Consider the following 57671-nt stretch of genomic DNA (forward strand, 5'->3'; position numbering starts at 1 on the left):
GAACAAAGATTACAAATGCAAGGCATGACATTAGACATGTACTTCCAATTCTCTGGCCAAGATGAAGATGCGTTAAAAGAGCAAATGAAAGAAGATGCTGGAAAACGTGTGAAAACAAACTTGACGTTAGAAGCAATTGCTGCTGCTGAAAATGTAGAAGTAACAGATGAAGATGTCGAAAAAGAATTAGAATCTATGGCTTCTATGTACAATATGGAAGTGGATCAAATCAAACAAGCGCTTGGAGGAAACACTTCAGCTCTTCAAGAAGACTTGAAATTCAAAAAAGCAATTGATGTCCTTGTAGATAATAGTAAATCAAAATAAACAGTATAAGAAAACAAGGTGCGAAAAGCCGTACCTTGTTTTCTATACACATTTAACCTTCATCCTGCCAAACTATACAGCCCCATTTTTTTTACACAAATAATTGATGAATGAAATAGAAGGATATACATTTGGTAAGACTAACATATACATAAAGAAAACTCTTCTCCTATAAAAGGCAAACTATTTGTAATCGACTTAAAAGACTGATACTCTTTACAAACGTGAAAAAGTGTATTACTTTTTTATTTTGGAACAATTTGATATGATTGCCTAAAGACGAAAAGTGTTTAATCGTTTTTATGAATTACAGGAGATATTTTTTGAACAAGGGGTGAATGTCATGTATAAATTTAATGAAGAAAAAGGTCAATTGAAATGTTCATTCTGTGGAAAAAGCCAAGACCAGGTTCGTAAGCTAGTCGCTGGACCAGGTGTTTATATATGTGATGAATGTATTGAACTTTGTACAGAGATTGTGGAAGAGGAATTAGGTACAGAAGAAGAAGTGGAATATAAGGATATTCCAAAACCACAAGAAATCTGTGAAATTCTAGATGATTACGTTATCGGACAGCAAAAGGCAAAGAAAAATTTATCAGTAGCCGTATACAATCATTATAAACGTATCAATTCACCAAAATCGAAAGATGACGTAGAATTGGCGAAAAGTAATATCGCAATGATTGGTCCTACGGGTAGTGGTAAGACATTGCTTGCACAAACACTTGCACGTATTTTAAATGTGCCGTTTGCTATAGCAGATGCAACATCATTAACAGAAGCAGGTTATGTAGGGGAAGACGTTGAAAATATCTTATTAAAGCTTATTCAAGCAGCTGATTATGACGTTGAAAAAGCGGAAAAAGGTATTATCTACATTGATGAAATTGATAAAGTTGCTCGTAAATCAGAAAACCCATCCATTACACGTGATGTTTCTGGTGAGGGTGTGCAACAGGCATTATTAAAAATTCTTGAAGGCACAACAGCTAGTGTACCTCCACAAGGTGGAAGAAAGCATCCACATCAAGAATTTATACAAATTGACACTACTAATATTTTATTCATTTGTGGTGGAGCATTTGATGGTATTGAACAGATCGTGAAGCGTCGACTTGGTAAGAAAGTTATTGGTTTCGGTGCTGACGCTGACAACCAGGAATTAGATAAAGCGACGCTACTTTCAAAGGTACTTCCAGAGGATTTATTACGCTTTGGTTTAATTCCAGAATTTATTGGACGTCTGCCAGTTATCGGAAGCTTAGAGCCACTGGATGAAAAAGCACTAGTGGATATTTTAACAAAACCAAAAAATGCTTTAGTAAAACAGTTTAATAAGCTTTTCGAAATTGATGACGTTGAATTGGAATTTGAAGAGGGTGCACTGGAAGCTGTTGCTCAAAAAGCAATTGAAAGAAAAACAGGTGCTCGTGGTTTACGATCCATCCTCGAAGGCATTATGTTAGATGTTATGTTTGAACTGCCTTCCCGTGAAGATATTAAGAAGTGTATCATCACGAAAGAAACAGTTACACAAGAAAATGGTCGTCCAAAATTAGTCCATGAAGATGGAACAGTTCTCGACCTTGAATCTCCAAAAGAAAGTGCGTAAATAGGGCGTCAGAGCTGACCGTGATATATGACAGCACAATATTGCAGAAAAAATCCCTTGTTGTTCAACAAGGGATTTTGTATTGTTTTATCACCATAGGTAAAACTAATAAAAAGTACTTTTAGATTTACAAAAAAACGAAACTTCTTTAAACTTATAACAACAGAAGAAACATTCAATGGTACTAGGTATTATGCATATCATTTTTATTGGCTATAGTATAAAACGAACGAAGGCTTTCGCCAAAAGATATGGTGATCACTTTTTGTTTGGATACATAAGAACTAGTAGCTTTGACGGAGGTGCCATATGACAGAATCAAAATTTATACATATTCCATTATTGCCATTACGGGGGTTAATTGTATTTCCAGGTATGGTGATTCATCTGGATGTAGGGCGAGAAAAATCGATTCAAGCGTTAGAGAAAGCAATGATGAATGATCAGCACATATTTCTTGCTGCTCAAAAAGAAAGCGCCATAGATGAGCCGAAAACAGATGATATTAATACGATTGGTACGGTTGCAAAAGTTAACCAAATGCTAAAATTACCGAACGGAACGATGAGAGTCTTAGTAGAAGGGTTGTACCGTGCTGAAATTCAACAATTTATTAATGAAGAGAAGCAATTTTTTGTTGAAATTGAAGAAGTAGAGGATATACATCAGAAAAAAGCTGAAGAAGATGCGTTAATGCGTACATTGTTAGAGCAATTTGAGCATTACACTAAAATTTCAAAGAAAGTCAGCAAAGAAACGTTGGCAAGTGTGACAGATATTGAGGATCCTAGCCGTTTTGCTGATCTTGTTGCTTCACATATAACCTTAAAGATGTCAGACAAGCAAGAAGTACTGGAAACGTTAGATGTTACGAAACGTCTCCGTAAGTTACTGGAAATCATCTCTAACGAAAAAGAAGTATTAGAATTAGAACGAAAAATCGGACAACGTGTTAAAAAATCGATGGAAGAAACCCAAAAAGAATATTACTTACGTGAACAGATGAAAGCCATCCAAAGTGAACTGGGTGATAAAGACGGTAAGACTGGTGAATTAGCAGCATTAAGAAAAAAGCTAGAAGAAAAAGACTTGCCTGAACGGATTGTGGAACTGATAGAAAAAGAATTAAACCGATATGAAAGAGTGCCACAAAGCTCAGCTGAAAGTTCTGTGATACGTAATTATATTGATTGGGTACTGTCATTACCTTGGACAGAGGAAACAGAGGATAATCTGGATATAAACCATGCTGAAAAAATTCTAGATGAAGATCATTATGGATTAGAAAAGGTTAAAGAACGCGTTCTGGAGTATTTAGCAGTTCAACAGCTAACCAATTCATTGAAAGGCCCAATTCTTTGTTTAGTTGGACCACCAGGTGTTGGTAAGACATCTCTAGCCAGATCTGTGGCAAGATCGATTGATCGCCATTTTGTCCGGATATCACTAGGGGGTGTCCGGGATGAAGCGGAAATCCGAGGTCACCGCCGTACCTATGTTGGTGCAATGCCAGGCCGCATTATCCAAGGTATGAAAAAAGCTGAAACCATTAATCCAGTCTTTTTGTTAGATGAAATTGACAAGATGTCTAATGATTTTCGTGGAGATCCTTCGGCTGCCATGTTGGAAGTATTAGATCCTGAGCAAAATAATACCTTCAGTGACCATTACTTGGAAGAAACGTATGACCTTTCTAAGGTTATGTTCATTGCTACAGCTAATAACTTGGCAACTGTACCACGACCTTTACTTGACCGTATGGAAGTTATTTCGATCGCAGGTTATACCGAATTAGAAAAATTACACATTGCTAAACAACATTTATTGCCGAAACAATTAAAAGAAAATGGTCTAAAAAAAGGGCATATGCAGATGCGTGATGAAGCCTTATTAAAGCTTATACGTGTGTATACGAGAGAAGCGGGTGTACGTGGTTTGGAACGTCAACTAGCTTCTATTTGCAGAAAGGCAGCTAAGATCATTGTTTCTGGTGAAAAACAACGCGTCATCGTTACGGAAAATCAATTAGAAACGATTTTAGGTAAGCCGAAATTCCGCTATGGTATGATGGAGGAAGAAAATCAAATTGGTGCTGCCACAGGATTAGCCTATACCGCTGCGGGTGGTGACATTTTATCGATTGAAGTTAGTATCTCAAAAGGGAAAGGAAAACTAACGTTAACTGGTAAGTTGGGCGATGTTATGAAGGAATCAGCACAGGCTGCTTTCAGTTATATTCGTTCAAGAGCAGATCAATTAAAAATAGATCCGGATTTCCATGAAAAATATGATATTCATATTCACGTTCCAGAGGGTGCTACACCAAAAGATGGACCATCAGCTGGTATTACGATGGCAACGGCACTGATCTCCGCTTTAACGGGAAGAGCGGTTCGAAAAGAAGTAGGGATGACAGGAGAGATTACTTTAAGAGGTCGAGTACTGCCAATTGGTGGGCTAAAAGAAAAATCATTAAGTGCACATAGAGCAGGTATTACAACCATTATAATTCCAGCAGATAACAAGAAAGATTTGGAAGATATACCTGAAAGTGTTCGGGAAGGTTTAACGTTTGTTCCGGTTGACCATTTAGATACAGTATTAGAATATGCATTATTGGGGGAGAACGATGAAAGTCAATAAAGCAGAAATCGTCATTAGTGCGGTGTCTGAAAAGCAATATCCAAAGGATCGTTGGCCGGAAATTGCCTTAGCCGGACGTTCAAACGTAGGGAAATCGTCTTTTATCAATAAATTGATCAATCGGAAAAATTTAGCTCGAACATCTTCAAAGCCTGGAAAAACGCAAACATTAAATTTTTATAATATTAATGATGCCTTTTACTTCGTGGATGTCCCTGGTTATGGCTATGCCAAAGTATCAAAAAAAGAGCGAGAAAAATGGGGTAAGATGATGGAAGAATACTTCTCGCTCCGTGATACATTGAGGCTGACTGTGTTGATTGTAGATATCCGTCATAAACCAACAGAAGATGATGTGATGATGTATGATTTTCTTAAGTATTATGAGATTCCTGTATTAGTAATCGCAACGAAACTGGATAAAATCCCTAAAAACAAAAAAGCAACCCACTTAAAAAGAGTGATTGATACACTTGAACTTGACCCTGAGGATAGTGTCATTCCTTTTTCCGCTGAAACTAGTGAAGGAAAAGAGCACGTGTGGAGTTATTTATCTAATTATCTCAAGTAGATCAATAATCGAAGAAGTATTTATCATAAAGTTGTTGAAAGACAAAAAACATAAGAAATCGAGGAAAGTGTCCATCATAAAGCTGATGAAGGACAAGAAACACGAGAAATTGAAAAAAGTGTCCATCATAAGGCTGATGAAAGACAAAAAACATAAGAAATTGAAAAAAGTGTCTATCAAAAGGTTGATAAAAGTCAAAAAATATAAGACATTAGAAAGTCTCTATCAGTACTTATACAAAAAAACCGAGCGTTATTGCTCGGTTTTAGTAACTTTTCTTTGCTTGTGGTAAACAGTTAGGAATGCTGCACTGATTACTAATATTATTCCGATGACTTGTAAAAATTGTAAGTTGTCATTAAAAATAATTACACCAATCAAAACGGCAATGATCGGCTCCATTGCTCCTAGAATGGCAGCTTTACTTGATTCGATGCGAGTAAGACCAAACGTATAAAGTGTATAGGCACCAATCGTGGATATAATAACGATTCCACCGATATTTAGCCAGACTTCAGCTGATTGAAAAGCCTCTGTCTTCTCCCATAACTTACTAGTTGGCAAAATAAAAATACTTCCCATACATAACGCATAAATGGTTGTTGTAAGAAAATTATAGTGCCTGCTAACTTGTTTACCAATAATACTGTATAAACCACAGAAAAAGGCAGACAATAAGCCCAATACGATACTAATGAATGGAATTTGCATATTTCCAATTGGTATTAGTTGAATAGCCAGTGAACAACCAAAAATCGTCAATGCTAGTGAGGTAATTTTCCTGCTTGTAATGGCTTCTTGAAAGAAATATTTAGACAATACGGTAACAAAAACAGGAGCAGTATACAATAGTACAACGGCTATGGATAGTGACGTCTGTTTCATCACTGTAAAGTAACACCAATTGAAAAAAACAATACTACATACCCCTAGTCCGACAAAGTGAGGGATATGTTTCCATTGAATTCGTAACTTCCTTGGAGCAAGAATGGCGATAAGCGGCATTAAAATGATGGTAGAAACAGTTAAACGGATTGCGACGATTTCCCATGCAGTAAATCCTTCGTTATACAATCCATCCACAAATAAGCCTGTCAAACCCCAAAAGCTCGCTCCGATTAATGTAACGAAATAAGCCAAATAGTTCTTCATACTTTCACCTTCTTTTCTCTCTATATTTTCAAAGGCTTCTGTATTCAGAAAGCATAGCCATCATAGCACATATTATTTTTTTTTCAACAGCAAATACAAACCTAATCCAATTAAAACTACTGGCCAAAAACGTTCAATCCAGCTCATAAGTTGATGGATCCAGCTAAACCAACCTGGCTGATTATCAGCGAAGATGGCAAAACCGGAAATAATTAATAATATGATACCAGGAATAAATCCTTTTTTTGTTTTAAAAGCACGAGCTAAAAAGGCTATACCGATAATCATGGTATACATTCCCCAATGATCAATCCAAAATGGATAATGGGTGAGAGCATGAAAATGGATCCCTAGTCCAAGTAATAGAATACCGGGGAAAACATTTTTAAAATCTTTAGCTGAAAAAGCATGAATGAGAAAAGCTGCCCCTACCAAAATTAATAAAGTAGGCCATGAGTAGAAATCTGTAAAGATAGGAAGTCGTAATTCCCTAAGTAAGAAAAAGACTCCGATTCCAATCAATAAATAAGCTACAAGACCATTATTTTTCAAAAATAAACACTCCTAGATAATAATTATTATTAATTTATATTCATTTTCTTGATAAAATATATTGAATATGATAAAGTACTAATGAATTCAAAATCACATAACAACAACTTTCATTCTATCATAGATGATTAATAAACTGTTCATAAAATCATCACGATTTCGACATGAAAACATGTTATAATGATAATACTTATGTGTTAGGCTTTTGCTTTTTTGGGGGTAGATACAGTGCATATTTTAGCAGCGAGTATAAATTATAAAACAGCTCCTGTTGAAGTGAGAGAAATGCTAGCATTCCGTGAGGATACGATTACTGATGCAATGACAGAATTAAACAGCAGAAAAAGCATATTAGAGAATGTCATTATTTCTACTTGTAATCGCACGGAAATATATGCGGTAGTTGATCAGCTTCATACAGGAAGATATTTTATCAAACAGTTTTTGGCCGACTGGTTTGATATCGAAAAGGACGCATTCGCACCACACCTGATTATGTATGAAAACGAAGCAGCAGTGGAACATCTATTCCGCTTAAGCTGTGGATTAGAGTCCATGGTAATGGGTGAAACGCAAATTCTCGGTCAAGTAAAGCAAATCTTTTTAGATGCGCAAAAACGAAAATTGACTGGTACTATATTTAATGAGCTATTTAAGCAAGCAATAACGATCGGTAAAAAAAGCCAACGGGAAACATCCATCAATGAGAATGCTGTATCAGTGAGCTATGCAGCAGTAGAACTAGCCAAAAAGATTTTTACTGATTTACAAGAAAAGCATATTGTCATTATTGGTGCTGGCAAAATGGGCGAATTAGCTGCCAAAAACATCTATGGTTCTGGGGCAGAGCAGGTGACCGTTGTGAATCGTACTGTGGAGAAGGCAGAACAATTGGCAAGCCAATTTAATGGTGTCGCAAAATCAACTGCTGAGCTTGAGAACACTTTGGTGCAAGCTGATATTGTGATCAGTTCTACGGGAGCGAATGACTACATGATTACTAAAGATCTGTATCAACGTGTAGAAAAAAAGCGTAAAGGTCGTCCGTTATTTCTTGTTGATATTGCTGTACCAAGAGATTTAGATCCAGCTTTGGAATCTGTAGATAATGTATTCTTGTATGATATCGATGATCTCCAAAATGTGGTGGATGCTAATCTAGAGGCTCGAAAAGAAGCGGCCGAAGTTATTGAACTGTGGATTGAAGAAGAAATTGTTGCATTCAATGAATGGCTACAAACACTTGGTGTTGTACCGGTTATTACTGCATTACGTGAACAAGCATTATCGATTCAACAAGAGACTATGAAAAGTATTGAACGCAAAATGCCTAACCTAACAGAACGTGAACGTAAAGTGTTAAATAAACACACAAAAAGTATCGTCAATCAATTACTAAAACAACCTATCTTGCAGGCGAAAGAATTTGCTGGCCAAAAAAATGCAGAGCAAGCATTAACCTTATTTATGCAAATCTTTGATATTGAAGATCGTGTCAAAGAAGAAGTGAAAAAAACAGAAAATGATAAAGTGATTACTTTTGAAAAAAATAAGGATAGCATTATACAGAAACTACAAAATGTGTCGACACATTAATCGGGTGGTTTTCCCAATATGTTCGAAGAGAGATTTTTACAAGAAAGTGTATTATTACTCTATGGCTTGACTGTTATTATTTATTTTATAGATTTTCTGTACCATAACCGGAAAGCGAATCGTATCGCTTTCTGGTTGCTTGCAATGGTTTGGCTTTTTCAAACCATTTTTTTATTAACAGAAATTTGGAAAACATCAAGTATACCGATACAGACCTTAAATGATGGGTTATATACGTATACCTGGATTATTATTACGTTTTCGTTAATCGTTCATCGAATGTTCCGACTGGAATTTTTTATGTTCTTTATCAGTGTATTTGGCTTTTTTATCATGATTATCCATACATTACGATCGATGCAAATCACGGATTCTACCCAGATCCCATTGGTATTAGATGAAATGCTTTTTGCGCATATTGTACTTGCGCTCGTATCCTATGGTCTGTTTACCATTTCTTTTATTTTAGCTTGTCTATACTATATGCAATATAAATTTCTTAAACAGAAAAAAGGGTATAAATGGTTACGAAGATTCCAAGACTTAGAAGGATTGGAGAAAAGAGCATTTCAATTGATTGGATTGGGCGAGCCCCTACTATTGCTATCGATTATTCTAGGTGTCGTATGGGCTTACATGACCAACACAGAGTTTTACTGGGGTGATAGTAAAACACTCGGTTCCATCATTGTGTTAGTCATTTATGCTGGCTATTTATACATGCGAATTCAAAAGGGTTATCAAGGTAAAGCTATTTTAAGCTGGAATATATTCGCATTTCTCGTTTTATTAATCAACTTTTTCCTGTTTAACAGTTTATCGAACTTTCATATGTAACAAAACACAAAGGAGGCAACTAGCTTGCGTAAAATTGTCGTAGGTTCAAGAAGAAGTAATTTAGCATTGACTCAGTCAGAATGGGTTATTGAGCAATTAAAGAAACATGCGGGTGATAAATATCAATTTGAAATTAAAAAGATTGTGACAAAAGGGGATCAAATTCTTAATGTCACACTTTCGAAAGTCGGAGGTAAAGGACTTTTTGTAAAAGAGATTGAAAAAGCAATGTATGACAAAGAAATAGATTTTGCTGTACATAGTATGAAAGATATGCCTGCAGTGATGCCAGAGGGACTGATGATTGGTTCCATTCCTGTTCGAGAAGATCATCGAGATGCTTTTATCTCCAACGATCATATCAAATTAGCGGATTTACCGGCTGGAGCGGTTGTAGGAACCAGCAGTTTGCGCAGAGGATCGCAAATTCTAGCAGCACGACCTGATCTGAAAATTCAATGGATTCGTGGAAATATTGAAACAAGAATGCGTAAGTTAAAAGAAGAGAATTTCGATGCAATTATTTTGGCAGCAGCAGGGTTAAAACGAATGAACTGGAGTGAAGATATTGTTACGGAATATTTAGAACCAGATGTTTGTGTACCTGCTGTTGGACAAGGTGCCTTAGCAATTGAATGTAGAGAAGATGACCAAGAGCTATTAGCATTATTAGAAAAAATTAATGATGCTTACACGGAAAAAACGGTAACAGCGGAACGCACCTTCTTACATTTATTAAATGGCGGTTGTCAAGTCCCGATTGGTGGCTATGCATACCTTGATGGTGATGAGGTTGTATTAACTGCATTAGTGGCAAGTAGTGATGGTAATACGATATTAAAAGAAACAATAAGAGGGAATGACCCTCAACAGGTTGGGAAAGAAGCAGCCGAAAAATTGCAGGCTCAAGGTGCCCAGAAACTGGTAGACGAAGCAATCGAGGAGAATCAGGGATGAGTCTGCCTTTAAAGGGGAAGAGAGTAATGGTGACAAGGGAAGCGAGACAAGCCTTACCCTTGATCCGATTACTTGAAGGGTATGGTGCTAGTTGTGAACGTGTACCACTCCTTTGTTTTGAGGCAATAGATGATGATGTAAATCGCAGTCAATTGACCAATCTTGCTTCATTTGATTGGCTATTCTTTACAAGTGTGAATACAGTCCGCTATTTTCATCAATATATAACAACGCTTGGTATTCAAGTAAAAAATAAAATTGCAGCTGTCGGTGAAAAAACAGCAAGATCATTAGCTCATTATGGTTATGCCGTTGATTTTCAACCTTCCATTTACAGTGGTAAAGCTATGGTCGAAGAATTTTTAAATGAAAATAGTACGAAACAAATTGCGCTTATTTGTGGCGAAAATGCCAGAAGAGAAATTCCTGAATTACTCAAGGAAGCAGGAGTATCTTTTGAAAAAATCGTGATTTATCGTACAATAAAGAATGAGCAATCAAAATCTTTGTTAAACAAAAGAGTGTCTCAAGTTGATGCGGTATTTTTCACTAGTCCATCAACCGTTGATGCTTTTCAACAATTTTTGAAGCCTCACCTGTTTGAACAAGCTAAAAATAGTTTGTTGACTATTGCGATTGGAGAAACAACAGCAGAGGCATTATGTGAACGGTCATTCTGTCATATTCTCTATCCGGATACATTTACAGTTGAGAACATGGTAGAGGTTTATATTGATTACATAAGAAAAGGTGATGCATAATGGCAAAAACACAATTTGATCGTCATCGTCGCTTAAGAAACTCTAGTGTTATGAGACGATTTGTGCGTGAAACAGATTTAAAAGTAGATGATTTAGTATACCCATTATTCGTTGTCGAAGGGGAAAATATTAAAAATGAAGTAAGTTCAATGCCAGGAGTATTTCAAGTATCACTTGATCACCTCGATGAAGAAGTGGAAGAGTTATTATCACTAGGTATTCCGTCTATCCTGTTATTCGGGGTTCCGAAAGAGAAAGATGAAGTCGGCTCAGGTGCCTATGACCCAAATGGTATTGTTCAACTGGCCATTCGACAGATCAAACAGAAAACCGATCAACTGCTAGTTATTGCGGATACTTGTCTTTGTGAATATACATCCCATGGCCATTGTGGTGTGATTGAAAATCAGGATGTTGACAATGACAAATCATTACCACTGCATGTAAAAACGGCGGTTACGCAAGCTGAAGCTGGAGCTGATATTATTGCACCATCGAATATGATGGATGGATTTGTAGCGGAAATTCGTAAAGGGTTGGATGAGTCAGGATTTAAGCATATTCCTATTATGTCTTATGCAGTTAAATATGCTTCCGCTTTTTATGGTCCATTTCGTGATGCAGCAGAAAGCACTCCACAATTCGGTGACAGAAAGACCTATCAAATGGACCCTGCAAATCGATTAGAAGCAATGCGTGAAGCGGCATCTGATATCGAAGAGGGTGCAGACTTTTTAATTGTTAAACCAGCATTATCCTATATGGATATCATTCGAGAAGTGAAGAATCAACATCCTGTCCCAGTAGTTGCTTATAATGTAAGTGGCGAATATTCTATGGTCAAAGCGGCTAGTCTCAAAGGATGGATTGATGAACAAGCGATCGTTTTAGAGAAACTGACATCTATGAAACGAGCTGGAGCGGATATTATTATTACGTATTTTGCAAAAGATGTGGCCAAATGGCTTCAAAATAAATAAGGAGGTAGCTCTTATGCGTGAAAATCAGAAATCGGTTGATGCATATAAAGAATCGGTCAGCTTAATGCCGGGAGGGGTTAATTCACCTGTTCGAGCATTTAAATCGGTAGGCATGAACCCGATCTATATGGAATCTGGTAAAGGATCCAAAATATATGATATTGATGGTAATGAATACATTGATTATGTTTTAAGTTGGGGGCCATTAATTTTAGGTCATGCGGATGACCGAGTAGTCTCCAAGTTAAAAGAAATAACTGAAAAAGGGACAAGCTTTGGTGCACCGACATTACTGGAAAATGAATTAGCGCAATTAGTTATTGATCGTGTCCCTTCCATTGAAATGGTACGTATGGTTAACTCAGGTACAGAAGCAACTATGAGTGCTTTGCGACTAGCTCGTGGCTATACAGGGAAAAATAAAATTCTCAAATTTGAAGGAAACTATCACGGCCATGGTGACTCATTGTTGATAAAGGCTGGTTCAGGTGTTGCGACACTAGGTCTTCCAGACAGTCCTGGTGTACCGGAAAGTGTTGCTCAGCATACGATTACTGTACCTTACAATGATTTAGAGAGTGTTCGCTATGCTTTTGAACAATTTGGTGATGATATTGCAGCTGTGATTGTGGAACCTGTATCAGGTAATATGGGAGTTGTACCACCACATCAAGAATTTTTAAAAGCATTGCGTGACATTACTACTCAACACGACACTTTACTTATTTTTGACGAAGTAATGACTGGTTTCCGTGTTGGTTATCATTGTGCACAAGGTCATTTTGAGGTTACACCGGATTTAACTTGTTTAGGAAAAGTAATCGGTGGAGGTTTACCGGTTGGTGCTTATGGCGGTAAACGTGAGATTATGGAACGTATTGCTCCTGTCGGTGATATTTATCAAGCTGGAACATTGTCGGGGAACCCGCTTGCAATGACAGCTGGTTTAGAAACGTTAAAGGCAATGGATCGTGCTGCCTATGATGAGATTAATAAGAAAGTGGATCGACTTGTAGAAGGATACAGGTTAGCAGCAGATAAGCACAATGTGTCATTACAAATCAATCGTGCGGGATCAATGGTCGGAGTCTTTTTCGCCGATGAACCAGTTATTAACTATGAAACAGCAGCGAAATCTGATACCGAAGCATTTGCAACATATTACCGAACAATGGCAGAAGAGGGAATTTTCCTTCCTCCTTCTCAATTTGAAGGGCTATTTATGTCAACAGCCCACACGGATGATGACATTGAAAAAACAATTGCAGCAGCAGAAAAAGCATTTGAAAAGCTATCTTAATTCAGAAGCTTGCAAGCCAAAAAAGGTTTGCAAGCTTTTTTAAAAAGGTAAGTAAGTATATAATCAGCGCAATGACCGTGATTAACGAAGTAGTTATTTTGACATATTTTATGTGTGTTTGCCAACGCTTCGACTAATTACTTCGCTTTCCGCGAGCACGGCCTCAACTAACTTTGCAAAGAAAAACACTTTGCAAAATGGATTTTCGGCTCGCGCTATTCCCGCAGGAGTCTACGTAATTAGTCTCCGCTATGAGGAGATGCAGCAATTCTTGTCAGAAGTAATAGGTTGACTTTTATAAAATAGATAAGAGCAAGAATCGCTATCCATAAGTATAAAAGTAGCAATGTTCCTTCATGCTAGAGTTGTAGAGCAGAGCTTAGCGAAGGCCGCCCACTTCCTCCTGTGGAAATCGTTTGACCTGAAGATCCACTTTCTCGAGCGGTTTTGGCTCGAAAAAGTTAGCTGAAGGACAACCCCCACGTAAAGGGAAGTGGGCAGCCGCAGCGGCGGTTAAGTGATTGATATATTTCAAAATAGCTACTAAAACAATCGCAGATCCACGGAAAAGGACTGAGCGAATTTTGCTCAGTTTTTCTTAAAAAATCTAAATGGGATACCACAATCTATATGCTATACTAGAAAGAAAAATAGGGTGATAAAGTTTATGGTTCAAAAAAGACTATCTGATAGTGTAGCAGACGATATAATGTCCATGCTTGCTATTGAGAAAAGATTTCTTCCAGGTGATAAGCTTCCAAATGAAAATGAATTATCAGAGGAGCTAAATATTAGTAGAACAACCCTTCGGGAAGCGATCCGGATATTGGTTACTAATGGCATTTTAGAGATTAGAAGAGGGAAGGGTACATATGTAAAGGAAGACATTGATGTAAATAATCTAGAAGAAATGGGCTTTCTTGTAGAGGCTAAAATAAATGCAAAAGATTTGTATGAAATGCGCTTGATATTTGAACCCGAAGCTGCCTATTATGCGACGATTCGAGCAAGTGATCCGGAATTAAGGCGTATTTTAGATTATGGTAACCAAATAGAACAAAAAATTAAGCACAATGAGGATCGAACAGAAGTAGAACAAATGTTTCATAAATCCATCGTAAAGGCTACCCATAATGAATTTATGGAAAAGCTGATGCCAGTTCTTTACCAAGCTATCGATAAGGGAGTCATTTTATCTAAGAAAAAGGAACTTGCAGTCAAAGATACGATCAATGATCATAAAATGATAATGGAATTTATGAAAAATCGTAATCCTGAAGGTGCAAGAAGCGCAATGAAAATTCATATTTTGCATGCAATGGAAGAGTTGCGAATTGAATAATAGTTCATTGAAAGGACATTTTGGATTTAGCCAAGATGTCCTTTTTGTCGTATGAGAAAGTGTGCGATAAATAAAAGCACCCGATATCCCTTCCATAAAATAGCTCTTCAACAACTATTTTATGAAGCTTCTTCTGAATTTGTCATACAACTATATTGACAGTAGACAACATACGATATAAAATACATTAAACAAATAAAATAAGGGGTGTGGTACAGATGAGAAGAAGTGATACGATAAAAATAGGAGTAGATCGTGCTCCTCATCGTAGTCTTTTATATGCTACGGGGAAGGTGAAAGCGAAAGATTTAGGGAAACCATTTATTGGTGTTTGCAATTCTTATATTGATATTATTCCTGGACATGTACATTTACGTGAGTTCGCAGATGTAGTAAAAGAAGCCATCATTGAAGCTGGTGGTATTCCATTTGAATTCAATACGATTGGAGTGGATGATGGAATTGCGATGGGACACATCGGAATGCGTTATTCCTTGCCAAGTCGTGAATTAATTGCAGACAGTGCTGAAACGGTTATTAATGCGCATTGGTTTGATGGCGTATTTTATATTCCGAACTGTGACAAAATCACACCTGGTATGCTATTGGCAGCAGCTCGTACGAACGTACCCTCCGTCTTCGTTTCCGGTGGTCCAATGGAAGCCGGTACAAGTTCTAGCGGAAAACAACTTTCATTATCATCTGTTTTCGAAGGTGTTGGGGCATATAAATCAGGTAAGATGACGGAAGAAGAATTTAACGATATTGAAAAGAACGCTTGTCCAACTTGTGGGTCTTGTTCAGGTATGTTCACAGCAAATTCCATGAACTGTTTGATGGAAATGTTAGGTGTAGCACTACCTGGGAATGGTTCGGTTGTAGCCACAAGCGAGAAGCGTAAAGAATTGATACAAGAAGCAGCAAAACATTTGGTTCGTATGATTGAAGAAGATGTTAAACCGCGTGATATCATTACAAAAGAAGCGATTGATGATGCGTTTGCACTTGATATGGCGATGGGTGGATCTACCAATACAGTATTGCATACATTAGCTATTGCCAGAGAAGCTGGAATAGAATATGACCTTGAAAAGATTAACAAAATTGCTGCCCGTGTTCCGTATCTTGCGAAGATTATGCCTGCATCTGATATCTCCATGGATGATATCAATAAAGCTGGAGGAATTAGTGCCATTATTAATGAATTAACGAAAATCCCTAATGCTATTCATCCAGATCGCTTAACGATAACAGGTAAGTCAATGGGCGAACTTGTTAATGGATATGACATTACAAATAAACAAGTTATTCGTCCAAAAGATAATCCATACAGTCCAGTAGGAGGATTATCCATTTTATACGGCAATCTTGCTCCAGAAGGTGCTGTCATTAAAGTTGGTGCTGTTGATCCTGCCATCAAAGTATTTGAAGGAGAAGCAATCATTTTTGATTCTCAAGATGAAGCGCAAGAAGCGATTGATAATGGAACTGTTAGAGAAGGGCATGTTGTTGTTATCCGATATGAAGGACCTAAAGGTGGTCCGGGAATGCCAGAAATGTTAGCTCCTACATCGGCTATCATGGGCCGAGGTTTAGGCAGTACAGTGGCTCTTCTAACTGATGGGCGTTTCTCAGGTGCATCTCGGGGTATTTCCATTGGACATATTTCCCCAGAAGCTGCAGAAGGTGGACCAATTGCATTAATTGAAAATGGGGACGTTGTGGTTATTGATTTACCAAATAGAATACTAAATGTAAAAGTATCGGACGAAGTCTTAGATGAACGTAGAAAATCGCTAGAACCCTTTGAGCCTAAAATCAAACAAGGTTGGTTAGGAAGGTATTCAAAACTTGTAACAAATGCTTCTAAAGGCGGCGTGATGAGCATATAATTGTTCTGATCTTATAAATGATTGGAATAAATTCATAGAGTATTATTTATTAAGCAATCTTTTAACTAGAAAATAAACGTTTGGATGAAAGAGCTCCAAACGTTTATTTAAATAGCAAAGAAAGTATAAAAATTGAGTGCCTGTCTAGCTCTGAACGCCCAAAAACTAGGCGACTTCACGATTCGCACTAACGATAAGTCATCATCGGTTCGTAAAACCACCGTGATTCCTTTATCTCAGTTGATTTTGAAGTCGCTACGTTTCTAAACAGGCGCTCTGCGCTTTTCTTATAATATAGGGAAGTATATAATCCGCTGTACTAAATGCATTTGTAAGCAGAGTAGCCATTTTGAAATAGCTTGTACAAGAAACCATCGCTGCGGCTGTCCACTTCCACTCCTGTGGGAATTGTTTGATCTGAAGATCCACTTTTTCAAGCGGTTTGGCTCGACAAAAGGTAGCTGAAGGACAAACCCACAGAAAGGGAAGTGGGCAGCAGGAGTGGTGAACAAGCAGTTGATAGTATTCATAATATCTAGTAGAGGAAGCGTAAATCTTGAGCATTTAGTGATAATATTGCTCAGTTTTTCTTGATTTCGTGTTTGCCTAATTTTGCCTGAGGAGGTTGAGTGTCTAATATCTGGCCTTCTATCCATATTTTCACAACATCACCTGTTTCAAGGTTTTCTAAATCTGTCATGTCCTCAACCGAAATTAAAATTTGATCATTGTAACCATCTTCAGTGATATTTCCCGACTTAATATTCATTTGTATTTGATTGTTATCTTCGAATGAAACAACAACCCCCATAAAATCTGGAGTATTTGAATAAGACTCTTCCTCCGAACAACCAACTGTAATGATGATTAAGACTATTAAGATCCATTTTTTCATTTTTAAACCCCGATAATCATTATTTGTTAGTTAGTATAACATGTCTCAAAACTGAAGGAAAAATAACCGTCAGCAGTAGGTTTTAAATAAAATGAAAAAAAGTATTGTTTCACCTCTTTATACTACATAGCAGTTCAAGAAAATAAACAAGCTGAATGATATTGATCAAGCATATTTCTCTCGTTACCTACATATAGTTTATTGAGATGCTAGTACGCCTTAGCTAAGCAAAGGAAAGGGGGAAGTGCTTTGCAAGAAGCCTTTACATTTAATATTCATGAAGCAATAGCTTTTGATAAGGATCAGCAAATCCAGGAAATGTTAGGCATTGGATTAGAGCCAGTAATTTCAATGGAGGAAATAGGTAACACACTTTCTATTAGAGGAGTAATGGAACTGAAAGGAGAGTATATTAGAAACGATGCTCCTGTCGAAAGTGAAGTTCGCCAAACAGACGCAACCTTTGTAGAACGAGTAGAATCTTTGTCTGATGAAGTAAATGAATTTTTTCATAAATTCCTTATTGATGTATCGATTCCTATGGAGAGAATCCCTTCATTAGATGATGTCTCAATTGAAGTAGATCATTTTGATTATACATTAGAATCTGCTAATGAAATGGCGATCGAAGCAACCCTTGCTATTCAAGGTATTGAAGAACCGCAAGTTGAAGCAGAAATTCAAGAAGAAGAGACTCTGCCATCTTTTGAAGAAAATCGTATGGATCATGAAGAACTAGAAGAAGAGGAAGAAGATACATTCCATGTAGAAGTAGAAGCAGAATTAGATAATGAACCAGAAGAGGAAAAAGTGGTAGATATCAGCAGTGTCCGAAATGATTCTGAAACAGTTGAAGATGAAGATAGTATAGATGAACAGGAAGAGGACTTAGTAAGAGAGCCTGAAGATGATTTCGTATTAGAAAATGATGAGGAAGAAGAGGAAAATGCAGAAGACAAACTGCATGTCCAAGCAAGGGAAGAGCGGACAAATGACACATCCTATTTATTAAATATTTTTGCTGGTGAAGAAAGTGCTAGCTATACTCGATTAAAATTATATATCGTGCAACCTGATGATCAGATGCAAACTATCGCTGAGCGTTATCAAGTTTCTCCTAGACAAATTATGAGAACGAACCGTCTAGAGGAAGAGGATATAACGGCAGGTCAATTAATTTATATTCCTATAACCTCAGAAGATTAAAGATTTAATCCCTTGGTGCCAGTCAAGGGATTTTTTGTTTACGTGTATACAAAGAGTATCGACTTAGTGAATGCTGAAATTGTTACATTTTGATAGTGTTGTGTTTTTTTACTTTTGAAAGGAGGAAGACAAATGGAGTGGTCACAAATAATCGAAGCATATCAATTACAACCGGAGGAAATTGAACAAGTGACAGAAAGAGTGTTTAAAATAAAGGCAAACTCACAACAGTATGCTTTAAAAAAGTCAAGGTTATATCCAGATGATTTAGGGAGATGGCAAGCGATTCAACAATATATACAACAAAAACAGATATTAGGATTTGTCCCGATTTATTATGCCAAAAATAATCAACCATTTGTAAGAGATCAAGATCAAATTTATTATCTGATGCCATGGGTAGAACAGGATTATACGGATCAGCCTATCGATGAATATGCATCTGTTATTCATGCCATAGGACGTCTACATGCTGCAACGATGGATTATCATCAGATTGCACCATTGAAACAAAATAAAGATGGTATGGACCAGCAATTTCAGCAAGAATTATCCAGCTATCGGGACCAAATGTTAAAGTACGTTCGCTATTTTGAAGCAAAGCGTTTTATGTCCCCTTATGAGTTGCAAATTTGCATGTATTATCGTGATATAGAACAAACATTTAATCAACTAGAAAGATGGCAAGAAATTTATTTAGATGTAATGGAAGAAACAAATGAGATGAAATATACCTTATGTCATGGAAATATCCGACCTTCTCACTATGTGATCACACAAGCAAACACATATTTTTTGAACTGGGAAGATGCATTGATGACATCTCCAACTTATGATTTAGCAAATTATTATCAATATTTATTTCAATTTCATGACTGTGATATGGGGAAAGTGACAGATTCATTTTCTATCTATTGTCGTTATATTGATTTATCGGACTATGAAAAATCTTTATTAGCTTTACAATTACTGTCTCCAGTAAATTGGTTTCATGAAGTATTTACCAGTGTGCAATCATCGAGAAATAAAAATAATGTAAATTGCTCCATCAAAATTGAGCAGGAATATCGTAAGTTATTATTTGGGTTACAGTTACAAGATTTTATTTATAAAACATTAAAGTCAGAGCAATTTGAAGAAACGTATTAGAGCATTATATCCATTCTAATTGAAAAGCGATAAGAATACCAATTAGAATTCCTAACAATAAAACGTCAAAAGTTGTTGGTATAAATATTGTACGTATCCCCTGAAAGATCACGATTGGAAGTGTACATCGTTCACAAATTAATATCCATTCTCGAGCCCAAGGTGGTAAACGGTAACGATAATAACGAGACAAAGTATCACCTCATTCACGATATAATAATTCATTATATTGTAGCTTATGCATTAAAATTGGAATTGTACCCAAAATGAAAGTTTTAATTAAATTCCTTTTAATGGAACACGTAATAAAATTTTTGCAAAATATACCCAAATAATTATATAGTTCAATTTTCTCAAAAATCTATAGATGTGCAGGAATATGATCGATGTATATCGAATATATACTAGATAATAGGTACTATGGATTCGTCAAAATCTATTGTTGTTTTATAGGGGGTGTATGGAGCGGTAGTTTTCTTTTGGAATGATATAAGTTTAACCTAATCGACGAATAAAAAAATAAGGGGCTACTGTTATAGTAACATTTAAGCAAGTGAAATGAATATAAGGGCTTGCATGATACTCTAACTATGGATTCGTACGTTGTATATTCGATAGATAAAATCAGAAAAAGGCAAACCTATTGAGAGATAGGGACGCAAAGTTACAGGTCCGTTTAATACATATGTATTCGGATGGCTGAGCTGCCTGAAATACAGTAGTGTATTTTAGGAGGGGAATACGTTTATGCCAACAAAAGTAAACGTGGATTATGAATGGATTTACTTGATAGCAAAAGCGAAAGCGGAAGGTTACACAGTAGAAGAAGTTCGAGAATTCCTAAAACAGAATAACTGCAAGTCCAACGTGCAACCAAACTAATAATAAAACCCTACAAAATAGGGTTTTTTATTTTTGAGAAAGTATATAACCATAGGTAGCACAACTTTTTTAGAGATTTTTTATGGGATTACATTACATAGTGTTTTCAATAGTTCGTGGTTTGTAGCAACAAAATAATGTACATAAATATTGCATTTTAATTTGGAAAAAATATTAGTTTTTAGATAGGGCTGGTTTATTAGACTGAAAATGACAATTTTGATATACTGACAGCGATCGATATGATACATACAAATCGTTAAAAGGTGAAAACTATCGTAATTAATAATGGCTCTAAAACAAGAAGGGAAGGATTCGATGATAGGAAACAGACCTAAAATAGTTGTACTTGGAGCAGGCTATGCAGGAATGATGACAACCAAACGTTTAACACAACAATTTGCACCAGAAGAAGCAGATATTACATTAGTCAACAAACACAATTATCATTACCAAACAACATGGTTGCATGAAGTAGCTGCAGGAACAATTGATGTCAATCGCTCTCGAATTATGATTTCCGATGTCATTAATACTCGCCACGTGAATTTTATACATGATACAGTGGTGAAAATTAACAAAGAAGCCAAAACAGTTCAACTAGAAAAGGGCGAAATTAATTATGATTATTTAGTAATTGGATTAGGTTTTGAAAAAGCCGCATTTGGTATTCCAGGTATGGAAGAGCATGCTTTTTCGATTCAGACTGTCGACACGAGTCGTATGATTAGAGATCATATTGAATATCAGTTTGCTCGTTATCGTAATCAAAAAAATCCTGATCCAAGTATGCTAACGATCGTTGTAGGTGGTGCTGGTTTCACCGGTATCGAATTTTTAGGTGAGTTAGCAGAACGAATTCCGCTATTATGCAAGAAATATGATGTCCCGCGTCAAGACGTAAGAATCATTGATATTGAAGCAATGCCAACCATTTTACCAAACTTTGATGAAGAATTATTAACTTACGCGAAAGAATCCTTGGAAAACCGTGGTATCGAATTCAAGCTTGGTACCAAGATTAAAGAGGTGAAAGAAGACTCCGTCGTTGTTGGCGAAGATGAAAAAGAAGAAGAAATTAAAGCAAATACCATAGTTTGGACTGGTGGCGTACAAGCTAATCGAATTGTAGGAGAATCAGGTTTTGAACTAACGAAAGGTAAAGTCAATGTAGATGCCACATTACGTGCTCCAGGACATGATGAAGTCTTTATTTTAGGTGATTGTGCCTGGGTGATGAATAACGAAACAGGAAAACCATACCCGCCTACAGCCCAAATTGCCATACAGGAAGCAGATGTTTGCGCGCATAATATTAAAACGATAATTTATGGTGGTACATTACAAGAATTCCAATTTGATGATAAAGGAACAGTAGCATCTTTAGGTGGAAGTGATGCGATGGGAACGGTATTTGATGGCAATAAATTATATGGTATGCAGGCAAAAGTGATGAAAAATGTGATTGATGACCGCTACTTGTTCTTACTAGGTGGGCCAATGCTCGTACTAAAAAAGGGTAAATTCCGTCCGTTTTAACAGAACTATAAAAGAGGAGGAAGTCATATGAAAAATACATTATTTTACACATTGTTAACGGTAGTTGCGACCATTGCATATGTATTTGTTTCTAGGAAAATGGAAGATAAGCGGGATTTTCGCTAATCATTGTGAGCAGATACAATCAGGTGTCTGCTCTATTTACATTACATAGACCTAGTACTTTGGAGGAGATGTCATGTTTTCGATTAAACAATTGGTTTTTAAGGATATACTTACGGTCAATAAATTAGAAATTGAATCAGGTAAAATTTACTGCTTATTTGGAGAAAGTGGCAGTGGTAAATCTACCTTGTTAAAGATGTTTAACAGCATGCTTACTCCTGATCAGGGAACCATTACATATAAAGATCAATCGATCGCAAACTTAGACCCTGTTCAATTAAGAAGAGAAGTAGTAATGCTTGGACAGGACCCCGTAGTTTTTGATGGAACGGTTCGTGATAACCTCTTAATAGGACTGCAATTTGCGGATGAAGCAAATGTCGAAGATCAGGTGTTGATTGATTTATTAAAAGACTTACATTTAACAAAAGATTTGGATGAAGAAGCGGATAAACTATCTGGTGGTGAACAACAAAGGTTAGCATTTGGACGAGTGCTTTTGATGAATGCCGAAGTCTACTTGATGGACGAACCTACATCCGCTCTTGATGAGGAAACGGAAACCGCGATTATGGACTTATTTACAAAGAAAATTCGTGATGAAGGTAAGACGGCAATCATGGTTACACATTCAAAAGAAGTCGCAGAAAAATATAGTGATGAAATTATCTATATGAACGACATAGTAACGAAAGAGGGTGCTCTTTCATGAATGAAATGCTTGAAATTACAATATGGCAGCTCGTTACCGCTTATATTTTTATAGTCATCCTACTTGCGATCGTCCGCTGGCGTAAAATCCCGCGTGAGAAAGAGATCATTATTGCTACACTAAGAATGACGATTCAACTTATATTAGTTGGTTATGTACTCATGTTTATATTTGAAAATGAGAAAATGATTTACTCGATTATCGTCATTATTATCATGGAAACATTTGCTGTTTATAATATTTATAAACGTACGAAACAAACCTTAAGCAGAGAGTTAAAGAAAATTATTGCGGTTGCGATGGTATCTGGTACTTTATTTGCTTTTCTTTATTTTGATTTTATCGTTGTTCAGTTTTCACCATGGTATGATCCCCGTTATTTTATTCCGATTGCAGGTATGTTAATCGGGAACTCTATGACTGGTATTACACTGGGAGTTAGCTCTTTAGTGGAAGGATTCAGCTCACGGAAGAAAGAAGTGGAAGCTGCATTGATGTTAGGAGCGCCACCGAATAAAGCATCACAGGGTATTGTTAATCATGCTTTTGATTCAGCGATCTTACCGACGATCAACAGTATGGTGGGAATGGGGATTGTTTTTTTACCAGGAATGATGACCGGTGTTATTTTATCTGGGGCAGGTCCGATGGATGCGATCAAATATCAAATTGCCATTATGCTTGGTATCACGGGTAGTGTTTCATTGTCCGTAATTTTATTCTTATATTTTGGCTATAAGACGTTTTTTAATAAACATGCACAATTGACATTATAATTAAACTTGACTTCTTTGTTTCCTTTTGGATAAAATAGCATATAATGAATCATAATTATGACAGATGCGATGATGAGGAGGAGTACTTCACACTGTTCGCTAGAGAGGGAGACCCACAGGCTGAAAGGTTTTCTCGAAAAAAGGTGAAGGAAGGTAGTCTCTGATGCAGCTTTACTGAACATGAAAAGTAGGTAAAAGCCGGTGAAATCCGTTATCTTCTGCTAAGCGTATAAGTGATAGTACTTATAAACAAAGGTGGCACCGCGGAAACCCAATCCTTTTCGTCCTTTACACAAGGCCGGAAAGGATTTTTTTATGTCGCAGTGGAGTGGATCTGCAAGCATATAATACGAGATAAAGTGGATCCGAGGTGAATTTGGGATAAGCGTGGACATTTGTTCCGCTATTTGTGCCAAAAGTGCTGTTTTTAGGGTGGTCGCGGACATCTATTCCGCTATTCATCGTAAATGGTGCTCATTTAAGCCAAAATGAACGAAATAAGGAATTCAATGTCCGCTAACATCGAAAACAGGTGATTTTCAGTCAAATAACGCACTAAATGTCCGCATCAAGACAAATTTTCACTAATTCGCAGTAGTTATCTATGATTACCGTTAGTAAATATAAGGAGGAATAAGCATGTCAGAACAACAGGAAGTTAATTTACCGCCAAAGTATGATCCAACTGCAGTTGAGAAGGGGCGTTATAACACTTGGGTAGAAGGGAAGTATTTTGAGGCAGAACGTAACACAGATAAGGAACCTTTTACGATCGTAATCCCGCCACCAAACGTAACCGGTAAATTACACATCGGTCATGCATGGGATACGACACTACAGGATATCATCACAAGAATAAAAAGAATGCAAGGCTATGATGTTCTCTACTTACCAGGAATGGACCATGCCGGTATCGCAACTCAATCAAAAGTAGAAGCAAAACTACGTGAAGAAGGTATATCTCGATATGATTTAGGCAGGGAGAAATTCCTCGACAAAGCATGGGACTGGAAAGAAGAATACGCTGGCTTTATTCGCGAACAATGGGCAAAATTAGGACTAGGTTTAGATTATTCACGCGAACGATTCACTTTAGATGAAGGTTTATCAGAAGCAGTAAAAGAAGTATTTGTTACATTGTATGAAAAAGGGCTTATCTATCGTGGAGAGTATATAATTAATTGGGATCCCGCAACAAAGACTGCTCTTTCTGATATTGAAGTAATCTATAAGGATGTGCAAGGCCATTTCTATCATATGAAATATCCTTTAGCAGATGGATCCGGACATATTGAAGTAGCTACAACGAGACCAGAAACGATGCTTGGTGATACAGCAGTCGCTGTACATCCAGATGACGAAAGATATCAAGATTTAATAGGTAAGAAAGTTAAGCTTCCCATTGTTGGTCGAGAAATTGAAATTGTAGCTGATGATTATGTGGATATGGAATTTGGTTCAGGTGCTGTAAAAATAACACCTGCTCACGATCCAAATGACTTTGAAATTGGTAATCGCCATAACCTTGAACGTGTACTTGTGATGAACGAAGACGGTACAATGAATGAGAATGCTGGTAAATATCAAGGCATGGATCGGTTTGCATGTCGTAAACAGATCGTCAAAGACCTTCAAGATCAAGGGGTTCTGTTCAACATTGAAGAACATATGCATTCAGTGGGTCACTCGGAACGAAGCGATGCAGTGGTCGAACCATATTTGTCGACACAATGGTTTGTTGACATGCAGCCATTGGCAGATGCTGCGATTGAACTTCAAAAAGCTTCTGATGATAAAAAAGTACATTTTGTACCGGATCGTTTCGAAAAAACATATCTCAGATGGATGGAAAATATCCGTGACTGGTGTATATCTAGACAATTGTGGTGGGGACACCGGATTCCTGCCTGGTATCATAAAGAAACAGGTGAAATGTATGTAGGTAAGGAAGCACCTGCAGATATCGAAAACTGGGAACAAGATCAAGATGTATTGGATACTTGGTTTTCCTCAGCGTTATGGCCATTCTCTACATTAAACTGGCCAAATACAGAGGATGAAGATTTTAAGCATTTCTTCCCAACCAATGTACTAGTAACCGGATATGATATTATCTTTTTCTGGGTATCTCGGATGATTTTCCAATCGGTTGAGTTTAATGATCAACGTCCGTTTAAAGACGTATTGATTCATGGGTTAGTTCGAGATGCAGAAGGTCGCAAAATGAGTAAATCACTAGGTAATGGTGTTGATCCTATGGAAGTGATTGATAAGTACGGAGCAGACTCCTTGCGTTACTTCTTAGCAACAGGATCAAGTCCTGGCCAGGATCTCCGTTTCCAGTGGGAAAAGGTAGAATCGACTTGGAACTTTGTTAATAAAATATGGAATGCTTCACGTTTTGCTTTAATGAACATGGATGGCTTAAGGTATGAGGAGATTGATTTAACTGGCAAAAAATCCGTAGCGGATGAATGGATTTTGACAAGACTAAACGAAACGATAGAACAAGTAACACGTCACGTGGATAAATATGACTTTGGTGAGGCAGGACGTTACCTTTATAACTTTATTTGGGATGACTTCTGTGACTGGTATATTGAAATGGCGAAATTACCGCTTTATGGAGAAGATGAGCAAGCAAAGCTAACGACACGCTCGATTTTAGCGTATGTGTTAGATCATACGATGCGCATGCTTCATCCATTTATGCCATTTGTGACAGAAGAAATCTGGCAACAGTTGCCTCACAAAGATGAATCTATTGTACGTGCGGCATGGCCAACAGCAGATAATCAATTATCTAATGAAGCATCATCCGAAGTGATGAAGCAATTAGTGGCGATTATTCGTTCTGTCCGTAATATCCGTGCCGAAGTGGACACACCGATGTCGAAAGAAATTCCTATCATCGTTCAAGCTAATGATGAAGCGGTGAAAAAACAATTAGAAATTAACCGTGTATATATAGATCGCTTCTGTAATCCGAGTGAATTAACAATTGATACAAACGTTGCGGTGCCAGACAAAGCAATGTCTGCCGTTGTTACTGGTGCGGAGCTATTCTTACCATTAGAAGGTTTGATCGACATTGACAAAGAGCTTACACGTCTTCAAGGAGAATTGGATAAATTAAACAAAGAAGTAGATCGCGTTGATAAGAAATTGGCGAATGAAGGATTTGTTAGCAAAGCTCCTGCACATGTAGTAGAGGCAGAAAAAGAAAAGCAAAAAGATTACATGGAGAAGAGAGAGAAAGTACAAGCGCGAATTGAAGAACTTCAGAAATAACTAAAGCAGAGGCTGTCATTGGCAGCCTCTCTTTTTCACAACCACAAACAAATAAAATACGTCAACTGAGAACTTTGATTTGATTTAGATAACTGCTTAGTTCAATCTGGACATTTGTTCCGCTATTTGTGATAAAACTGGCGTTTATAGGCTGTTCTCGGACATCTATTCCGCTATTCATCGAAAATAATACTCATTTTAACCAAAAATATCTAAATAAAGGATTAAATGTCCGCCAATATTGAAAAATGGGCGTAATTCTGTCAAATAACGCACTGAATGTCCGCTCAACAAATATTAGTTCATCGTTTTGTTTAAATAATTAAAAGGATGTTGATTTTATGATGGAATCTTTACAGGATTTGGAACAATTTTTTGCATCAAGACGAACGTTAGGAATAAAGCCTGGGTTGGAGCGATTGGATTATTTATTAGAAAAAGTGAATCATCCGCAAAAGTCAATACCAACTATCCATATTGCCGGTACGAATGGGAAAGGTTCTACTTTGACCTATTTAAAAGAAGTGTTAATGGAGGGTGGATATACTGTCGGGACTTTTCAGTCACCAGGTCTTCCTACGATTTTGGATCATATGGCAATTAACAATCGAACTATTACAGCGCAGGAATTTATTGATATTCTTCATCCGCTTTTGCCTATTATTGAAGAAATGGATCAACAAAACTTAGCTCCGTCTGAATATGAGATATTAATGATTATTACACTATTATTTCTCCAAGATAACATCGATATTGCTGTAATCGAAGCCGCTATGGGAGGCCGAGAGGACATAACCAATAGAGTCGAGCCGCTTGTAACGATTATTACAAGTATTGGATTTGATCATACAAGCTTTCTCGGTAATACACTAAAAGACATTGCTGCTCATAAGGCTGGAATTATCAAGGGAAAAGTGCCAATTATATCTGGTGATTTAGTCGATGAAGCTTTGCAAGTTGTGAAAGAAGAAGCTCGTAAGCAAAGCGCGCCCTTGTATTTATATGGCAAAGAGTTTTGGACTGAGGAAATAGATCGGAATCATTTCCACTGGAATAATGGTTCTAAGTATTATGTTATGAATCTTTCGATGAAAGGACGTCACCAAATAATGAATGCTTCTTTAGCTATACAAGCGTTGAATCTTTTACAAGATAATGGATTTAATATTGATGACATAGCGGTGAAAAGAGGTTTGTCTCAAGCAAAACTACCCAATCGAATGGAAATCATTAAAGAACATCCAAAGATTATTGCTGATGGTGCACATAATGTCCAAAGCGTTAACAAATTAGTAGAAACGATCCAAGAAGAAAGAATAGAAGGTCGTGTCAAAGTCTTGTTCAGTGCCTTTCGAGATAAAGAGATTACCGTGATGTTGAAGGAATTAGCAAAACTAACAGACGAGATTATCGTGACAACCTTCAATCACCCAAGAGTATTATCTGAGGAAGAACTACCAGATCATATCATTTATATAGAAAACGCTAGACAAGCGCTGAATAAATTATTAGCTACTAGTAATCCAAATGATCTAATATTGATTACAGGCTCACTTCATTTTGTCGAATACGCAAAAAAATTAGTTCAAAAGTAATGCGAAATCGGCATTTCTTAGTAAAAATAGTATTGTTCTTTATTATGGAAACAAGTATAATGAGTTTAACAAAAGGTTAATTGAAGGAAGGGGAGATAAATGGAAATTTACAACAGATTTTATAGTGAAAAAGGCTTTACATTAATCGAAATTCTTGCTTCGATTGTAATCCTCACCATTATCTCCCTAGGTTTTTTAGCCCTATTCACCTATGCTTCAAAGTCAAATAGTGAATCCGAAAATATTATCGATGGTAATGCTATTGCCCAAACAGCAATGGAAAACATCTATGATCTCAGTAGAGAATCCTCTATTGATCAAACGATCACGCAGTTAGAAAATGATACTTATCAGATAATTAGTACTAGTGATCAATTTTATCATTTACGCAAGCAAGATAGTCATTATTACATAGACGTAGAGTTAAAAGAAGATAATGAAGCTTCTAGTTTTTGGTTAGTCTCAGTCCAAGTTATTGACAAAAGAAACAATGAAAAGCGTGTAACCCAAATAGAATCTGGTTATATATGGTGTATAGAGAGGTTTGGTAATCGATGTTCAACAATCAACGAGGAGTGACATTAGTTGAATTACTTACCACGATTACGTTACTTTCAATAGTTTTAGCCTTAATCGGCTCTATTCATCTATTCTCTCAAAAGCAATTTATTCATCAATCAGAACAAGTTAACCAGCAATCAGAGATAAGAAACGCAATCACTGAAATAAGTAGGCAAATTAGGATAACTCCTAGTGATCAAATATCCGTTTCTGACAATACGTTAACGATTAATCATATCCAATACCGATTAGAAGGAAATCAGCTGCTGAGAAATCGAAGTGTTCTAGCAGAAAACATAGCCAGATTCTCCATTTCATTAGATGGATCGAAACTAAAGATCAATATAGAATCGGAACAAACGATTTTGAAGGATATAACTGCTTTAGAAACGACGCTAACATTAAGAGAGTAGGTGTATGGATGCAGAAGCGATACAATTATTTAGCAAACGAAAACGGTATTGGCTTAGTAATGGTGATGATGCTACTAGTCGTAATCTCTTTATTAGCTATCACGATTTTGTCCGTTTCTGCAGGCCAGTTAACATTAGCGACTAAAGATCGTTCTTTCCATTCCAGCTTTTATCTTGCAGAGGCAGGCTTAAACAAAACAGTGGCTGAAATTTATGATCAAGTTGATCACTTATATGCGTTGAGTCAAAATGAAGGAACTTTTTTTCAACAATTGGAAGATGCAATTATAAAAGATCAAGAATTAGTAGACCTTTCGTTCTCTAAACAGTATAGAAATGACCCAGAGGTGAATGTTAGTGTTTCGAGAATTTCTGATGAGAATCCTAGAACTTATGTGATTGAATCAGTAGGAAGTGTCAATGGTTCCGAGCGAACGGTGAAAACTAATGTGGAAGTACGATGGGACAAGACAACACCGATTGAAATACCGGATAATTTGGTTGCTTATACAGGGATTTTAAGTGCCAAACAGTGTGGAACCCCCCAAGCAAAATTTGCAGAAGGGGCGCAACTAAATGGAGATTATGGAACATCCTGTATCTCAGAAGGAGCAGTAGAATTTACTGGTGGTTCAAGTTTGAATGGAAATACAATTTATATCCCGACAGAAGCAGATGATTCTATTATAAAGAGGAATAATTATCACAATGAAATTCCTCCACTGTCAACTAATAATCATGTGTTAGCTGCAGAATCAATTCGTCAGTTATTTGAAAATTTTCCCACCATCCCTAGTTATGCCACTCCGGATAATGAAACGGTAGGTGATCAATACAATCACCATCAAGTCATTGAGAATGGTAATATAAATATTACCCATTATCAAGCAGATAATTATATATTTGAGTTGAATGATAATGCTTCCTTTCAAGATATTAACGTTTCGGGCAATCGTCAATTGTACATTGATACAAATGGTGTAGATCGAGAAATTACCGTTAATCATTTGAATCTGGCAAACGGGCATATCTCTATATCTAACGGAGGACAATTAACCGTTTATGTGCAGGGAAGTATCACGTTTGGTTCCGGTAGCACATTTAATGCAGATGGTGCTTCAGAGGATTTGCATCTATTTTTGGCTGGGGCGAATAAGCAATTCACATTAGCAGGTAATCAAAAAGTAAATGGACATATTTTTGCTGAAGATGCATCGATAACTCTGACAGCTAGCGGCGGTTTTGATGGATCGATTATCACTGGCGGTAGCAAGGTTGAGTTAAGTGGTGGTACGTATAATGAATCACTTATTCTTGCGCCTTACGCTGAGGTATTAGCTACTGCTGGTTCAGAAGTGTTTGGAACTATCATTTCCGATCGCTTGACCGTTTCTGGGGGAGCAACCTTCACATACCGAAAGATTGATGTAGATCATTTACCTGTACCTAATTATTCTGGAAGTGATAGCGTACCTGAAGATGCCTATAAGAAAGGACAAACATTAGAAAAAGATTAGTAGAAAGTGGGTGTAAACATGGCTATTCCATTCAAAAAACAAAAATTAGGTGAGCTTCTAAAACAGTCCAAGCTAATTACCGAAGAAGAAATTCTCCAGGTCTTAGCTGATAAAAAAGAGGGACAGAAATTGGGGGATGCCTTATTAGAACAAGGTTATATTTCAGAAAAACAATTAATAGATGTACTAGAAGAACAGTTAGGAATAGATTCTGTCTCTCTTTATCTTTATCCGCTTAAAGAGCAGGTTCTTGATTTGGTTTCTAAGGATTTTGCAAGAGAACATATTTTAATTCCTATTGATCAAGAAGAAAACAAGCTAACAGTTGCCATGCATGATCCCATCGATTATTTCGCAATTGATGATTTAGAGTTGGCTACCGGATTTCAAATAAAACCGGTAATTGCTACTAGAGATGATATTTTGCAAGCAATTAACAAATATTACGATCAAAATGACTCTATCTATCAACAGCAATCTAATGTTGAGGAAGATGCACCTGCTGTTCGGATTATGGATGAAATCCTTCAGACAGGTGTTACGTTGAAGGCTAGTGATATACATATTGATCCAAATGAACAGCAAGTTAATATTCGTTATCGAGTTGACGGTATCTTACGAACAGAAAAGAAATTACAAAAGTCTTTACAAAGTGCTGTTACCGCAAGGACTAAAATTTTAGCCAATCTTAATATAACAGAGTCTCGGTTGCCTCAAGATGGAAGAGTTCGAATAATGATAGATAACCGTCCGATTGATTTACGTGTATCCACTTTGCCGACTGTTTTTGGAGAGAAGATTGTTATCCGGATTTTAGATTTGATGAATGCCTTTAAACACTTATCTGAATTAGATTTTTCAGAGAGAAATAAACAAAAATATGAAATGGTGTTGAAACAGCCATCTGGTTTAATTTTGCTAACTGGACCAACTGGCTCTGGTAAAACGACAACCCTTTATGCATCTATTAATGAGTTAAATCATGATGATGTCAACATTATTACGGTAGAGGATCCGGTTGAATATCAAATTGACGGAGTTAATCAAGTTCAAGTTAATAATGCCATTGGCCTTACTTTCGCGAACGGACTGCGTTCGATATTGAGACAGGATCCTAATATAATCATGGTTGGAGAAATCCGTGACAAAGAGACTGCTGAAATAGCGATTCGATCCGCATTAACTGGCCATCTCGTGTTTAGTACGTTACACACCAATAGTGCGATAGCAGCAATTCCTCGTTTATTTGATATGGAAATTGAGCCCTATTTAGTTGTCTCGTCTTTAACAGCTATTATGGCCCAACGCTTAGTGAAAGTAATTTGCCCGGATTGTAAATCTGAACGTCCGGTAACTAAAATGGAACAAGAACTTTTCCAAAAACATGATATAGAAATCGAAACAATCAGTGAAGGAGCAGGATGTAATTCGTGTAGAGGTACTGGTTATAAAGGACGAATAGCCATTCATGAATTATTAGTAATCAACAACAAAATTAGATATTTCATGATGAATCGATATAGTATGACTGAAATTCGCGATTACGCTCGTCAACATGGTATGCTTTTTTTATTAGATGATGGACTTCACAAAGTGAAAAAAGGGAAAACAACGATGGAAGAAGTGTTAAGGGTTGTAGCGGAAGACTAATCTAGGAGGACGTTATGAAACTATTAGAAGACTTGTTAAAAGCTGCACATGAACGAAAAGCTTCAGATCTACATCTCACAGTGGGAACTAAACCTGTCTATCGGGTGAATGGAGCCTTAAAAAGCTTTCATGATTTTACTATCAGACCTGATGATACAGAGTATATAGCGAAAGAAATATTAACCGATGAACTATGGAATAAATTACATAAGGATAAAGAAATAGATTTATCGTATAGTATAAGTGGCGTATCTCGATTCAGAGTAAACATTTACTTTCAACGTGGATGTATTTCGTTAGCTTTTCGGACGATTCCCCGTGAAATACCAACTATTGAGGGACTTCAGTTACCGGACTCTCTAAAATCACTTATGGAGAAAGAACATGGCTTAGTATTAGTTACAGGACCTACCGGGAGTGGAAAAACCAGTACTTTAGCAGCGTTAGTAAACTATATGAATCAAACAATGAATCGACATATTATTACACTGGAAGATCCGATTGAATACTTACACGCACATAATCAGTCTATTATTGACCAGAGGGAAATTGGCTTGGATGCGAAAAATTTCAAAAGTGGTCTTCGAGCTTGCTTGCGTCAAGATCCAGATGTCATTTTAGTAGGAGAGTTGCGAGATTTAGAAACGATTTCTATTGCGATAACAGCAGCGGAGACAGGTCATCTCGTATTGGGGACTCTGCATACTAGTGGTGTCACTTCTACAGTTAATAGAATCATAGATGTTTTTCCACCAGCACAAAAACAACAAATACGAATTCAGTTAGCAAGTGTATTGCAAGCTGTTATCTCTCAACGTTTATTTCCTACAATTGATAATGCTAGTCGTATTGCAGCTACAGAGATTTTAGTGAACAATGCAGCGATTCAAAATTTAATTCGTAATGAAAAAGTGCATCAAATACCAAATATTATTCAAACATCGCGTGAAATGGGGATGCATAGTTTTCAACAAGATATTAGACGATTAGTCACTAAAGGACATCTGTCAAGAGATGTAGTTAAAGCATATCTCTCTGAGGTTGATTTTCATTAGGATTGAGGTGTTTCCGTGCTGTACTATCGATATAAAGGTAGGAACTTGCAAGGTAAATTTAAAAAAGGAAAATTAAAAGCTGAATCGGAAAAAGAAGTGATTCGATTGTTGGAACAAGATGGGATAACCGTATTTGAAATTAAACCGTTAGACTCCTTTTTATATAAAGATATCACCATTGGCAAACCGATCAAACTCCGGGAATTTGTTTTATTTTTACGACAGTTTGCAACCCTTATTGAGTCAGGAATATCGATTATTGAATCGATTCAGATTCTGGCTAAGCAAACAGGAAATAAGGCTTTTTCACAGACATTAATGCAAGTAGACGAAGACTTACAAGAAGGGATTGGTTTATCTGAAGCAATGAAAGAGCATCGTTCGTTCTTTCCTGATCTGCTAACAAGAATGGTGAGTGCAGGAGAAATAAGTGGTAATTTAGATGAAATATTAAATAATATGGCAAATTATTATGAGAAACAGTATCAACTAAAACAAAAAATTAAAACTGCATTAGCTTATCCGATTTTTGTTAGTATCTTCGCCATTTTCATCACCCTATTTTTATTAGTTTATATTGTACCGATTTTTACCGATTTGTTCGCCTCTTTTGGAGAAGAATTACCAATTTATACTTCACTAGTTTTACATATCAGTGAGTTTGTCAAAGACACGTGGTGGATTATGCTACTATTGTTGTTAGTCTGCTTCTTAGTAATGAAATCGATGATGCGATCAGATCAGATAGCATATCAAATAGATGTGATTAAATTAAAGTTGCCAATTATCGGCCCATTTCTTCAAAAATCACAATTAACGAGAATGTCCCAGACAATGAGTACACTGTTAAATAGTTCTGTACCTATTTTGCAATCAGTGAACATTACCGAAAAGATAGTGGAGAACCGATTAATCTCTTCTGTTCTGACGAAAAGCTATGTAGCTTTAGAAAGGGGAGAATCAATGGCAAGTGCAATGCAGACACATTCTATTATCCCACCGATGGTAGTTCAAATGATTGCTGTGGGAGAACGTACAGGTTCACTGGATAAAATGTTGCATAAAATTGCTGATTTCTATGAGAAAGACTTAGACGAAGCCTCCGATAAATTAAAAGCTCTCATTGAACCATTATTGATCGTGATTCTTTCGGTAATAGTAGGTGCAATAGTCCTAGCAATTGTAGTCCCAATGTTTACTATTTTTGATTTGTTATAACTTCTAAAAGTCGCAAAAATATACTGTATAATTCGATGTATTATAGTATAATAGTCTCAAGATGTAAAGAAGATATTTCCAAAAATAGACTTTAGAAATATAAAGCAATAGAAAGGAGAAGAGAAATGAGAGAAATATGGAAAAAATGGAATAAGGAAGATGGTTTTACATTAGTGGAATTGTTGGCAGTGATTGTGATTTTAGGTATTATTGTTGCTATTGCTGTCCCAGCGATTGGAAGTATTATCGATAGAGCTGAGGAAGGTGCTCAAGAAGCAGAGACAGAATTAATCGAAAATGCTGCACGATTGGCATTAATTGCAGCTCAAGCAGACGGTGAAGAAGCAGAGTGGGTATTTGGTGGTGGGGATCAACCAAATATAACAGTACAAGAATTACTAGATAATGGATATCTGGAAACTGATGATCCGCCAAGTGGTAGACTTACATATGTTGAAGGAACTACATTTACCTTTGAACATGACGAATAGATCTTTAAAGAGATTTAAAGTGCAAGAAATTCTCAACAGCCGGAATATGGACTACTGAAATATTCCGGTTTCATTTTAACCAAGCCTTAAAATAGGAGTTAGCAGATGGATATTGTATATAGTGGAGTAAGCTTTGTCTTTGGATTAATTTTAGGTTCTTTTTATAATGTAGTCGGTCTTAGAATTCCACAACATACGTTTTTATCCTCATCACGTTCTGCATGTCCAGCATGTAACCAGACATTAAGGTGGTATGAATTAATACCTGTTCTTTCCTTTATCTTGCAAAAAGGCAAGTGCCGGAACTGTCAGCAGCCAATTTCTATTCTTTATCCATTGGTGGAGTTGCTTACAGGGATTGGCTTTCTGCTGAGCTATTTGCATTTAGGATTATCATTAGATTTATGGATCACATTTAGTTTAATTAGTTTATTCTCCATTGTCTTAGTAACAGACCTTCGTTTTATGCTCATCCCTAATAAAATTTTACTATGCTTCTTGCCTGTCTTTATTCTGTTTCGAGTGTTGCAACCTCTTGAACCATGGTGGTCTAGTATTACTGGGGCGATAGCAGGTTACGGTCTTCTTGCACTTATTATTATAGTCAGCAGAGGTGGTATGGGAGCAGGAGACATGAAATTACTAGGTTTATTAGGCATAATACTAGGCTTTCCTTACATATTACTTGCTTTTTTTATCGCAACAATTATTGGATTATTATCTAGTATGATTATGATGTTGAAAAGTGGATTTAAAGCAAAACAGGAAGTACCGTTCGGCCCAGCGATAATCCTGGGGGCTCTTATAACGTTTCTTTTCGGTGATCATCTCGTGGAAGCCTACCTTAATCTGATTTGGTATGGAAAGTAGAAAGAAGGTGAGTATCATTTTTCAAAATAAGCATGTACACCTAGTTATATATGACCGTTATCTTCGGTATATCGTATCCAAAAAGAATCGGTTAGAGGATATCGTAGATTCAGGAGAACTTCTGTTAAAGGAAGGTTTAATAAAAGACGGAAGGATAATGGATAAAGAGGGGTTCCATTATCATCTGGAACGCATTGTGAAACAGAAGAAGTGGAAAAGGGCAAACATTTCATTTATAGTTTCTGATGGATTTGTTGCAATTCGCCATCATCAGATTCCTGCAGGGTTAAAGAAAGAGGAAACGAAAGCAGTTCTACAAAGAGAAGCTAAAGACCAGCTTCGATTACCTTTTCAAGATCCAATCATTGATTTTGGTCTGATCAAAAAGCTCGAAACGACAAATGAAATACTTGTTTTTGCTTATCCGAGAGATGTATTAAATCCATATCTAGCAGTGATGGAAGCTGTACAATTAAAACCAGTTATTGCTGACGTATCCTCTCTTGCTTTATCGAGGGTTTATCAGCAGTTTGTTACCGATAGAACAGATGAGCAAGATACACTTATCATGCAATGGGGAAAAGACGGATTGGTCCTTGCGGCTTTCGAACATGGACTAATCGTTTTCTCCAGACATGTTCCATCTCCAACAGATGAACGAATGTGGTCATGGAGCTTTGAACGAAATAAATTAGAATGGAATGGCAGTGAAGAAGATTTACAGGAATTAATGGATACTCATCTATTAACCATTGAACGATTTCTTGATTTCTATCGATATTCTGTTCAAAACGGTGATAAAGCGATTGGGAAAATTGTCATAGCAGGAGATTTTCCGTTTCTCGACTTAGCGATTCAATTATTAAGTGAACAGACTAAAGTACCTGTAATAGAACTGAGGAAATATTTGCCGAAAACTATCTCAGTAGAGTTTAGTGATTTAGCTGGGCTTCTTTTAAGAGGGAATTCTAAATAATAGGGTGATCAGATGCAGTTAAATTTTATAGAACATAAAGCTTTTAACCTTACACCATATATCTTAATTGTCCTTGCTTTTATAGGCTTAATCGTTTCTGTTTGGTTTGTAATGGTTCCTTATATTTCTTTAAAGAATGAGGTAAGTTCGATGGAAGAGCAATTCGAGATTAATGGGGAAGCGGAATCAGAAGCATTGCAATTAGAAAAACTGGTCGAACAACATGAGCAATTATCAGACTATATATCAAATATTGAAGAAGGGTTAATCGATCATATTGCATTAGTCGATCAATTGATTGCCTTTCTACCAAACAGTAGTAGGATAGAACATCTTCATTACATACAAGATGAATCGATTGAGGTAACAATGAGTTCAGCAAGGTTTAAAGATATAGCGATATATAACGAATCATTAACCTCTCAGCCATATGTAACAGATGTTAGCTTTCGGTTTATGGAACGTTCAAATGAGGGAGACTTTCAAGCGACATATCTGATTGTAATTAATTCGGATAAGTGGATGGAGGTGGTGCAGCATGACGATTAAATGGACGCGCATCACACTTTTCTGGTTGATTATGATTGTATTATTTGTTGTTAGTATTTATTTTGTCGGTAAACTATATTTGCTTGCCCCTTTAGAGAACAAGAAAACAAGTATAGAGCAAAAAGTCGATACACAGACAATGTATATTGAAAATGCAGAAATGTGGCAAGAAACGGTTTCCGGGATATCAACAGAAACGTTACACAAGCTGCCAATTACAAAGGGTAATAATCAAATCGTGAGAATGATGGATCAAGCTGTAAAGGATTCTGGTTTAACCATTGAGCAAATTTCAGTAGAAGAAAAATCAGCTGAAGAAGGTGATAACCTGCATAGCCTGATGTATCAAGTAGAAGGAATAGCGCCATCATATGAGTCATTTCAGCAATTTGTAACACAGATAATCGCAAATGAACGTATCATAGAAATATTTGAATTGAGCATTGACCGTGAAGATAAAACAGAAGCAGCTTTTCAATTTAACATCCAATTTTATGCATTTTACGCTCCCGATTTAAAAAAACTCGAATTAGAAATAACGAATAAAGAAAAAAGCACTCCTTAATGGAAGTGCTTTTTTTATATCTATCGATTTAGCGGTGTTTGATAATATATTTAGAATCTGTATGCTTATCTCGTTTTTTTATACTATCTGTCACATTTTGATGAACGCTTTTTTGATAGTACTGACAAAAGTCGCCTTACATCTCATAATAGATATGATAGGGTGATAGAAAAGGATTTGAAACGAGGGATTACCGTGGATAATAAAAAGCAAATTTCAGTTCAAATCAACCAGAATAAAAACAGTTCAACTAAGCATAATGCTACCAATCAATCCACATTAGAAGACTACATCAGAGAAAATCATCATCCAATGATGGATGATGATCAAGTATTTAAACGTAAATATACCCCAGACTCCAGTGCATTTAATCATTCTAAAAAGCCATCCTTTTGGTCGAAGTATAAATCATTCATTATTTCAGCTTGTACAGCTATAGTAATAGGATCTTTTCTAGGACTCATGATGTTGAATATTTTTGTGGATCTGGACCCGGAAGAGGTAGCCTTTGAGCAAAATACTTCTAACGACCAAGCGGTTAGTGCTACAAGTGATCAGTCAGATGAGAAAGACAATACTACTGCCAATGCACAAGAAGGAGAGGCTTTTCAAAGCCAAGCTTTTAATTTTTTCGTTACTCAGGCAGGAGTGTTTACAAATCAGAGTGCAGCACAACAATTAGTTCAAGAGTTACAAGAAGACCAAATAGAGAGTATGGTTTGGTCTCGTGATGAAAATTTTCATGTTTTTGTTGGCTTAAAGTCTACGCATGAAGCATCGAAGCAATTCACAAGCAGTGCTTTTCCTAGTAATTATGAATTGTATGGTGGAAAGGAATGGCATATTGATTCTGCTTCGATCTCGCTTTCTGAAGAAGAAAAGGATTGGTTAACAGGTCTAGAAAGTCTATTAGCTCAAATGATCGAAGGGGGGATGGAGGAGGAAGCGATTGATCAATGGTTGGCTGATGAGCCATCTGCTGTATCTGAAGAGGTCCAAGCAATAAGCACAGAGGTAGAGTCGATAAAAACAACAGAAGATGAACAAGCCAGCCAGGTAGCTTTATTAAAAATATTAAATCAATATGAAAATATCGCAAATGAGTAATTTTGTTTTTTCATATTCTAGTGGTAGCAAGTTTTGCTTTTTTCTTATAACGAAAATCGCAAGACTTGTTATTTTTAGTGCTAGAAAATCTATATATGGCTATTTGCTGATGATATTCCTAGTCGTTAAAATAAAAGATATTGCATTAAGGGAGGAATATACATTGGAGATGACCACTATCAAAATGAAAGAAGTACCTAAAGAAGATCGGCCAAGAGAACGACTATTGGAACATGGTCCAGATCACTTATCGAATCAAGAATTACTAGCAATCTTATTGGGTTCAGGGACACAGAAAGAAAATGTACATCAATTAGCAGAGAAAGTACTGCAACATTTTGAAGGATTAAGAATGCTCAAAGACGTTACGATTGAAGAATTAACCGAAATCAAAGGTATTGGCCAGGTAAAAGGGGTTAATATTCTTGCGGCAGTGGAATTTGGTAAAAGAATTCAACAATTTAAAGAAAAGGAGAGATATGTGATAAGAAGTCCGGAAGATGGTGCAAATTATGTAATGGAGGAAATGAGCAGTCTGAAACAGGAGCATTTTGTATCCATCTTTCTTAACACGAAGAATCAAGTAATTCACCGGCAAACGATTTTTATTGGTAGTTTGAATGCTTCCATTGTCCATCCTCGTGAAGTTTTCCGCGAAGCAATTAAAAGATCCGCAGCTTCTATCATCTGTGCACATAATCATCCTTCAGGCGATCCAACCCCTTCCCAAGAAGATATCCATGTTACTAAGCGGTTAAGTGAGAGTGGAAAAATGATAGGTATTGAACTTTTGGATCATTTGATAATTGGTGATCACAAATTTATTTCATTAAAAGAAAAAGGGTACTTATAGCACTATCTATTTTTGTTAAAGTTAAGTATAATAGAATTAACAAGCTTTTATAGCGCCTTATACAAGATCGCTTGTATAAAGGCGCTTATTATTATGAAAGAATATAATTTCTTGATTGAAAGCCAATAAAAGCATAAAATATTGAAGTGAATGTTTTGTATAATAATGGTTGAGAGGAAGAACAAGATTGGGATTATTTAATTTATCACAAGATTTAGGGATTGATTTAGGTACAGCAAACACATTAGTATTCATCAAAGGTAAAGGCATTGTTGTGCGTGAACCTTCCGTTGTAGCAATAAATAAGACAACAGGTGATATTGAGGCAGTTGGTAGTGATGCCAAGAATATGATTGGTCGTACGCCGGGTAATATTCAAGTAATTCGACCGATGAAAGACGGTGTTATTGCAGATTATGATACTACAGCTGCGATGATGAAATATTACATTAAATTAGCACAGAAAAACAGATCTAGCTTTGCTAAAAAACCTAATGTTATGGTATGTGTACCATCAGGGATAACAATGGTTGAAGAACGAGCTGTCATTGATGCAACAAAACATGCAGGTGCAAAGGATGCATTTCCAATTGCGGAGCCATTCGCTGCAGCTATAGGTGCTGGTTTACCTGTATGGGAACCAACTGGTAGTATGATTGTAGATATTGGTGGAGGAACAACTGAAGTTGCGGTTATTTCTCTTGGGGGTATCGTGACAAGCAGGTCCATTCGTACTGCTGGTGATGACATGGATGAAGCAATCATTCAGTATGTCAAAAGAACATACAACCTGATGGTCGGTGAGCGTACAGCAGAATCATTAAAGATGGACATAGGATCTGCGAAAGCTTCATCTGAAAAGGAGTTAATGGATATTCGCGGACGTGACTTATTAACAGGATTACCAAAAACAATTAGTGTAAGTGCTTCTGAGATTGCATCTGCATTAAAAGATACAGTGGATGCCATTGTAGAAGCGGTGAAAAATACTTTAGAAAGTACGCCACCAGAACTCGCCGCTGATATTATGGACAGAGGTATTGTGTTATCCGGAGGGGGAGCACTTTTAAAAGATTTAGATGAAGTAATTAGTGATGAAACAAAAATGCCGGTATTTGTTGCGGATGAACCGTTAGATAGTGTTGCAATCGGTACAGGGAAATCCTTGGAATATATCGAGCATTTTCGATCACATCCAAATGTAGGGGTGCAGCGCTTATCAGATTAAGAAGGTGTTATGATGTTTTATAAAAAGAAACGACTGTTTATTTTAATGATTTCATTAATTATTATTGTTGGTTTGATCGGTTTTTCGTTACGAGAAAGAACGGATCTTACCATCATTGAAGACTTTATTCATGACAGTGCTGGTTGGGCGCAGGAAGTGATTAATAAGCCGATTGCGTTCACAACTGGCGTTGCAAATAATATTAAAGAAATCCGCAATGTATATCGTGAAAACCAACAACTAAAATCAAGCTTAGACGAGATAAGACAGCTAGAATATGAAAACCAAGAGCTGACGAAAGAAATCGATGAATTAAAAGAAGTTTTGGATAAATCAGAGTCAGACTTCCTGCAAAATTTTGAAGCCATACAGGCATCCGTAATTGCAAGAAGCAAGGATCAATGGTTTAAGCAAATCACGATTAATAAAGGAACACAGGACGGTGTTCAGCCAAATATGTCAGTGATAACCGGAAAAGGGATGATCGGGAAAGTGCAAACTAGCTCACCGTTTACGTCCACCGTTTTATTACTTAACGGATTTGACCGAACCAATCGAATTTCAGTAAATGTATATGAAGAAGATAAAGAAACGGATAGTTCTGGATTCATTGTTGGCTATGATGAAGAATCAGAGTTACTATTGTTAGAAATGAATGATAATGACAAGGATTTAGAAGAAGGCCAGTATGTATTTTCTTCAGGACTTGGCGGTATCTTTCCAAAAGGACTTGAAATTGGTGAAGTTGTTGATGTCGAAGCTGATCGTTATGAATTAACAAGTATTGCCCATGTAAAACCTTCAGCTGATTTGGAGGAGTTAAATCATGTTATTGTCATCGATCGATCGATGACGACAGTAGATGAAATAGAAGAAGTAGAAGAGCAAACAGAGGAGGATGAATCATGAAACGGATGATCCCTTTTCTTATTGCTCTCATCTGTTTTTTATTAGTGATACTAGAAGGTACACTAACTCAAGTTTCTCTGCCAATTCTGAAAGATGAATGGATAAATGTATCACATTTCCTATTTATATTTCTGTTATATGTCACGATCTTTTTTGAGAAAGAATCTACATACTATGCCATTGCACTGTCGATTATATTCAGCATGATTATTGATATTGTCTATACGGATGTGATCGGTGTTTATGTATTTGCATATACAGCAGTATTATACGCAGCAAGAGTATTAATGAAGCTATTACAGTCGAATTTTTTGATTGCTTTATTGATGACGACTGTAGGAGTTGTGGTTACAGACATTTTGATCTTTTTCCTTTATAATATTATTCAAGTACATGTTGATAGTTGGAGTATTTACTGGCAAAACAGGTTGATTCCGACAGGGATATGGAATATAATTTTTGGCTTGCTCATATATCTTATCTTTGCAAAAAAATTAACAAAATGGTCGTACATTAAGTTTGAACGAGCAGATTGATAACGGTTAGTGAATGTTTTAAGGGGTTGAATTGAAGTGGCATCAAATAAATGGATTACAATAAAGGGAACAAGAGATGGTCTAACCCTTTTTATGAATGATCAATGTGCATGGAATGAGCTGCTCGAGGAATTAGAAGAAATTCTTTCCACAAAGCATATGGCGGCGGATGAGCCATTGATCACCGTGAAAATTGAATTAGGAAACCGTTATGTGACGAATCAGCAAGAACAAACGTTACGAGAAGTTATTCGCAAGCATAATAAGTTAGTTGTTGACAAGATAGCTTCGAATGTTATTTTAAAAGAAGAAGCGTTACAATGGAAAGAAGAAACAGATGTCAATTTACATAATAAGATTATTCGTTCTGGACAAGTATTAGAAATTAATGGTGACTTATTATTGGTTGGGGATGTGAATCCTGGCGGTAAAATAGTTGCAACTGGTAATATTTTTGTGATGGGTAATTTAAGAGGAATTGCGCATGCTGGAGCAGACGGTAATAGAGATGCTGTAATAGCTGCTGCACATATGGCACCAAGTCAATTGCGGATAGCGGAAGTAATTAGCAGGTCACCAGATGCTGACTCGGAAGGTGTCCCGATGGAATGCGGCTTTATTGATTCAAAGGGTGAACAAATTGTAATGGACCGTATCAGTACTATCGCAAGATCGCGTCCAGACTTAAATGCTTTTGAAAGGAGAGTTATGAATGGGTGAAGCTATCGTTATTACTTCTGGTAAAGGTGGTGTCGGTAAAACGACAACTACGGCAAATCTAGGAACTTCATTAGCATTACTAGATAAGAAAGTTTGTTTAATAGATACAGATATCGGACTGCGAAATTTAGATGTGATTATGGGTCTTGAAAATCGTATCATTTATGATATTGTGGATGTACTGGAAAAAAGATGTAAAATTTCTCAAGCGTTAATTAAAGATAAACGCTTTGACTGTTTATATTTATTACCGGCTGCACAAACAAGTGATAAATCTGCGCTAACTCCTGAAGGTATGGTGGAAATCATTGAAGAATTGAAGCCGGATTATGATTACATATTAATTGATTGCCCGGCAGGTATTGAGCAAGGTTATCGTAATGCGGTGGCTGGGGCAGATAAATCGATTGTCGTGACAACTCCTGAGAAATCAAGCGTAAGGGATGCTGACCGGATTATCGGTTTATTAGAACAAGAAGATATGGAACCTCCTCATTTAATCATTAATCGTATTCGTAATCATATGGTGAAAAATGGTGATATGCTGGATGTAGATGAAATAATCCAAGTATTGTCAATAGATTTATTAGGCATTGTTGCAGATGACGACGATGTGATCAAAGCATCTAATCATGGCGAACCTGTTGCCTTTCAACCTAACACACGAGCTTCTATTGCCTACCGTAATATTGCAAGAAGAATCCTGGGCGAATCAGTTCCTCTACTCTCGCTGGAGGAAAAAGTATCATTCATAGACAAAGTAAAAAAAGCATTCGGAATAAAAAAATAACCTATAAAAAAGAGTTTGCCTCCTATTAGGTAAACTCTTTTTTACCATCATATTCCGGTCAGTTCCATAACATATTATACATATACTGCGAAGTAACTGGACATGGATTTGTTCTCCACCCGTTCTCGTACTGCATTAAGAGATAATTTTGAAATATATCGTGATGATAACTACCACTCCGGCTGCCCACTTTCCTTTCCGTGGGGTTTGCCCTTCAGCTAACTTTTTCGAGCAAAAAACGCTCGAAAAAGTGGATCTTCAGGCCAAACCATTCCCACAGGAGTGAAAGTGGGCGGCCTTCGTTAAGATATGCTCCACAACCGTTATCCGCAATCAACCAGTCGATTTCTCCACCATATGTAGCGTAGGGTACGACTATGCTAAAAGGGTTAGTACTGTAATTAAACAGAAAATTTTAGTTTCATGAGTTCATTTCTTTCTATAATCAGAGAACAAAAATAGCGTAGGCAGAATACGGAGACTCCTGTGGGATCAGCACGAGCCGAAGATCCACTTGGTAAAGTGCCTTTCTTTCCAAGTTAGCTGAGGCCGTGCCCACGGAAAGCGCAGTATTCTGCCGGAGCGGTATCTCAGCACTCCTTATGGAAAGAATGATGGAAAGTCTCTTTTAAAAAAATTCACAAGTACGCAGTTTATATCCACTTTTCTTGTTGACCATTTGTACTAAAGTGTTTTTGCTGAAGCATTTAAAAGTTTTTTTTGTTCCTTTTTCATATTATGATGGTTGTCCACATATATTGTACAAACGTTGGAAAAAAGGAATGGATGCTGATGAAAAAAGATAATCTATCACAAATACGCCAAAATATTACGAAAAGAAAACAATCTAAAAAGAAAATCACATCAACACGCTTATCAGATTTCAAGCGTAATAGTTATGTAAACCAGGCTCACATGGAAGATGAAGAACGACACGGGTATTCTCCGAGTTTCGGGGGGTATCACAACAATAGTGACCAAGCCTACTTAAAACCGTTTCTTGTTAAAAGTATTGTTGCAGCCATCATCTTTTTTATTACGGTGTTTTCAACGGCTTCCAATCAACAATGGCTTGAACAACCAAGGAACTGGGTAAATTACGCGATAACAGAAGAATTTCCTTTTGCAAGTGTGAACGCATGGTATCAAGCTCGGTTTGGTGCACCATTTGCTATCGAAGCAGATCTTGATAAAGCGGAAACTGCCGAACCTACTGCATTGCCTGTTTCTGGTCAAGTTAACCAGACATTTCAAGAAAATGGTGAAGGTATTTTAATCTCTTCTGATGAAGAAACAGAAGTGATTGCTGTAGATGAAGGCACTGTTTTATTTGCTGGTAATGATCGTGAAACAGGAAAAACAGTGATTGTCCAGCATGCGGATCGCAGCAAATCCATTTATGGAAACTTAACCAATATTGATGTTCATTCCTATCAATCGATTAGAGCTAATCAAAAAATAGGTAGCTATGAACCTTCTGAGGCAAATACAGCAATGTACTTTGCGATTGAAAAGAACCGGGAATTTTTAGATCCGATTCGGGTGATGCATGTTGATGAGCAACCTTAAGCTACCTCCAATTCATATTCACCCTATTTTATTTTTTTTCTTACTTATTGCTATACTTACTGGTATGTTAGTGGAATTTTTCATTATTTTTTTGATTGTTTCTATTCATGAATTAGGACATTATATATGCGCTCGCGTTTTCAAGTGGCGAATCCGGCGCATTTTTTTGTGGATTTTTGGTGGAGTGATGGAAACAGATGAGTATGGAACTAGACCAATACGTGAAGAATTTCTAGTAACGATCGCCGGACCATTACAACATATTTGGATCTATTTCATTATTTATATGCTTGATGCTGGCTCCTTGCTTCCAGAATCCACGTTAGTACTAGCATATCAATATAATACTTTTATATTGATTGGAAATCTGTTGCCAATATGGCCGCTTGATGGGGGGAAACTCGTCCAGCTTAGTTTGGATTCTTTTTTCTCCTTTCAAGTTTCTCATAAATGGATGATTATGATATCGATTGTGACGATTGTTTTTGTAAGTATCTATGTATTTAGTCGGGCATGGCTTTCTTTAAGTTTTGTCTTACTTATGATTTTTTTAATTTGGGAAAATCGATTAGAATGGAAGCGAAGGTATTTTAAATGGTGGCGTTTTTTATGGAGTAGGTATAGTGAAACCACCAAATTTCGGAAACACAGAGAAATAGAAGTGCCTGCATCGATCAGTTTATTGGATTTGTTTCGTTTGTTTAAAAGAGACACCTTTCACCGGATTAAAGTATATGATCAACATGGAAAGGTTTATTGGTTATCGGAACGAGATTGTTTGCAAAGTTATTTCGATCAGAAAAATATTCACTTGGTGGTAGGCCAGTTGCTTACAGGATAGAAAGAGGTTGAACATGAAGAAATTACACTTTTATACAGGTAGTTCAGAAAAAATCGGCATGCTTTTTGAAGAAAAGCAATGTATCGATATCTTTATTGACCGCCAGTCAACAAACGCTCGGCTAGGTTCAATCTATAAAGGAAAAGTGCGAAACGTTGACGAAAGTATTGATGCCGCATTTATTGATATTGGTGAGAAGAAGGTTGGGTTTCTGTCCAAAAGCGAAGTGCCATTTTTGGGTGTGAATGACAAGCTTTCCTCTTATTTAACAGATGGAGCAAGTATTATTGTTCAGGTTATCAAAGAGGCTTATCAAGAGAAAGGACCAAGACTTACAGCTAATATAACACTTACAGGACAACGAATTATTTATTTACCACATGGCAATTATGTAGCCAGTTCTAAAAAATTATCGCAAACAATATCAGAAAAATGGAAAAGTTATTTATCGGAACAACTTTCTATGAATGAAGGAGTTATATTACGAACAGACATAGCGAATGCTGAAACAGAACAAGTATTAACTGAATTAAATAATAGCAGAAATCTTTGGCGGAAATTGGAAAGTGATGCATCACAAAATAAAGCACCATACATCCTTTTTCAATATCCAATGATTCCAGATCAAATGATAAATCAATATCAAAATGAATCTTTTCAAGATATTACTTTCGATGAACGTCAAACGCTTCAAAAAGCGAAGACAGCTTTTCCTAATCTAGCGGATAAAATGAGGATTAGGAAAGAGGCTAATCAAATTGTTGGTCAAGATGTAAGCAGTTGGTTAACAGAAGCGATTCAGCCAGTTGTTCATAAACAGGATGGTATTACATTAACAGTGGAACAAACCGAGGCCTTGACAGTGATTGATATTGACAGCAGTAAATTTACAAGTCGTCATAACAAACATGATACCATCTATCGCATTAATCAACGTTCCGTAAAATATTGTATCGAAGAAATTCGAAAACGTAATATATCGGGAATTATTCTAATTGATTTTCTAAAAATGGCAAAAAAAGAAGAGGCAATCATTTTACAACAGATGAAACAAGCGTTACGAGAAGATCCGGTACGTACAGAGGTGCTCGGATTTACAAAGTTGGGTTTGTTGGAAATGACGAGAAAAAGAGAAAGAACAGGACTCTTGGAACTGATGACTAATAGGGAATTAAATAAGAAACCTGTATTATCAATGGAAACGATCGGCTATCAGCTGGAACGTGAACTGTTAGAGTGGAACCGAAATACGGAATGTTTATTGCTTATCATTCATCCAGACCTGTATGCCTTTTGGAAAGAAGAGTTAACTGGTGAAGTCTTATCTAACATACAAATGGAAGTGTATTATTATACGGATGAAAGCATTCCAGATTATCAGATAATTCGTTCGGGCAGTAAGGAGTTAATTAATTTGTATATAGCTGAGAATCATGAAATAGTCATTGACAAGTTGCTTTAATATATGGTATGATCGTTTTGTTGTTTATGTAGCACCCGTTGCTACAACCGCGCAGAACAGGTCTTTAAAGCTTTGATAAGCTACCTGTATGGCGAGTCTGAGTCTATGAGGAGGTGCAAGAGAATGTACGCTATTATTGAAACTGGTGGAAAACAAGTAAAAGTAGAAGAAGGTCAAGCAATTTTTGTTGAGAAACTAGCTGCTGAGGCTGGTGAATCAGTAACATTTGACAAAGTACTTGCAGTAGGTGGAGACGATGCGAAATTTGGTACTCCATACGTTGACGGAGCTTCTGTAACTGCGAAAGTAGAAAAACAAGGCCGTCAAAAGAAAATCACTGTATTTAAGTACAAGCCAAAGAAAAACTATTCACGTAAACAAGGTCACCGTCAGCCATACACAAAAGTTACCATTGAGAAAATCAATGCATAAGGTTTTGGTTGTATGATTAACGTGACAATTGAGCGTGAACAAACGTATATAAAATCATTTACACTGACAGGGCATGCTGGAAGTGGTCCAGAAGGGCATGATTTAGTTTGTGCCGCTGTTTCTGCGATCTCTTTTGGTTCTGTCAACGCAGTGTTTACGCTATGTGAGATTGATTTGGATATAGACCAAGCCGGTGATGAAGGCGGATATTTGAAAGTTACCATTCCTGATTCATTGGATGAGCAACTTTTAGAAAAAGTTTCATTACTCTTTGAAGGTATGGTTGTTTCCTTGCAAACCGTTGAGCGGGAATATGGTCAATATATATCCATCTTTGAAAATTAAGGAGGTGCAACAACATGCTACGTCTAGATTTACAGTTTTTCGCAACGAAAAAAGGTGTAGGTAGTACGAAAAACGGTCGTGACTCTGAGTCTAAACGTTTAGGTGCTAAACGTGCAGACGGTCAATTCGTTTCAGGTGGTTCAATCCTTTATCGTCAACGCGGTACAAAAGTTTACCCAGGTGTAAACGTAGGCCGTGGTGGAGATGACACACTATATGCTAAAGCAGACGGTGTGGTTAAATTCGAACGCCAAGGACGCGATCGTAAAAAAGTAAGTGTATATCCTGCATAAGGAAATAAAAAAGGCTCTAATCTTTCAAGGTTAGAGCCTTTTATTTTGAACTTACAAATAGAAAAAATGCACAAGATACATAAACTGCGAAGTAACGTTGGCGTTGATTTGCTCTCTTCCATTCTTCCCTTTGGGAGTGCTGACAAACCGCTCCGGGAGAATACTGCGCTTTCCATGGGCACGGCCTCAGCCTCCTCGGAAAGCAAAAATCGCTTTCCTGCGGGGTCTTCAGACTCGTGCTGTTCCCATAGGAGTCTCCGTATTCTGCCTACGCTGATTTTAGTGCTCTGATTATTGTAAGAATAGAACTTAGGAAACTGTTTCCTTTGGATTTCCTGTCATTTTATTAGAACACTATTCTAAGTTGCGGAAAAATGCGACACTCCTAGGGGAATAGCACGAGCCGAAGATCCACTTGGTAAAGTGATTTTCTTTACCAAGTTAGCTGAGGCTGTGCCCCTGGAAAGGGAGTATTTTTCCGCAGCGTCGACCGAGCACTCATCATTAAACAGAATGGGAGAAAGCTTCCCTTTTCTAAATTTCCACTATTTCGCAGTTGTTATCTACTTCGAATGGGATATGACCGTCATATAGATGAATCTTATGTTTTTCTATGCTATAATTTTCTTATTGTGTGAGGGGTGAAGACGTTGAAGGAACAAGATGTAGTCGAAATGTTGCGCCATTATCGCCATGATTGGCTAAATGATTTGCAACTAATTTTGGGCTATGCTCAAATGGGGAAATTAGATAAAATACAAAATAAAATAACCGAAGTAATGGAAAGATCTAATCAAGAACGCGGTTTGGATCGATTGAATATACCAAAAACAATGGTATGGCTGTATCAATTAAATTGGCGTTCGGAAACGTTTCAGCTTCATTTTCAATCATTTGTTGACGGACAACCAGCCATCATGGATGACGAAGCATTACTAACCAAAATACAAAAAATATTTCAAATATTACCTTCTTATCAAAAAGAATATGAGGAATATATCGGTACGCTTATTTTCAAAAAAGTGGACCATACTATACATATTCACTTAACATTTGATCAGAATTGGACCGATATTGATGCATTGAAACAAGAGTTAGAATCTTTATCCTTTATTGAAAAAGTGACAAAAGGTGAGATGTTAAGGATAGAGTGGCAAGAATAACGAAAGAAGGTGAGACAGCATGTTTGTCGATCAGGTCAAAGTATATGTAAAAGCAGGCGACGGGGGTAACGGTATAGTTGCTTTCAGGCGTGAAATATATGTTCCGATGGGTGGTCCTGCTGGTGGTGACGGAGGAGATGGCGGAGATGTTATCTTTGAAGTTGATGAAGGCTTAAATACACTAATGGACTTTCGCTATCAAAAACATTTTAAAGCGAAACGTGGCGAGAACGGAATGGGAAAAGGCATGCATGGAAGAAATGCAGAGCCATTAGTATTGTCTGTACCACCAGGTACGACAGTAAGGGACGTTAATACAGGAGAAGTGCTCGCTGATTTAATTGAACATAAACAACGGGCAGTCATTGCAAAAGGTGGTCGAGGCGGTCGAGGAAATATTCGTTTTGCATCTGCTAGAAATCCTGCCCCGGAAATCGCAGAAAATGGCGAGCCAGGTATAGAGCGCGATATTCAGATCGAATTAAAATTGATAGCTGATGTTGGTTTGGTAGGGTTTCCAAGTGTTGGGAAATCGACCTTATTATCAACAGTTAGTGCGGCAAGACCGAAAATTGCAGACTACCATTTTACGACATTACAACCTAACTTAGGAGTTGTCGATACCGCCGATCAACGAAGTTTTGTATTGGCAGACCTACCTGGATTGATTGAAGGGGCACACGAAGGTGTTGGACTTGGTCACCAATTTTTACGACATGTGGAACGTACACGTGTGATTTTACATGTAATAGATATGGCAGCAACAGAAGGCCGAGATCCTTATGAAGATTTTATTACGATTAATAAAGAACTGGAACAATATGATCCAACACTATTAGAACGTCCAATGATCATTGCTGCTAACAAGATGGATCTACCAGAGGCAGAGGAACAGCTCGCCTATTTTAAAGAACAGTTAGATGAAGATTATCCAATCTTCCCAATCTCAACGGTTACTAAGGAAGGAATCCGTGATCTATTGTTTGCTGTAGCGAACAAACTGGACGAAATTCCGAAAAATTATAAACCGGTTGAAGAACAAGAAGATCGCGTAGTTTACCGTTTTGAAAAAGAAGATAAAGCTTTCTCGATAACTCGTGACCCTGATGGTGCCTATGTACTATATGGAGAAAAAATTGAGAAGCTATTCAAGATGACTGATTTCAGTCGTGATGAATCTGTTCAACGTTTCTCCAGACAACTACGCGGAATGGGTGTAGACAATGCGTTAAGGGAACGTGGAGCAAAAGACGGTGATACAGTTCGCCTGCTTGATTATGAATTCGAGTTTATGGAATAATAGATAGTATGCTTAGTAGCAAGACCATCCGTTGGTATAAAAAAGGGGAATGTGGATGTCTGCGAAAAATGAAAAGTTCTATCTGGTAAGTGAAGATTTTTTACCAGAAGGAATGAAAAAAACATTGGAAGCAAAAAAATTGTTGGAAAGTTATGAAGTGGATTCGATTCATGAAGCTACACGCCAAGTCGGATTGTCGCGAAGTGTTTTTTATAAATATCGGGACGCTGTCTTTCCGTTTCAACATATGGTAAAAGAGCAGATGATTACGTTGTTTTTCCATTTGCAAGATCAAACAGGGGTGCTTTCTCACCTCTTATCTGTTGTGGCACAAGCGGGATGCAATATATTAACGATTCACCAAACGATACCGATTCAAGGGAAAGCAAATGTTACGTTATCTTTAAATACAAACGGAATGACGGTTGAGATCGATCAACTCTTAAATGAGTTAAAACAGATTGATTTTGTCAATCAAGTAGAAATATTAAGTTCAGGTGTTTCATAACATAGGGGGAGCAAGCTATATGAAGGAAACTATCGGGTATTTAGGTCCAAAAGGAACTTTCACTAAAATCGCAGTAGATTCCATGTTTAATGGAGACGTAAAAAAAGGGTATAGTACTATTCCTGAATGTATCGACGCTGTAGTAAACAATGAAGTAAGCTATGCTGTTTTACCACTGGAAAACGCGATAGAGGGTACGGTTAATATAACTTTAGACTATTTAATCCAAGCGCAGGATGTGAAGATTGTAAGTGAAGTAATTGTTCCAATCCGTCAGCATTTAATGGTACACCCCGATAATGTTGATAAATGGACAGAGATTGATGCTATTTATTCTCACTCTCACGCGATTGCGCAATGCCATAGCTTTTTACGTAAGGAATTAGTCAAGGTACCGGCACAGTCGATGACTTCAACAGGAGCAGCTGCAGAATTTGTCAGTGAGCACCCTGAACAGAATATAGCTGCAATTGCCAATCATCTTGCAGCGAAAGAATATGGTTTATCAATTGTGAAAAAAGACATCCACGATTTCGATAATAATCATACGAGATTCGTTGTCTTGCATAAAAATAAAACAGAATTAACTTCCAATAAAATGGAGGAAAAAGGATTTAAAACAACCGTAACGGTCACCTTACCATCAGATCAACCAGGTGCCTTACATCAAGTACTATCTGCGTTTGCATGGCGTAACTTGAATTTATCCAAAATTGAATCACGACCAATGAAAACTGGTCTTGGTAATTATTACTTCCTAATAGACATTGAACAAAAAATGGATGATGTTCTGATTCCTAATGCTATAACAGAAATGGAATCGTTAGGCTGTAAAGTATCAGTATTAGGCAGTTATCCTTACTATTTACACAGTGGAAACGGTGTAACGCTTGCGGTATAATCGCAGGCGTTTTTTATGGAAAGAAAGTATAAAATCGGCGCAATGACCGTGTTAAACGAAGTGTGTAATTTGCAACGCTCCGAATAATTGCTTTGCTTACCGTGGGCACGGCCTCAACTAACTTTTTTCAAAAAATAGAGCGGATAACCTAAGCTAAAAACACTCAAACTATCCACTCATCTGCATGTGCTGTAACAAATACAGCTGCTATTCTACAATAAATCCTTTCTCCTTTAACGCCTCATATGCTTGATCCAACTTCCGCTCTTCATTTGCAACTATGGTATGGTTATGAATCCCATCGGTCAACTCCAACAAATATGGAGCATTTTTTTCTTCGATTTTCTGAACAAATTGATCAACATCAATGCGACTGTTTATCATTAAAGAAGCTTTTAAATCACCGTAAATCGGATGTTCGATAATGACATCTTCTACAGTCGCGCCATAGTCTACGATCGTATATAACTCTTCTCTAGTATCTTTTCCTTCATGTTTACACGCGATAACACGACGAAAATCTACTTTTTCTTTTTCAGCTTTCATATATAAATAACCATTACTTGTAGCAATAATCGGGTGATTATGAGCTTTTAATAAGGAAATATCCTGTACGATTGCTTGCCTGCTTACATTTGCCTTTTCAGCCAGTTCTGTTCCAGTAAGCGGTGTTCGGCTATTTTGTAACCAAGTCAGCAAGCTTTCGCGCCTTGCTTTACCCGTTAATTTCTTTGTCATAACCTTGTCTCTCCTCCTTGATTCGATTAAATATTCGATTCGATGCTTTGATGATTTCATGAATATCTTTTTCCGTTGTCTGATGGCTAAAAGAAAATCGTACAAATCGTTTCCCTTCATCATAATCGCTAATAAACGGTTGAATGGATTTAGGAACTTCTGTTGCTCCAATACTGCATGCACTAACTGTCGAAATTGCAATATTATGTCGATTATATTCTAGCATGACATAATCACCCTGTACAAAATCATTAATACAACCAACAATACTTGGACATTGATTGACGGATACAATCGGTTGTAATGGAATTCCCTCGGTTTTCAATTTCTGAATAAAAAGTTCTCGTATGTATTGGATGTGATCTTGATTTTGTACGAGATTGTTTATTGTTTCTGAAGCTGCCGCAGCAAATCCAGCTATTCCAGGCACATTAACTGTTCCAGGTCTTAATCCGTGTTCATGATTTGTTGAAACAGGGTGGGATCTTAATGAGAGTCTATTAGAGAAATATAGTGCTCCAACTCCTTTAGGACCGAATATTTTATGACTTGAAATCGTTATACAATCAACAAACGGTATCAAGTGCTTTATATCTATTTTACCAAATGATTGAATCATATCGCTATGAAAAGGGATATCCTGTTTTTGTAACCTTTCTCCAATTTCCTTTATTGGCTGGATAACACCTGTTTCGCCATTAACATGTTGGATTGAGACAAGACATGTGTTAGGCTGAATCGCTTTTTCTAGATCAGTTAGCCGAATTTGCCCGTTGTGGTCTACTGATAGAAAAGTGACCTCTACATTTTCTTGATTGTCCAACTCTTTCATGTAGTAATATAAAGAACTATGCTCGACTTCTGTTGTAATGATATGTTTTTTCTTTTTTAAATGACTAGTTCTTAGTAATGTGTCGATAGCTAACAGATTACTTTCCGTTCCCCCGCTCGTGAATACAATTTGTCGTGCTTCTGTATTTAAAAGCTTTGCTATCATAGTTCTTGAATTTTCTAATATATCTTTTGCTTTCCCACCTATATCATGTAAGCTGCTAGCATTTCCAAAATAACCTTTTGCTACTTCTTGATATACGTCTAATGCTAGATTTGACATAGGAGATGTAGCGGCATAATCACAATAAATCATCCAATCGTCCTTTCCTTAGAAGTATAGTCTTATATACAATTGTCAGTGAATTTCCATAACTACCGTCATTCAAAGAAGCAAAGCAGGAATAATGTACCTAACATCTTGCGATCATTCGCTTGCTGATGGCAGTCTTTTTTTATAATTGATGATCGCGTAAAAAAATACTTGTCATATCACTTATTATATGTAAAGATATCTGTAAATACAACTGTAAAGTGTGGTGTTTTGTTTGCAACGACAAAAAATTGTTATTGTCGGCTCCGGACTTGCTGCATATGTACTTGCGAGTGAATTATGGCAGCATAGTGATGTGACAATACTGACGAAAAATAAAACTAATGATAGTAACTCTATACGCGCACAAGGAGGAATAGCTGCTGCCGTTTCTGCCAAGGATCAATGGCATTTACATGCAGAAGACACTTTAAAAGCAGGTGTATTTCATAACCATCAAAAAGCAGTGAAAACATTAGTGAAAGAGGGAAAACAGGTAGTGAAAAGTCTGCTTCAACAAGGGTTTCCAGCAGATCGTGATCAACATGGTGAACTTTTATTAGGTCGTGAAGGTGCCCATAGCGAGCGAAGAATCATTCATGCAGGAGGGGATCAAACCGGTAAGTATCTCATTCACTTTTATCAGCAATTATTGCAAGGGAAAATAACAATTTTAGAAGGACAACTTGCGGTTGATTGTGTGATAGAAGCCGGCGAGTGTAAAGGAATTATTACGATAGATCAAGATAATCAATTGCATACGTATACTGCAGATCATATCGTATTGGCAACCGGAGGCTTTGGGGCGCTTTATGAAACAACATCTAACGATCCAAGTGCTACCGGTGATGGTATAGCGATGGCTTATCGTGCTGGAGCTAGAGTATCAGATCTGGAGTTTGTCCAATTTCATCCGACTATGCTAGCAACACAAGCACCCTACAATGACTTGATTTCAGAAGCCATTCGAGGAGAAGGAGCCATTTTGGTGGATCAGAATGGTCGAGAAATTATGAAAGGTGCGCATCCATTGGAAAATCTAGCACCTCGGGATATCATAGCCCGTGTTATGATGACGGAATTAACGAAAGGAAATCGGCTATATTTGGACATTCATCAAATCAAAAACTTTCAAACTAAATTTCCTTTTATTAAATCAGTATGTGAAAACAATAACATAGATTGGCAGCAAGGACTAATACCGGTAAATCCAGGAGCACATTTTACGATGGGAGGGGTAGAAACCGACTTGCAAGGAAGGACGAATATCCCACGGTTATATGCAATTGGAGAAGTAGCATGTACACACGTCCATGGTGCTAATCGTTTGGCAAGTAATTCATTGCTAGAGGGATTGGTATTTGCAACGAGATTAGCAGATTATTTAAGGACGCAATCCAGTGTGTTTTCCAGTAGTATATCGCTAGTCCAACCATTACATCATACATTCCATCATCCTGATCTACATGCACTACGTAAACAAATGACTAATCATGTGGGCATTAATCGAAGCGAATCAGGGTTAAAAGAAATGCTGGAATGGTTAGCGAAATTTACACTTATCCAAGACAATTATTTAAGCAGATATACTACATCGCGGGATCAAATTCAAATGCAGCATCATTTACAGGTTGTCCAGCTTGTAACCAAAGCAGCCAGAAAACGTATGGAAAGCAGAGGCGCTCATTACCGAGTGGATTACCCATTTAAAAGTGAACAATGGGAGAATAAAAGGATAACCTATCAATTAGCCAAACAAGGAGTAACGGTATGAATCGATTATATGTCAAGCAACAGCTCAACCATTTTTTTCAAGAAGATATCGGGAGTGGAGATGTCACAAGCGATCGTATTTTCGATCAAGTATCTCCAACAGGAGTAGGTGAATTTATTGCTAAGCAGGAAGGTATTTTTGCTGGAGAAGTGATATTAGATGAGGCTTATCATCTTTTTGATGAAACGATAAAAGTCGATTTGTTTAAAAAAGATGGCCAACGAGTAAAGAAAGGTGAAGTGATTGCACAAGTATCTGGTCCATATCCATTATTGTTAACGTCAGAACGGGTTATTTTAAACCTTTTGCAGCGATTGAGCGGTATTGCAACTGTTACTTCTCAAGCAATTCGTCATTTAGCTAATGCTCAGATAAAAATTGCCGATACTCGAAAAACAACACCAGGATTACGTATGTTAGAAAAATATGCAGTTCGTTGTGGTGGTGGAGTCAATCATCGTTTTGGATTAGATGATGCGGTGATGTTAAAGGACAAT

General features: G+C 37.0%; 56 protein-coding genes, 1 riboswitch and 2 other annotated features (2 of these 59 only partly in view). Of the genes, 50 read left to right on the forward strand and 6 right to left on the reverse strand.

Translation table 11 applies throughout. The features are described from left to right. The 4 genes from tig to yihA all read left to right on the forward strand — a co-directional run. Positions 1-327: the 3' portion of a trigger factor gene (tig, locus tag D569_RS0105500; RefSeq protein ID WP_018931400.1), read on the forward strand. It extends 960 nt beyond the left edge of the window; 327 of the gene's 1287 nt are visible here — the last part of the coding sequence; its start codon lies beyond the left edge, outside the window; its stop codon occupies positions 325-327. Between the two features lie 343 nt (positions 328-670). Beyond that, positions 671-1942 carry an ATP-dependent protease ATP-binding subunit ClpX gene (clpX, locus tag D569_RS0105505; RefSeq protein ID WP_018931401.1) on the forward strand — a complete coding sequence of 424 codons (1272 nt, stop codon included), beginning with the start codon at positions 671-673 and terminating at the stop codon, positions 1940-1942. Between the two features lie 309 nt (positions 1943-2251). Continuing rightward, positions 2252-4585, forward strand: a complete 2334-nt coding sequence (lon, locus tag D569_RS0105515) for an endopeptidase La (protein WP_018931403.1) — start codon at positions 2252-2254, stop codon at positions 4583-4585. Further along, a complete protein-coding gene (gene yihA / locus D569_RS0105520) occupies positions 4572-5156 on the forward strand; it encodes a ribosome biogenesis GTP-binding protein YihA/YsxC (RefSeq protein ID WP_018931404.1) in 585 nt (194 codons plus the stop codon). Before lon ends, yihA begins: the two co-directional genes overlap by 14 nt. Positions 5157-5408: 252 nt before the next feature. Here the strand turns inward: yihA and D569_RS0105525 are convergent, their stop codons facing one another. Both D569_RS0105525 and D569_RS0105530 read right to left on the reverse strand, forming a co-directional pair. Then, positions 5409-6308 (reverse strand): DMT family transporter, encoded by a 900-nt coding sequence (locus D569_RS0105525; protein ID WP_018931405.1) that lies wholly within the window; start codon positions 6306-6308, stop codon positions 5409-5411. Positions 6309-6380: 72 nt separating this feature from the next. After that, on the reverse strand, positions 6381-6860 hold the full coding sequence (locus tag D569_RS0105530; RefSeq protein WP_018931406.1) for a LiaI-LiaF-like domain-containing protein: 480 nt from the start codon (positions 6858-6860) through the stop codon (positions 6381-6383). A 228-nt stretch (positions 6861-7088) separates the two neighbouring features. On the opposite strand from D569_RS0105530, the gene hemA reads away from it, so the two are divergent. The 8 genes from hemA (at position 7089) to ilvD (ending at position 16525) form a co-directional block, all read left to right on the forward strand. After that, positions 7089-8456, forward strand: coding sequence for a glutamyl-tRNA reductase (gene hemA / locus D569_RS0105535; RefSeq protein ID WP_018931407.1), 1368 nt, complete (start codon positions 7089-7091; stop codon positions 8454-8456). Positions 8457-8474: 18 nt separating this feature from the next. Then, positions 8475-9293 carry a cytochrome C assembly family protein gene (locus tag D569_RS0105540; RefSeq protein ID WP_018931408.1) on the forward strand — a complete coding sequence of 273 codons (819 nt, stop codon included), beginning with the start codon at positions 8475-8477 and terminating at the stop codon, positions 9291-9293. Positions 9294-9317: 24 nt separating this feature from the next. Next, positions 9318-10250 carry a hydroxymethylbilane synthase gene (gene hemC, locus D569_RS0105545; RefSeq protein ID WP_018931409.1) on the forward strand — a complete coding sequence of 311 codons (933 nt, stop codon included), beginning with the start codon at positions 9318-9320 and terminating at the stop codon, positions 10248-10250. 26 nt (positions 10251-10276) lie between these two features. Next, a complete protein-coding gene (locus tag D569_RS0105550; RefSeq protein WP_169336431.1) occupies positions 10277-11011 on the forward strand; it encodes a uroporphyrinogen-III synthase in 735 nt (244 codons plus the stop codon). Beyond that, positions 11011-11991 (forward strand): porphobilinogen synthase, encoded by a 981-nt coding sequence (gene hemB / locus D569_RS0105555; protein WP_018931411.1) that lies wholly within the window; start codon positions 11011-11013, stop codon positions 11989-11991. Before D569_RS0105550 ends, hemB begins: the two co-directional genes overlap by 1 nt. Before the next feature lie 13 nt (positions 11992-12004). After that, positions 12005-13291 carry a glutamate-1-semialdehyde 2,1-aminomutase gene (gene hemL, locus D569_RS0105560; protein WP_018931412.1) on the forward strand — a complete coding sequence of 429 codons (1287 nt, stop codon included), beginning with the start codon at positions 12005-12007 and terminating at the stop codon, positions 13289-13291. Between the two features lie 667 nt (positions 13292-13958). Continuing rightward, positions 13959-14633 carry a FadR/GntR family transcriptional regulator gene (locus D569_RS0105565; protein ID WP_018931413.1) on the forward strand — a complete coding sequence of 225 codons (675 nt, stop codon included), beginning with the start codon at positions 13959-13961 and terminating at the stop codon, positions 14631-14633. Between the two features lie 218 nt (positions 14634-14851). Further along, positions 14852-16525 carry a dihydroxy-acid dehydratase gene (ilvD, locus tag D569_RS0105570; protein ID WP_018931414.1) on the forward strand — a complete coding sequence of 558 codons (1674 nt, stop codon included), beginning with the start codon at positions 14852-14854 and terminating at the stop codon, positions 16523-16525. 580 nt (positions 16526-17105) lie between these two features. On the opposite strand, the gene D569_RS0105575 is transcribed toward ilvD, so the two are convergent. Beyond that, the gene (locus D569_RS0105575) at positions 17106-17420 is read right to left on the reverse strand and encodes a DUF3221 domain-containing protein (protein ID WP_018931415.1); all 315 of its coding nucleotides are present in this window, start codon (positions 17418-17420) and stop codon (positions 17106-17108) included. Positions 17421-17669: 249 nt separating this feature from the next. On the opposite strand from D569_RS0105575, the gene spoVID reads away from it, so the two are divergent. Both spoVID and D569_RS0105585 read left to right on the forward strand, forming a co-directional pair. Next, a complete protein-coding gene (gene spoVID / locus D569_RS0105580; protein WP_018931416.1) occupies positions 17670-18626 on the forward strand; it encodes a stage VI sporulation protein D in 957 nt (318 codons plus the stop codon). A gap of 132 nt (positions 18627-18758) precedes the next feature. Continuing rightward, on the forward strand, positions 18759-19775 hold the full coding sequence (locus D569_RS0105585) for a phosphotransferase (protein WP_018931417.1): 1017 nt from the start codon (positions 18759-18761) through the stop codon (positions 19773-19775). Positions 19776-19779: 4 nt separating this feature from the next. On the opposite strand, the gene D569_RS23930 is transcribed toward D569_RS0105585, so the two are convergent. Next, a complete protein-coding gene (locus D569_RS23930; protein ID WP_083939002.1) occupies positions 19780-19968 on the reverse strand; it encodes a hypothetical protein in 189 nt (62 codons plus the stop codon). 430 nt (positions 19969-20398) lie between these two features. Further along, a riboswitch (cyclic di-GMP riboswitch) is annotated at positions 20399-20487 on the forward strand. Positions 20488-20522: 35 nt separating this feature from the next. Here D569_RS23930 and D569_RS23935 point away from each other — a divergent pair. From D569_RS23935 to pheA, 34 genes are all read left to right on the forward strand, one after another. After that, positions 20523-20657: an anti-repressor SinI family protein gene (locus D569_RS23935; RefSeq protein ID WP_018931418.1), complete on the forward strand. Its 135-nt coding sequence runs from the start codon at positions 20523-20525 to the stop codon at positions 20655-20657. Between the two features lie 318 nt (positions 20658-20975). Beyond that, on the forward strand, positions 20976-22196 hold the full coding sequence (locus tag D569_RS0105595) for an NAD(P)/FAD-dependent oxidoreductase (protein ID WP_026287227.1): 1221 nt from the start codon (positions 20976-20978) through the stop codon (positions 22194-22196). A 199-nt stretch (positions 22197-22395) separates the two neighbouring features. Next, a complete protein-coding gene (locus tag D569_RS0105605) occupies positions 22396-23034 on the forward strand; it encodes an ABC transporter ATP-binding protein (protein ID WP_018931421.1) in 639 nt (212 codons plus the stop codon). After that, positions 23031-23810 (forward strand): ABC transporter permease, encoded by a 780-nt coding sequence (locus D569_RS0105610; RefSeq protein ID WP_018931422.1) that lies wholly within the window; start codon positions 23031-23033, stop codon positions 23808-23810. Before D569_RS0105605 ends, D569_RS0105610 begins: the two co-directional genes overlap by 4 nt. 60 nt (positions 23811-23870) lie before the next feature. Next, positions 23871-24102 (forward strand) — a binding site (T-box leader). Positions 24103-24449: 347 nt separating this feature from the next. Further along, positions 24450-27101, forward strand: coding sequence for a valine--tRNA ligase (locus D569_RS0105615; RefSeq protein ID WP_018931423.1), 2652 nt, complete (start codon positions 24450-24452; stop codon positions 27099-27101). Positions 27102-27442: 341 nt separating this feature from the next. Beyond that, positions 27443-28696 carry a bifunctional folylpolyglutamate synthase/dihydrofolate synthase gene (locus D569_RS0105620; RefSeq protein WP_018931424.1) on the forward strand — a complete coding sequence of 418 codons (1254 nt, stop codon included), beginning with the start codon at positions 27443-27445 and terminating at the stop codon, positions 28694-28696. 99 nt (positions 28697-28795) lie between these two features. Further along, positions 28796-29275, forward strand: coding sequence for a type IV pilus modification PilV family protein (locus D569_RS0105625; RefSeq protein WP_018931425.1), 480 nt, complete (start codon positions 28796-28798; stop codon positions 29273-29275). Then, entirely contained in the window at positions 29251-29670 is a 420-nt protein-coding gene (locus tag D569_RS0105630; protein WP_018931426.1) for a PilW family protein, read from the forward strand. Before D569_RS0105625 ends, D569_RS0105630 begins: the two co-directional genes overlap by 25 nt. Positions 29671-29678: 8 nt before the next feature. Then, a complete protein-coding gene (locus tag D569_RS0105635) occupies positions 29679-31187 on the forward strand; it encodes a DUF7305 domain-containing protein (RefSeq protein ID WP_018931427.1) in 1509 nt (502 codons plus the stop codon). 18 nt (positions 31188-31205) lie between these two features. Beyond that, a complete protein-coding gene (locus D569_RS0105640) occupies positions 31206-32837 on the forward strand; it encodes a GspE/PulE family protein (RefSeq protein ID WP_018931428.1) in 1632 nt (543 codons plus the stop codon). Positions 32838-32851: 14 nt separating this feature from the next. Further along, the gene (locus D569_RS0105645; protein ID WP_018931429.1) at positions 32852-33892 is read left to right on the forward strand and encodes a type IV pilus twitching motility protein PilT; all 1041 of its coding nucleotides are present in this window, start codon (positions 32852-32854) and stop codon (positions 33890-33892) included. A 15-nt stretch (positions 33893-33907) separates the two neighbouring features. Next, positions 33908-35110, forward strand: coding sequence for a type II secretion system F family protein (locus tag D569_RS0105650; protein WP_018931430.1), 1203 nt, complete (start codon positions 33908-33910; stop codon positions 35108-35110). A 125-nt stretch (positions 35111-35235) separates the two neighbouring features. Next, on the forward strand, positions 35236-35601 hold the full coding sequence (locus tag D569_RS22575) for a competence type IV pilus major pilin ComGC (RefSeq protein ID WP_018931431.1): 366 nt from the start codon (positions 35236-35238) through the stop codon (positions 35599-35601). Positions 35602-35706: 105 nt separating this feature from the next. Continuing rightward, the gene (locus tag D569_RS0105660) at positions 35707-36471 is read left to right on the forward strand and encodes a prepilin peptidase (protein WP_018931432.1); all 765 of its coding nucleotides are present in this window, start codon (positions 35707-35709) and stop codon (positions 36469-36471) included. A 7-nt stretch (positions 36472-36478) separates the two neighbouring features. Then, the gene (pilM, locus tag D569_RS0105665) at positions 36479-37447 is read left to right on the forward strand and encodes a type IV pilus biogenesis protein PilM (RefSeq protein WP_169336432.1); all 969 of its coding nucleotides are present in this window, start codon (positions 36479-36481) and stop codon (positions 37445-37447) included. A gap of 12 nt (positions 37448-37459) precedes the next feature. Further along, positions 37460-37996 carry a hypothetical protein gene (locus D569_RS0105670; protein ID WP_018931434.1) on the forward strand — a complete coding sequence of 179 codons (537 nt, stop codon included), beginning with the start codon at positions 37460-37462 and terminating at the stop codon, positions 37994-37996. After that, positions 37986-38561 carry a type 4a pilus biogenesis protein PilO gene (gene pilO, locus D569_RS0105675; protein WP_018931435.1) on the forward strand — a complete coding sequence of 192 codons (576 nt, stop codon included), beginning with the start codon at positions 37986-37988 and terminating at the stop codon, positions 38559-38561. The genes D569_RS0105670 and pilO overlap by 11 nt, the downstream gene beginning before the upstream one ends. 195 nt (positions 38562-38756) lie before the next feature. Further along, positions 38757-39668: a hypothetical protein gene (locus D569_RS0105680; RefSeq protein WP_018931436.1), complete on the forward strand. Its 912-nt coding sequence runs from the start codon at positions 38757-38759 to the stop codon at positions 39666-39668. Between the two features lie 169 nt (positions 39669-39837). Continuing rightward, a complete protein-coding gene (gene radC, locus D569_RS0105685) occupies positions 39838-40521 on the forward strand; it encodes a RadC family protein (RefSeq protein WP_033404696.1) in 684 nt (227 codons plus the stop codon). 187 nt (positions 40522-40708) lie between these two features. Beyond that, entirely contained in the window at positions 40709-41749 is a 1041-nt protein-coding gene (locus tag D569_RS0105690) for a rod shape-determining protein (RefSeq protein ID WP_018931438.1), read from the forward strand. A gap of 9 nt (positions 41750-41758) precedes the next feature. Beyond that, positions 41759-42658 (forward strand): rod shape-determining protein MreC, encoded by a 900-nt coding sequence (gene mreC, locus D569_RS0105695; RefSeq protein WP_026287228.1) that lies wholly within the window; start codon positions 41759-41761, stop codon positions 42656-42658. Then, on the forward strand, positions 42655-43194 hold the full coding sequence (mreD, locus tag D569_RS0105700) for a rod shape-determining protein MreD (protein ID WP_018931440.1): 540 nt from the start codon (positions 42655-42657) through the stop codon (positions 43192-43194). Before mreC ends, mreD begins: the two co-directional genes overlap by 4 nt. Before the next feature lie 36 nt (positions 43195-43230). Continuing rightward, positions 43231-43914: a septum site-determining protein MinC gene (gene minC / locus D569_RS0105705; RefSeq protein WP_018931441.1), complete on the forward strand. Its 684-nt coding sequence runs from the start codon at positions 43231-43233 to the stop codon at positions 43912-43914. Then, complete coding sequence (gene minD, locus D569_RS0105710) at positions 43907-44704, forward strand: septum site-determining protein MinD (RefSeq protein ID WP_018931442.1); 798 nt, start codon at positions 43907-43909, stop codon at positions 44702-44704. Before minC ends, minD begins: the two co-directional genes overlap by 8 nt. A gap of 792 nt (positions 44705-45496) precedes the next feature. After that, on the forward strand, positions 45497-46273 hold the full coding sequence (locus tag D569_RS0105715) for a M23 family metallopeptidase (RefSeq protein WP_018931443.1): 777 nt from the start codon (positions 45497-45499) through the stop codon (positions 46271-46273). Continuing rightward, positions 46260-47114 carry a site-2 protease family protein gene (locus D569_RS0105720; RefSeq protein ID WP_018931444.1) on the forward strand — a complete coding sequence of 285 codons (855 nt, stop codon included), beginning with the start codon at positions 46260-46262 and terminating at the stop codon, positions 47112-47114. Before D569_RS0105715 ends, D569_RS0105720 begins: the two co-directional genes overlap by 14 nt. Before the next feature lie 13 nt (positions 47115-47127). Beyond that, complete coding sequence (locus tag D569_RS0105725; RefSeq protein ID WP_018931445.1) at positions 47128-48576, forward strand: ribonuclease E/G; 1449 nt, start codon at positions 47128-47130, stop codon at positions 48574-48576. Between the two features lie 35 nt (positions 48577-48611). After that, positions 48612-48685 (forward strand) — a sequence feature (ribosomal protein L21 leader region). 14 nt (positions 48686-48699) lie between these two features. After that, a complete protein-coding gene (gene rplU, locus D569_RS0105730; protein WP_018931446.1) occupies positions 48700-49008 on the forward strand; it encodes a 50S ribosomal protein L21 in 309 nt (102 codons plus the stop codon). A 12-nt stretch (positions 49009-49020) separates the two neighbouring features. Further along, a complete protein-coding gene (locus D569_RS0105735) occupies positions 49021-49353 on the forward strand; it encodes a ribosomal-processing cysteine protease Prp (protein WP_018931447.1) in 333 nt (110 codons plus the stop codon). 14 nt (positions 49354-49367) lie between these two features. Next, positions 49368-49646: a 50S ribosomal protein L27 gene (gene rpmA / locus D569_RS0105740; protein ID WP_018931448.1), complete on the forward strand. Its 279-nt coding sequence runs from the start codon at positions 49368-49370 to the stop codon at positions 49644-49646. Positions 49647-50296: 650 nt separating this feature from the next. Further along, complete coding sequence (locus tag D569_RS23595) at positions 50297-50809, forward strand: Spo0B domain-containing protein (RefSeq protein WP_018931449.1); 513 nt, start codon at positions 50297-50299, stop codon at positions 50807-50809. A 19-nt stretch (positions 50810-50828) separates the two neighbouring features. Then, positions 50829-52109: a GTPase ObgE gene (gene obgE / locus D569_RS0105750; RefSeq protein WP_018931450.1), complete on the forward strand. Its 1281-nt coding sequence runs from the start codon at positions 50829-50831 to the stop codon at positions 52107-52109. A 55-nt stretch (positions 52110-52164) separates the two neighbouring features. Further along, complete coding sequence (locus D569_RS0105755) at positions 52165-52617, forward strand: ACT domain-containing protein (protein WP_018931451.1); 453 nt, start codon at positions 52165-52167, stop codon at positions 52615-52617. A 19-nt stretch (positions 52618-52636) separates the two neighbouring features. Further along, the gene (gene pheA, locus D569_RS0105760; protein WP_018931452.1) at positions 52637-53518 is read left to right on the forward strand and encodes a prephenate dehydratase; all 882 of its coding nucleotides are present in this window, start codon (positions 52637-52639) and stop codon (positions 53516-53518) included. A gap of 207 nt (positions 53519-53725) precedes the next feature. On the opposite strand, the gene D569_RS0105765 is transcribed toward pheA, so the two are convergent. Together D569_RS0105765 and D569_RS0105770 are read right to left on the reverse strand one after the other, a co-directional pair. Then, positions 53726-54256, reverse strand: a complete 531-nt coding sequence (locus D569_RS0105765; protein WP_018931453.1) for a transcription repressor NadR — start codon at positions 54254-54256, stop codon at positions 53726-53728. Further along, positions 54234-55403: an IscS subfamily cysteine desulfurase gene (locus tag D569_RS0105770; RefSeq protein ID WP_018931454.1), complete on the reverse strand. Its 1170-nt coding sequence runs from the start codon at positions 55401-55403 to the stop codon at positions 54234-54236. Before D569_RS0105770 ends, D569_RS0105765 begins: the two co-directional genes overlap by 23 nt. Before the next feature lie 232 nt (positions 55404-55635). Here D569_RS0105770 and nadB point away from each other — a divergent pair, with 232 nt between their 5' ends. Further along, positions 55636-57174, forward strand: coding sequence for an L-aspartate oxidase (gene nadB, locus D569_RS22585; protein ID WP_018931455.1), 1539 nt, complete (start codon positions 55636-55638; stop codon positions 57172-57174). Then, positions 57171-57671, forward strand: partial view of a carboxylating nicotinate-nucleotide diphosphorylase gene (gene nadC, locus D569_RS0105780; protein ID WP_018931456.1) — the 5' portion only. It continues 345 nt past the right edge of the window; only the first 501 of its 846 coding nucleotides appear in the window; it begins with the start codon at positions 57171-57173; its stop codon lies beyond the right edge, outside the window. The genes nadB and nadC overlap by 4 nt, the downstream gene beginning before the upstream one ends.

The organism is Gracilibacillus lacisalsi DSM 19029, assembly GCF_000377765.1.
Taxonomy (GTDB): Bacteria; Bacillota; Bacilli; order Bacillales; family Amphibacillaceae; genus Gracilibacillus; species Gracilibacillus lacisalsi.

Bases quoted from the DNA above. Each gene is read 5' to 3' on its own strand.
- D569_RS0105575 (WP_018931415.1), bottom strand. From the start codon at position 17,420: ATGAAAAAATGGATCTTAATAGTCTTAATCATCATTACAGTTGGTTGT.
- hemB (WP_018931411.1), top strand. From the start codon at position 11,011: ATGGCAAAAACACAATTTGATCGTCATCGTCGCTTAAGAAACTCTAGT.
- D569_RS0105625 (WP_018931425.1), top strand. From the start codon at position 28,796: ATGGAAATTTACAACAGATTTTATAGTGAAAAAGGCTTTACATTAATC.
- D569_RS0105645 (WP_018931429.1), top strand. From the start codon at position 32,852: ATGAAACTATTAGAAGACTTGTTAAAAGCTGCACATGAACGAAAAGCT.
- D569_RS0105585 (WP_018931417.1), top strand. From the start codon at position 18,759: ATGGAGTGGTCACAAATAATCGAAGCATATCAATTACAACCGGAGGAA.
- mreC (WP_026287228.1), top strand. From the start codon at position 41,759: ATGATGTTTTATAAAAAGAAACGACTGTTTATTTTAATGATTTCATTA.
- D569_RS0105770 (WP_018931454.1), bottom strand. From the start codon at position 55,403: ATGATTTATTGTGATTATGCCGCTACATCTCCTATGTCAAATCTAGCA.
- minD (WP_018931442.1), top strand. From the start codon at position 43,907: ATGGGTGAAGCTATCGTTATTACTTCTGGTAAAGGTGGTGTCGGTAAA.
- D569_RS0105620 (WP_018931424.1), top strand. From the start codon at position 27,443: ATGATGGAATCTTTACAGGATTTGGAACAATTTTTTGCATCAAGACGA.
- D569_RS23935 (WP_018931418.1), top strand. From the start codon at position 20,523: ATGCCAACAAAAGTAAACGTGGATTATGAATGGATTTACTTGATAGCA.
- mreD (WP_018931440.1), top strand. From the start codon at position 42,655: ATGAAACGGATGATCCCTTTTCTTATTGCTCTCATCTGTTTTTTATTA.
- D569_RS0105725 (WP_018931445.1), top strand. From the start codon at position 47,128: ATGAAGAAATTACACTTTTATACAGGTAGTTCAGAAAAAATCGGCATG.
- clpX (WP_018931401.1), top strand. From the start codon at position 671: ATGTATAAATTTAATGAAGAAAAAGGTCAATTGAAATGTTCATTCTGT.
- rplU (WP_018931446.1), top strand. From the start codon at position 48,700: ATGTACGCTATTATTGAAACTGGTGGAAAACAAGTAAAAGTAGAAGAA.
- D569_RS0105635 (WP_018931427.1), top strand. From the start codon at position 29,679: ATGCAGAAGCGATACAATTATTTAGCAAACGAAAACGGTATTGGCTTA.
- D569_RS0105735 (WP_018931447.1), top strand. From the start codon at position 49,021: ATGATTAACGTGACAATTGAGCGTGAACAAACGTATATAAAATCATTT.
- lon (WP_018931403.1), top strand. From the start codon at position 2,252: ATGACAGAATCAAAATTTATACATATTCCATTATTGCCATTACGGGGG.
- D569_RS0105765 (WP_018931453.1), bottom strand. From the start codon at position 54,256: ATGACAAAGAAATTAACGGGTAAAGCAAGGCGCGAAAGCTTGCTGACT.
- D569_RS22575 (WP_018931431.1), top strand. From the start codon at position 35,236: ATGAGAGAAATATGGAAAAAATGGAATAAGGAAGATGGTTTTACATTA.
- D569_RS0105630 (WP_018931426.1), top strand. From the start codon at position 29,251: ATGTTCAACAATCAACGAGGAGTGACATTAGTTGAATTACTTACCACG.
- D569_RS0105640 (WP_018931428.1), top strand. From the start codon at position 31,206: ATGGCTATTCCATTCAAAAAACAAAAATTAGGTGAGCTTCTAAAACAG.
- D569_RS0105610 (WP_018931422.1), top strand. From the start codon at position 23,031: ATGAATGAAATGCTTGAAATTACAATATGGCAGCTCGTTACCGCTTAT.
- D569_RS0105525 (WP_018931405.1), bottom strand. From the start codon at position 6,308: ATGAAGAACTATTTGGCTTATTTCGTTACATTAATCGGAGCGAGCTTT.
- D569_RS0105670 (WP_018931434.1), top strand. From the start codon at position 37,460: ATGCAGTTAAATTTTATAGAACATAAAGCTTTTAACCTTACACCATAT.
- rpmA (WP_018931448.1), top strand. From the start codon at position 49,368: ATGCTACGTCTAGATTTACAGTTTTTCGCAACGAAAAAAGGTGTAGGT.
- D569_RS0105720 (WP_018931444.1), top strand. From the start codon at position 46,260: ATGAGCAACCTTAAGCTACCTCCAATTCATATTCACCCTATTTTATTT.
- D569_RS0105540 (WP_018931408.1), top strand. From the start codon at position 8,475: ATGTTCGAAGAGAGATTTTTACAAGAAAGTGTATTATTACTCTATGGC.
- D569_RS0105605 (WP_018931421.1), top strand. From the start codon at position 22,396: ATGTTTTCGATTAAACAATTGGTTTTTAAGGATATACTTACGGTCAAT.
- ilvD (WP_018931414.1), top strand. From the start codon at position 14,852: ATGAGAAGAAGTGATACGATAAAAATAGGAGTAGATCGTGCTCCTCAT.
- D569_RS0105565 (WP_018931413.1), top strand. From the start codon at position 13,959: ATGGTTCAAAAAAGACTATCTGATAGTGTAGCAGACGATATAATGTCC.
- obgE (WP_018931450.1), top strand. From the start codon at position 50,829: ATGTTTGTCGATCAGGTCAAAGTATATGTAAAAGCAGGCGACGGGGGT.
- D569_RS0105595 (WP_026287227.1), top strand. From the start codon at position 20,976: ATGATAGGAAACAGACCTAAAATAGTTGTACTTGGAGCAGGCTATGCA.
- D569_RS0105550 (WP_169336431.1), top strand. From the start codon at position 10,277: ATGGTGACAAGGGAAGCGAGACAAGCCTTACCCTTGATCCGATTACTT.
- D569_RS0105615 (WP_018931423.1), top strand. From the start codon at position 24,450: ATGTCAGAACAACAGGAAGTTAATTTACCGCCAAAGTATGATCCAACT.
- pheA (WP_018931452.1), top strand. From the start codon at position 52,637: ATGAAGGAAACTATCGGGTATTTAGGTCCAAAAGGAACTTTCACTAAA.
- D569_RS0105715 (WP_018931443.1), top strand. From the start codon at position 45,497: ATGAAAAAAGATAATCTATCACAAATACGCCAAAATATTACGAAAAGA.
- radC (WP_033404696.1), top strand. From the start codon at position 39,838: ATGACCACTATCAAAATGAAAGAAGTACCTAAAGAAGATCGGCCAAGA.
- pilO (WP_018931435.1), top strand. From the start codon at position 37,986: ATGACGATTAAATGGACGCGCATCACACTTTTCTGGTTGATTATGATT.
- hemL (WP_018931412.1), top strand. From the start codon at position 12,005: ATGCGTGAAAATCAGAAATCGGTTGATGCATATAAAGAATCGGTCAGC.
- D569_RS0105660 (WP_018931432.1), top strand. From the start codon at position 35,707: ATGGATATTGTATATAGTGGAGTAAGCTTTGTCTTTGGATTAATTTTA.
- yihA (WP_018931404.1), top strand. From the start codon at position 4,572: ATGAAAGTCAATAAAGCAGAAATCGTCATTAGTGCGGTGTCTGAAAAG.
- D569_RS0105755 (WP_018931451.1), top strand. From the start codon at position 52,165: ATGTCTGCGAAAAATGAAAAGTTCTATCTGGTAAGTGAAGATTTTTTA.